General features: G+C 30.4%; 58 protein-coding genes and 1 tRNA gene (2 of these 59 running past the window's edge). 57 read left to right on the forward strand and 2 right to left on the reverse strand.

The features are described from left to right. The 26 genes from DP68_RS08285 to DP68_RS08410 form a co-directional block, all read left to right on the forward strand. A protein-coding gene (locus DP68_RS08285) for a DUF5667 domain-containing protein (RefSeq protein WP_035308337.1) crosses the window boundary here: on the forward strand, positions 1-895 show its 3' portion. It extends 191 nt beyond the left edge of the window; the window shows 895 of its 1,086 coding nt (coding positions 192-1,086); its start codon lies beyond the left edge, outside the window; it ends in the stop codon at positions 893-895. Positions 896-1,245: 350 nt separating this feature from the next. Beyond that, positions 1,246-1,812: a Maf-like protein gene (locus tag DP68_RS08290; protein WP_035308340.1), complete on the forward strand. Its 567-nt coding sequence runs from the start codon at positions 1,246-1,248 to the stop codon at positions 1,810-1,812. Positions 1,813-1,929: 117 nt separating this feature from the next. Continuing rightward, positions 1,930-2,628, forward strand: coding sequence for a DNA repair protein RadC (radC, locus tag DP68_RS08295; RefSeq protein WP_035308343.1), 699 nt, complete (start codon positions 1,930-1,932; stop codon positions 2,626-2,628). Beyond that, positions 2,629-3,642 (forward strand): rod shape-determining protein, encoded by a 1,014-nt coding sequence (locus DP68_RS08300; RefSeq protein WP_035308344.1) that lies wholly within the window; start codon positions 2,629-2,631, stop codon positions 3,640-3,642. A gap of 2 nt (positions 3,643-3,644) precedes the next feature. Beyond that, positions 3,645-4,490 carry a rod shape-determining protein MreC gene (gene mreC / locus DP68_RS08305; protein ID WP_035308347.1) on the forward strand — a complete coding sequence of 282 codons (846 nt, stop codon included), beginning with the start codon at positions 3,645-3,647 and terminating at the stop codon, positions 4,488-4,490. 10 nt (positions 4,491-4,500) lie between these two features. Beyond that, positions 4,501-4,992 (forward strand): rod shape-determining protein MreD, encoded by a 492-nt coding sequence (gene mreD, locus DP68_RS08310; protein ID WP_035308348.1) that lies wholly within the window; start codon positions 4,501-4,503, stop codon positions 4,990-4,992. Positions 4,993-5,006: 14 nt separating this feature from the next. Beyond that, positions 5,007-7,850 carry a penicillin-binding transpeptidase domain-containing protein gene (locus tag DP68_RS08315; RefSeq protein ID WP_035308349.1) on the forward strand — a complete coding sequence of 948 codons (2,844 nt, stop codon included), beginning with the start codon at positions 5,007-5,009 and terminating at the stop codon, positions 7,848-7,850. A gap of 195 nt (positions 7,851-8,045) precedes the next feature. Next, complete coding sequence (gene minC / locus DP68_RS08320) at positions 8,046-8,678, forward strand: septum site-determining protein MinC (RefSeq protein WP_035308351.1); 633 nt, start codon at positions 8,046-8,048, stop codon at positions 8,676-8,678. Positions 8,679-8,691: 13 nt separating this feature from the next. Continuing rightward, positions 8,692-9,489 (forward strand): septum site-determining protein MinD, encoded by a 798-nt coding sequence (minD, locus tag DP68_RS08325; protein WP_035308353.1) that lies wholly within the window; start codon positions 8,692-8,694, stop codon positions 9,487-9,489. 11 nt (positions 9,490-9,500) lie between these two features. Continuing rightward, positions 9,501-9,767 (forward strand): cell division topological specificity factor MinE, encoded by a 267-nt coding sequence (gene minE, locus DP68_RS08330; protein ID WP_035308355.1) that lies wholly within the window; start codon positions 9,501-9,503, stop codon positions 9,765-9,767. Between the two features lie 102 nt (positions 9,768-9,869). After that, positions 9,870-10,991 (forward strand): rod shape-determining protein RodA, encoded by a 1,122-nt coding sequence (rodA, locus tag DP68_RS08335; RefSeq protein WP_035308357.1) that lies wholly within the window; start codon positions 9,870-9,872, stop codon positions 10,989-10,991. A gap of 18 nt (positions 10,992-11,009) precedes the next feature. Beyond that, the gene (locus DP68_RS08340) at positions 11,010-11,381 is read left to right on the forward strand and encodes a methylglyoxal synthase (protein ID WP_035308359.1); all 372 of its coding nucleotides are present in this window, start codon (positions 11,010-11,012) and stop codon (positions 11,379-11,381) included. 174 nt (positions 11,382-11,555) lie between these two features. Next, positions 11,556-12,344 carry a M23 family metallopeptidase gene (locus DP68_RS08345; RefSeq protein ID WP_291547965.1) on the forward strand — a complete coding sequence of 263 codons (789 nt, stop codon included), beginning with the start codon at positions 11,556-11,558 and terminating at the stop codon, positions 12,342-12,344. A gap of 18 nt (positions 12,345-12,362) precedes the next feature. After that, positions 12,363-13,208 carry a M50 family metallopeptidase gene (locus DP68_RS08350; protein ID WP_035308361.1) on the forward strand — a complete coding sequence of 282 codons (846 nt, stop codon included), beginning with the start codon at positions 12,363-12,365 and terminating at the stop codon, positions 13,206-13,208. 74 nt (positions 13,209-13,282) lie between these two features. Beyond that, positions 13,283-15,139, forward strand: a complete 1,857-nt coding sequence (locus DP68_RS08355; protein ID WP_035308364.1) for a TIGR03960 family B12-binding radical SAM protein — start codon at positions 13,283-13,285, stop codon at positions 15,137-15,139. After that, the gene (locus DP68_RS08360) at positions 15,108-15,821 is read left to right on the forward strand and encodes a TIGR03936 family radical SAM-associated protein (RefSeq protein ID WP_081957137.1); all 714 of its coding nucleotides are present in this window, start codon (positions 15,108-15,110) and stop codon (positions 15,819-15,821) included. The genes DP68_RS08355 and DP68_RS08360 overlap by 32 nt, the downstream gene beginning before the upstream one ends. A gap of 15 nt (positions 15,822-15,836) precedes the next feature. Then, entirely contained in the window at positions 15,837-17,279 is a 1,443-nt protein-coding gene (locus DP68_RS08365) for a ribonuclease E/G (RefSeq protein WP_035308368.1), read from the forward strand. A 123-nt stretch (positions 17,280-17,402) separates the two neighbouring features. Beyond that, positions 17,403-17,717 carry a 50S ribosomal protein L21 gene (gene rplU, locus DP68_RS08370; protein WP_035308372.1) on the forward strand — a complete coding sequence of 105 codons (315 nt, stop codon included), beginning with the start codon at positions 17,403-17,405 and terminating at the stop codon, positions 17,715-17,717. A gap of 2 nt (positions 17,718-17,719) precedes the next feature. Beyond that, on the forward strand, positions 17,720-18,046 hold the full coding sequence (locus tag DP68_RS08375) for a ribosomal-processing cysteine protease Prp (RefSeq protein WP_035308376.1): 327 nt from the start codon (positions 17,720-17,722) through the stop codon (positions 18,044-18,046). 3 nt (positions 18,047-18,049) lie between these two features. Then, the gene (rpmA, locus tag DP68_RS08380) at positions 18,050-18,355 is read left to right on the forward strand and encodes a 50S ribosomal protein L27 (RefSeq protein ID WP_035308377.1); all 306 of its coding nucleotides are present in this window, start codon (positions 18,050-18,052) and stop codon (positions 18,353-18,355) included. Between the two features lie 168 nt (positions 18,356-18,523). Further along, the gene (obgE, locus tag DP68_RS08385) at positions 18,524-19,798 is read left to right on the forward strand and encodes a GTPase ObgE (protein WP_035308379.1); all 1,275 of its coding nucleotides are present in this window, start codon (positions 18,524-18,526) and stop codon (positions 19,796-19,798) included. A 22-nt stretch (positions 19,799-19,820) separates the two neighbouring features. After that, positions 19,821-20,111: a ribosome assembly RNA-binding protein YhbY gene (gene yhbY, locus DP68_RS08390; RefSeq protein ID WP_035308381.1), complete on the forward strand. Its 291-nt coding sequence runs from the start codon at positions 19,821-19,823 to the stop codon at positions 20,109-20,111. A gap of 23 nt (positions 20,112-20,134) precedes the next feature. Then, positions 20,135-20,737, forward strand: a complete 603-nt coding sequence (nadD, locus tag DP68_RS08395; RefSeq protein WP_035308383.1) for a nicotinate-nucleotide adenylyltransferase — start codon at positions 20,135-20,137, stop codon at positions 20,735-20,737. A 19-nt stretch (positions 20,738-20,756) separates the two neighbouring features. Beyond that, complete coding sequence (gene yqeK / locus DP68_RS08400; RefSeq protein ID WP_035308655.1) at positions 20,757-21,329, forward strand: bis(5'-nucleosyl)-tetraphosphatase (symmetrical) YqeK; 573 nt, start codon at positions 20,757-20,759, stop codon at positions 21,327-21,329. Position 21,330: 1 nt separating this feature from the next. Then, positions 21,331-22,578, forward strand: coding sequence for an LCP family protein (locus tag DP68_RS08405; RefSeq protein ID WP_035308385.1), 1,248 nt, complete (start codon positions 21,331-21,333; stop codon positions 22,576-22,578). Between the two features lie 23 nt (positions 22,579-22,601). Next, on the forward strand, positions 22,602-23,507 hold the full coding sequence (locus tag DP68_RS08410) for an RluA family pseudouridine synthase (protein WP_035308387.1): 906 nt from the start codon (positions 22,602-22,604) through the stop codon (positions 23,505-23,507). On the opposite strand, the gene DP68_RS08415 is transcribed toward DP68_RS08410, so the two are convergent. Then, the gene (locus DP68_RS08415) at positions 23,504-24,754 is read right to left on the reverse strand and encodes a D-alanyl-D-alanine carboxypeptidase family protein (RefSeq protein ID WP_035308389.1); all 1,251 of its coding nucleotides are present in this window, start codon (positions 24,752-24,754) and stop codon (positions 23,504-23,506) included. The genes DP68_RS08410 and DP68_RS08415 overlap by 4 nt on opposite strands. Positions 24,755-24,886: 132 nt before the next feature. Here DP68_RS08415 and DP68_RS08420 point away from each other — a divergent pair, with 132 nt between their 5' ends. The 15 genes from DP68_RS08420 (at position 24,887) to holA (ending at position 41,129) form a co-directional block, all read left to right on the forward strand. Further along, entirely contained in the window at positions 24,887-25,486 is a 600-nt protein-coding gene (locus DP68_RS08420; RefSeq protein WP_291548148.1) for a helix-hairpin-helix domain-containing protein, read from the forward strand. 78 nt (positions 25,487-25,564) lie between these two features. Continuing rightward, the gene (selD, locus tag DP68_RS08425; protein WP_291547973.1) at positions 25,565-26,596 is read left to right on the forward strand and encodes a selenide, water dikinase SelD; all 1,032 of its coding nucleotides are present in this window, start codon (positions 25,565-25,567) and stop codon (positions 26,594-26,596) included. Between the two features lie 24 nt (positions 26,597-26,620). Beyond that, positions 26,621-28,006: an L-seryl-tRNA(Sec) selenium transferase gene (gene selA / locus DP68_RS08430; protein ID WP_035308393.1), complete on the forward strand. Its 1,386-nt coding sequence runs from the start codon at positions 26,621-26,623 to the stop codon at positions 28,004-28,006. Positions 28,007-28,040: 34 nt separating this feature from the next. Next, positions 28,041-29,948: a selenocysteine-specific translation elongation factor gene (gene selB, locus DP68_RS08435; RefSeq protein WP_035308394.1), complete on the forward strand. Its 1,908-nt coding sequence runs from the start codon at positions 28,041-28,043 to the stop codon at positions 29,946-29,948. Positions 29,949-29,996: 48 nt separating this feature from the next. Next, positions 29,997-30,093: transfer RNA gene (locus DP68_RS19525), tRNA-Sec, on the forward strand. 244 nt (positions 30,094-30,337) lie between these two features. Beyond that, positions 30,338-30,460, forward strand: a complete 123-nt coding sequence (locus tag DP68_RS19530; protein ID WP_278281260.1) for a hypothetical protein — start codon at positions 30,338-30,340, stop codon at positions 30,458-30,460. 194 nt (positions 30,461-30,654) lie between these two features. After that, positions 30,655-30,966 carry a hypothetical protein gene (locus DP68_RS08440; protein WP_035308396.1) on the forward strand — a complete coding sequence of 104 codons (312 nt, stop codon included), beginning with the start codon at positions 30,655-30,657 and terminating at the stop codon, positions 30,964-30,966. A gap of 233 nt (positions 30,967-31,199) precedes the next feature. Beyond that, positions 31,200-32,318, forward strand: a complete 1,119-nt coding sequence (locus tag DP68_RS08445; RefSeq protein WP_035308398.1) for a glucose-1-phosphate adenylyltransferase — start codon at positions 31,200-31,202, stop codon at positions 32,316-32,318. 22 nt (positions 32,319-32,340) lie between these two features. Next, entirely contained in the window at positions 32,341-33,450 is a 1,110-nt protein-coding gene (glgD, locus tag DP68_RS08450; protein ID WP_035308401.1) for a glucose-1-phosphate adenylyltransferase subunit GlgD, read from the forward strand. 13 nt (positions 33,451-33,463) lie between these two features. Then, positions 33,464-34,903 (forward strand): glycogen synthase GlgA, encoded by a 1,440-nt coding sequence (gene glgA / locus DP68_RS08455; RefSeq protein WP_035308403.1) that lies wholly within the window; start codon positions 33,464-33,466, stop codon positions 34,901-34,903. Between the two features lie 157 nt (positions 34,904-35,060). Then, on the forward strand, positions 35,061-35,342 hold the full coding sequence (locus DP68_RS08460; protein ID WP_035308405.1) for a DUF503 domain-containing protein: 282 nt from the start codon (positions 35,061-35,063) through the stop codon (positions 35,340-35,342). A gap of 137 nt (positions 35,343-35,479) precedes the next feature. Beyond that, positions 35,480-37,987 carry a cation-transporting P-type ATPase gene (locus DP68_RS08465; protein WP_052085716.1) on the forward strand — a complete coding sequence of 836 codons (2,508 nt, stop codon included), beginning with the start codon at positions 35,480-35,482 and terminating at the stop codon, positions 37,985-37,987. Between the two features lie 63 nt (positions 37,988-38,050). After that, the gene (locus tag DP68_RS08470; RefSeq protein ID WP_035308407.1) at positions 38,051-38,332 is read left to right on the forward strand and encodes a hypothetical protein; all 282 of its coding nucleotides are present in this window, start codon (positions 38,051-38,053) and stop codon (positions 38,330-38,332) included. Positions 38,333-38,394: 62 nt separating this feature from the next. Next, a complete protein-coding gene (locus DP68_RS08475) occupies positions 38,395-40,104 on the forward strand; it encodes a ComEC/Rec2 family competence protein (RefSeq protein ID WP_035308409.1) in 1,710 nt (569 codons plus the stop codon). Beyond that, positions 40,101-41,129 (forward strand): DNA polymerase III subunit delta, encoded by a 1,029-nt coding sequence (gene holA, locus DP68_RS08480; RefSeq protein WP_035308410.1) that lies wholly within the window; start codon positions 40,101-40,103, stop codon positions 41,127-41,129. The genes DP68_RS08475 and holA overlap by 4 nt, the downstream gene beginning before the upstream one ends. A gap of 31 nt (positions 41,130-41,160) precedes the next feature. Here the strand turns inward: holA and rpsT are convergent, their stop codons facing one another. Then, positions 41,161-41,427 (reverse strand): 30S ribosomal protein S20, encoded by a 267-nt coding sequence (gene rpsT, locus DP68_RS08485; protein ID WP_035308413.1) that lies wholly within the window; start codon positions 41,425-41,427, stop codon positions 41,161-41,163. A 202-nt stretch (positions 41,428-41,629) separates the two neighbouring features. Here rpsT and gpr point away from each other — a divergent pair, with 202 nt between their 5' ends. The 16 genes from gpr to yqfC form a co-directional block, all read left to right on the forward strand. Continuing rightward, positions 41,630-42,604 (forward strand): GPR endopeptidase, encoded by a 975-nt coding sequence (gpr, locus tag DP68_RS08490; RefSeq protein WP_035308415.1) that lies wholly within the window; start codon positions 41,630-41,632, stop codon positions 42,602-42,604. 63 nt (positions 42,605-42,667) lie between these two features. Beyond that, on the forward strand, positions 42,668-43,768 hold the full coding sequence (locus DP68_RS08495) for a stage II sporulation protein P (RefSeq protein ID WP_035308416.1): 1,101 nt from the start codon (positions 42,668-42,670) through the stop codon (positions 43,766-43,768). Between the two features lie 63 nt (positions 43,769-43,831). Further along, positions 43,832-44,203 carry a hypothetical protein gene (locus DP68_RS08500; RefSeq protein WP_052085717.1) on the forward strand — a complete coding sequence of 124 codons (372 nt, stop codon included), beginning with the start codon at positions 43,832-43,834 and terminating at the stop codon, positions 44,201-44,203. 62 nt (positions 44,204-44,265) lie between these two features. Beyond that, positions 44,266-46,074, forward strand: coding sequence for a translation elongation factor 4 (lepA, locus tag DP68_RS08505; RefSeq protein WP_035308418.1), 1,809 nt, complete (start codon positions 44,266-44,268; stop codon positions 46,072-46,074). Between the two features lie 715 nt (positions 46,075-46,789). Next, positions 46,790-47,920 (forward strand): radical SAM family heme chaperone HemW, encoded by a 1,131-nt coding sequence (gene hemW, locus DP68_RS08515; RefSeq protein WP_035308423.1) that lies wholly within the window; start codon positions 46,790-46,792, stop codon positions 47,918-47,920. Positions 47,921-48,125: 205 nt separating this feature from the next. Next, positions 48,126-49,151, forward strand: coding sequence for a heat-inducible transcriptional repressor HrcA (hrcA, locus tag DP68_RS08520; protein WP_186431096.1), 1,026 nt, complete (start codon positions 48,126-48,128; stop codon positions 49,149-49,151). Between the two features lie 50 nt (positions 49,152-49,201). Then, positions 49,202-49,816, forward strand: coding sequence for a nucleotide exchange factor GrpE (gene grpE / locus DP68_RS08525; RefSeq protein ID WP_035308427.1), 615 nt, complete (start codon positions 49,202-49,204; stop codon positions 49,814-49,816). Positions 49,817-49,894: 78 nt separating this feature from the next. Next, the gene (dnaK, locus tag DP68_RS08530) at positions 49,895-51,742 is read left to right on the forward strand and encodes a molecular chaperone DnaK (protein ID WP_035308431.1); all 1,848 of its coding nucleotides are present in this window, start codon (positions 49,895-49,897) and stop codon (positions 51,740-51,742) included. A gap of 137 nt (positions 51,743-51,879) precedes the next feature. Further along, positions 51,880-52,992, forward strand: coding sequence for a molecular chaperone DnaJ (dnaJ, locus tag DP68_RS08535; RefSeq protein ID WP_035308432.1), 1,113 nt, complete (start codon positions 51,880-51,882; stop codon positions 52,990-52,992). A 227-nt stretch (positions 52,993-53,219) separates the two neighbouring features. Then, a complete protein-coding gene (prmA, locus tag DP68_RS08540; protein WP_035308434.1) occupies positions 53,220-54,167 on the forward strand; it encodes a 50S ribosomal protein L11 methyltransferase in 948 nt (315 codons plus the stop codon). A gap of 12 nt (positions 54,168-54,179) precedes the next feature. Next, on the forward strand, positions 54,180-54,932 hold the full coding sequence (locus tag DP68_RS08545) for a 16S rRNA (uracil(1498)-N(3))-methyltransferase (RefSeq protein ID WP_035308436.1): 753 nt from the start codon (positions 54,180-54,182) through the stop codon (positions 54,930-54,932). Continuing rightward, positions 54,932-56,233 (forward strand): tRNA (N(6)-L-threonylcarbamoyladenosine(37)-C(2))-methylthiotransferase MtaB, encoded by a 1,302-nt coding sequence (gene mtaB, locus DP68_RS08550; protein WP_035308438.1) that lies wholly within the window; start codon positions 54,932-54,934, stop codon positions 56,231-56,233. Before DP68_RS08545 ends, mtaB begins: the two co-directional genes overlap by 1 nt. Before the next feature lie 131 nt (positions 56,234-56,364). Further along, a complete protein-coding gene (locus DP68_RS08555; protein ID WP_035308440.1) occupies positions 56,365-56,709 on the forward strand; it encodes a histidine triad nucleotide-binding protein in 345 nt (114 codons plus the stop codon). Positions 56,710-56,844: 135 nt separating this feature from the next. Continuing rightward, the gene (gene rpsU / locus DP68_RS08560) at positions 56,845-57,021 is read left to right on the forward strand and encodes a 30S ribosomal protein S21 (RefSeq protein ID WP_010292600.1); all 177 of its coding nucleotides are present in this window, start codon (positions 56,845-56,847) and stop codon (positions 57,019-57,021) included. Between the two features lie 24 nt (positions 57,022-57,045). After that, on the forward strand, positions 57,046-57,495 hold the full coding sequence (locus DP68_RS08565; protein WP_186431095.1) for a GatB/YqeY domain-containing protein: 450 nt from the start codon (positions 57,046-57,048) through the stop codon (positions 57,493-57,495). Between the two features lie 105 nt (positions 57,496-57,600). Continuing rightward, positions 57,601-57,671, forward strand: partial view of a sporulation protein YqfC gene (gene yqfC, locus DP68_RS08570; protein WP_035308446.1) — the start only. Its footprint extends 214 nt past the window's final position; 71 of the gene's 285 nt are visible here — the first part of the coding sequence; it begins with the start codon at positions 57,601-57,603; its stop codon lies off the right edge, out of view.

Genomic DNA, 57,671 nt, shown 5'->3' on the forward strand with positions numbered 1-57,671 from the left:
ATTGCTACTAAATATTGCTCAGGAAAGACTTGGAGAAAGTCAAGCGATGGCAGAAGAAGGTAATGAAGAGTTAGCAAAAGAGTCAGTTGAAAAATATGAAGAGAATATGCAAGAAGCTGAAAAAGCTTTAGAAGAAATGCAAGAAGATACTGTAATAGGTGACGAATCACAAGATGATAAAGACTTAGCAGATGAAGAGAATGCTGAAGATACAGAAGTTGTAGAGAATGAAGAGTTGGAAGAAATCGAAGATAAAATATTAGAAAACCAAAAAAACTCAATTGAAGTTTTAAAAATCGTTAAAGACAAAGTTTCTGAAAATGCACAAGATGTAATTGCGAAAGTTATAGAAATGCAAACACAAAAGGTAGAAGCTATGACTGAAATAAAACAGGCAAGAGAAGAATTAAAAGAAGCTAAAAGAGAACTTAATACAGTTAAAGACAGTCTAAACGAAGCCAATGAATCAGGAGATGATGAAGCAATAAAATTAGCTAAGGATTCTTATGAAAAAAGTTTAACTGATTATAATAAACAAAAGGAAGAATTAAAGATTTTAGTACAAGCTAAAAATGCAAATAAGATGAGTGTAGGGCAGTTAAAGAAAGAAGAAAAGAAATTAGAAAAATCAGCAGGCGATGTAAATGAAACAAAGACTAAGACTAATACTAATACTAAAGAAACACCAGTTAATAATCAAGAAGATAGCTCCGCCGATGATATAGTTGATGAAACTAATGCTACAGTTAAAACTAAAAATGTAAATAATAATCAAACCAAAGCAAAAGCCGAGGTTAAAGATAAAGATGAGTCTGTAAATAATAAAAGAAAAGACATTAATCAATCATCAAATAATGAAAAAGCTAAAGAAAAAATGGAAAAAGAAGCTAAATAAATAACTAGAAAAATAAATTAAATTTAAATGCGAAGCACTTTTAAGATATTAGTTTCTAATATTTAGTCGCTTAAAGGATTATTAAATCCATTCTTAGTGATTAAATAGTAAAGATTAGTAATCAAAAAGGTGTTTCGCATTTTTTTCAATATACGACAATACTTTCCATAAACAAAAAAATTTTAACAATATTGTATATGGACTTGTTTAACAAATTATTAAATGTTAAACTATTAAAAGACATAAAGTAAATGATATTAATTTATTTATAAAACCTGTTCTGAATAAGATATAAATCAGGTAAAAATGGAAATAATATTACATGCAAAACTTAAAAAGGCGATGATAACATGGAAATTATATTAGCATCAGCTTCTGAAAGAAGAAAAGAACTGCTAAAAAGAATAATTAATGACTATGAAGTGATTACAAGTGATTTTGATGAATCTGAAGTTGCGTTTCATGGAAATGAAGCTGAGTATGTAATGAAAATTGCAGAAGGAAAATCTTTAGCAGTAGCAAGGAAATTCCCAAACTCAGACAAGATAGTGATTGGATGTGACACTGCAGTATTTTTTGGAAACAACGTATTAGGTAAGCCTGAAAATTCTCAACACGCTTTTGAAATGCTTAGTATGTTAAGTGGTAATATTCATAAAGTGTACTCAGGGTTAGCTATAGTTGATATATCAAAAAATATGGTAAAAAAAGACTATGTATGTACAGAAGTAAAGTTTTCAAAGCTATCTACTGACCAGATATTAAATTACATAAAAACTGGAGAGCCTATGGATAAGGCAGGGGCTTACGGTATACAAGGCTATGGTGGGATTTTTGTTGAAAAAATTCATGGATGTTATTATAATGTTGTAGGACTGCCAATAAACAAATTGTATGGAATGTTAAAAGAATATTAGTACACAATTAAAATTAAACATGAGCTATATGATAGATATCCATTTACAAGGAAGTTATAAATTTCTGAAAGTAATACAGGGATGGGGGTAAAGCTAATCTATAAGGGAGTAATTAAAATGAATGATTCTTTAAAGATTATGGATTTACCTGAAGGTGAAAGGCCTAGAGAAAGACTTTTTAAATATGGGCCAGAGTCGTTGTCAAACATAGAACTTTTGGCAATTATCCTTAGGACAGGTACTAAAAAGGATAATGTGTTAAACCTATGCGGTAAGCTTATGAAGGGTTTAGGAGGATTAAATGGTCTTATAAATTCTTCAGCAAATGAGCTAATGAATATTCAAGGTATAGGAAGTGCTAAGGCTGCTCAAATAGTGGCATTAAGTGAACTATCAAAAAGATTTAAGGCTCATAAGTCTGGGGAAGAGTATAAAATTACTAAACCTCAGGATGCAGCAAACATTGTAATGGAAGAAATGAGATACTTAAAAAAAGAAATTTTGAAAGTAATAATGCTAAATACAAAAAATGTAGTAATAAAGGTTAAGGATGTTTCTATGGGAAGTTTAAATTCTTCTATTGTTCATCCTAGAGAAGTATTTAATGAAGCAATTAAAAATAGTAGTTTTTCAATAATTATATGTCATAATCATCCATCTGGTGATCCGAGTCCAAGTAATGAGGATTTAAATGTTACCAAAAGACTCAATGAATGTAGCAAAATAATAGGAATAGAGCTATTAGATCACATAATAATTGGAGATGGAGTTTATATAAGTTTAAAAGAAAAAGGTAAATTGAAAGGAGAAAATTAGATGCGTTTATTTGGAATGTCTAGGGATTTAGGTATAGATCTTGGAACAGCTAACACTCTTGTATATGTAAAGGGAAAGGGAATACAGCTCCGCGAACCATCAGTAGTTGCTATAAATACTAATACTAAAAAGGTTTTAGCTGTAGGAGATGAAGCAAAGCAAATGATAGGAAGAACTCCAGGGAATATTGTAGCCATAAGGCCAATGAAAGATGGAGTTATTGCAGATTTTGATGTAACACAAGCGATGATTAAGAAATTTATTGAAAAAGTAAGCCCTAAAAGTGCTTTTACAAGTCCAAGAATAGTAATATGTTATCCATCAGGAGTAACACAGGTAGAAAAAAGATCTATTGAAGAAGCTGCAAAGTCTGCAGGAGCAAGAGAAGTACATCTTTTAGAAGAACCAATGGCTTCAGCAATTGGAGCAGGGCTTCCTGTAAATGAGCCAACAGGAAGCATGATTGTAGACATTGGAGGAGGAACTACAGAAGTTGCTATTATATCCTTAGGAGGAATAGTTACAAGTAAATCCTTAAGAGTGGCTGGAGATGAACTTGATCAATCTATAATAGATTACGTAAAGAAACAATATAACCTTATGGTAGGTGAAAGAACAGCAGAAAATATAAAAATAGAGTTAGGTTCTGCTTATGTATTAGAAGAAGAAATTTCAATGCAAATAAGAGGTCGTGATTTAATCACAGGACTTCCAAAAGTTATTGATATTACAAGCACTGAAGTTAGAGAAGCCTTAAGAGAGCCTATAGCAGCTATTGTTGATGCTATAAAAAGTACGTTAGAAAAAACGCCACCAGAACTTGCAGCAGATATAATGGATAAGGGTATAATGCTTGCAGGTGGAGGAGCAATGTTAAGAGGACTTGACAAGCTTATATATGATGAGACACACATGCCTGTTCATACAGCTGAACTTCCTATTGATTGCGTTGCTCTTGGAGCGGGAAAAGCATTAGATACTTTAGATAAGCTTTCAGCGAGCAAGAAAAGGTAAGTATGAGATTTTTCAAAAATAAACTGACAGTAACAATAATTGTTCTGTCAGTTACATTTTTAATATTAATTGGTTATAGTGCAAAAAGGGATAAGGTATCTTTTGCTGAGAGTAGTGTAGGTGGAGCTTTAAATACTGTACAAGGAGGCTTGTACAATTCAGGCAGTGGTGTGAAGGATTTTTTAGGATTTATTTTAAATTTTAATGTAATAAGAGAAGAGAATAATAATCTTAAAGCTAGGAATAATGAGCTAGAAAGTAAGGCGTTAGAGTATGATGCTTTAAAAAATGAAAATGAAAGATTAAGAGAAATGCTTAACTTTAAAAATCAAAACTCCCAATACAATTATATAGGAAGTGACATAATTGGTAAAAGTGGAGGAAGTTTTTTAGATGAGTTTACTATTAATAAAGGAAAAAATGACGGAATAGAGAGACAGATGGTAGTAGTTACCTCCCAAGGATTAGTAGGTCAAGTTACATCTGTAGGCAATAGTTGGGCTATTGTACAAACTCTTTCTAATGAAAATATTGCAGTTAGTGGAATTGTTCAAAGCACTAGAGAAAGTGTAGGAATTATAAAAGGGTATAGGGATAGTGATAATACACAGTTAGCAAAAATATATTATTTACCTTTGGATTCAAAGATAAAGGAAAATGATGTAATACTTACATCAGGACTTGGCGGACTATATCCTAAAGGTATAAGAATTGGTTATGTTATAGGTGTAGAAGAAGATAAAGGAAAAGTAATGAAAAATGCAATTATTAAGCCCTATATAAATTTAAATAAGTTAGAGGAAGTTTTTGTAGTAGTTCCCAAAAATAAAATAGACAAAACATATTAAGGTGATAAAAATGAAAAAAATTTTAACTTTGGCAGGCTTGACTATTATTATGCTAATTTTAGATAATTCGGTGGTGCCCTTTTTTTCTATAAAGGGGTTTTCACCTAGTTTGTTATTTACATTTATAATTAGTTATTCTATAGTAAACGGATACTCAGAAGGACTTTGGCTGGGGGTATTTGCAGGATTGTTTCAAGATATTTATTTTGCAAATATTCTTGGAGTAAATGCTTTAACTAATATGATATGTGCTGTGATATCAGGCTTTATAGGAGTAAGTATTTTTAAAGAAAAAACTCTTATACCTGTACTATCAAATTTTGTTATAAGTATATTTAAAGGGATTTTGGTTTTTGTAATTCTATATGTAGTAGGAGTAGGAATGAGTTTTAGATTTGTGTTTTTTAACAGCTTATATAATTTATTTTTATCTATACCCGTATATAGATTAACTTATAAGTTATGTAGTATAGATTATATGAGACGAAATTGGAAATTTTAAAGGAATGGTGAGCTATGAAAGAAAAAAAGAAAAAACTTAATAGATATACCGCTTTTTTTGTAGTAATGGCTGTAATTTATTCTATCATTGGAAGTAAACTTATTAGCCTACAAGTAATTAAGACAGAGGAATACAAAGAAAGAGCAAATACTAGAGCAATTACAGAAGTGCCAGATCCAGCTCCTCGTGGAAATATTGTAGATAGAAATAATATAGTGCTTGGAACTAGCCGTCAAAGTTATATGCTTGTATACAATGAAACAGATGAAAGTAAAAAGTACTTTTTTGAGACCATGGATAAGGTATTTAAACTTCTTGATGATAATAAAGAGCAACAACAAGATGAATTTGAATTAAAAGTGAATCCTTTTAGGTTTGAATTTAAAACTGATGATGTAAATGCTAGAAGAACTTTAGAAGTAAGATTTAAAAGAGATAGAGGATTGAATGAACAAGTACAAAAAGAACTATTTCCAGGTAAAAAGGAAAAGTTAACTAAAGAAGAAGAAAAACAAATAGATGAAGAATTACTAAAGATATCTCCCGAGGAAACCTTTAACTATTTGATAAAACAATATGATATAACTCCAAAAAGTGATTTCAAAAATCTTTTAGCTCAATACAAAATATCACCAAATGAAGCTGTAAGTGAGATTGTTAAAAGATTTAATATAAAAGATGCTACAAGTTTAAACATTAAACTAGATGAGTATAAAAACAATACTAAAAATTCAAAAGCCATTTTGGACGGATTAATAGAACAATATGATATAGAAAAGCTTCAATATAGTTTAGAAAAACAGCGAAAATATATGATTATAAAAGATACAATTAAAATGCAGAGTTTTTCTGGATATAAACCTGTAACTATAGGAAGTAATATAAAAAAGGAAACAGCTTTTATATTTTTAGAAAGATTAAATGATCTTCCAGGTATAGATGTGAGTACACAGCCACTAAGAACTTATCCTTACGGAGAACTTGGTTCAGCATTTTTAGGATATATATCAAAAATTAGTGGAAATACGGAAAAATACAGCGAAAAGGGATACGATGTAAGCAGTGATTATGTAGGAACTGCAGGTCTTGAGTATGTATACGAGGATAGACTTAAGGGTTCTAAAGGCGGAAGAATAGTTAAACTTAATAAGCAAGGTAGAATAATAGAGGAGTTAGGAAGAAGGGAACCATATCCTGGAGAAACGCTTAAACTCACTATTGATAAGCATGTACAATTAGCAGCAGAAAAATCCTTAGACCAGGTAATGGCGAATTTAAGAGCAAATCCAATAAGTTATGACGGAGCCAATTCTAGTAATGCAACAAGAGGAGCTGCGGTAGCTATTGATGTAAATACTGGAGGAGTATTAGCGCTCGTAAGTAGACCAGGCTACGATCCAAATATATTCTCTACCCCAGGAAAACTTACTACAGAACTATATAATAAGTTTTTTAATCCTGATTTGGAGGTCTTTGCAAAAGATTATATAGGTGGGAGAGGACTTCCTGTAACTGTAGATGAAATATTTCCACCAGTAGATAAATCAAGTAAGGGAAGTAAAGTTTTAAGAAAGGATCCATACGATATTTATCCAAAGCCTTTTTATAACTATGCTACTTCATCACTTACGGCACCAGGATCTACTTTCAAGCCATTAACTGCTATAGCGGGTATGGAAGAGGGCGTATTGTCGGCTAATGAGACAATATATGATGCACTAGTATATACAAAACACGGATATAATGGTAGGAGCTGGAATACATCAACTAAAGGAAATATAAATGTAGTTGAAGCATTAGCATATTCTAATAACTACTTTTTTTATGAGGTAGGAGATAGACTTTATCAAAGAGGACTCGATACCTTAGCGGAATATGCATGGAAGTTTGGACTTGGAGTAGACCCGAATTCAAAAGAAGATCCATCTACAGGTATTGAAATACCAGAGAATTACGGGCAAGTATTTAATGTCCAATCTGTGAAAAATACATCTTCCATATATCATTTATGGAATTTGTATGAAGATCTAAGAAAAATTAAGAAAAATAAGAGCACAGGTGAGTATGAAGGAATAGACATTGAGATAAAAAAGGGAGAAAGTAAACAGTTAACAGAGATTAAAGAAAAAATGCAAAATACTATAAGACAACAAATGAGATATAAGAATGTTAAAGATTTTTCTAAGACTGTAACGGGATTATTCAAAGAACTCATATCAGCTGATGAAAAGTTAAAAAATAAAGGCTTTACAGATGGTGATATAAATATTGCAATAAGTAAGATTAGTCAATCAGTAAATTCGGTAACTGAAGAAGCAACTAGACCGGGTAATGTATACAATGCATCTATAGGTCAAGGTACAAATCAATTTACGCCGCTCCAATTGGCGAATTATGTATCCATGATTGCTAATGGAGGTAAAAGATATAAGCTTCATTTGGTAGATTCATTTTTGGATTCAAATAATAAAGTGATTCAACAGGTACAGCCAGAGGTTATAGATGAAATAAAATTAAAACCTGAGACAATAAACACAGTGAAGCAAGGAATGCTTGCGGTTACCTCATATGAGGAGGGAACCGGAGCTACTGTGCTTAAGGATTTCCCTATTCATACCGCTGGTAAAACAGGATCAGCTACATTTAATGAGCAGATACAGGATAAAATAGGGAGAACTTCCTCCGCAGTATATGTTGGATTCGCTCCGTATGATAATCCTAAAATTGCCATATGTGTATTAATATTTGATGGAGCTCATGGAGGTTTTGCAGCCCCTGTTGCAAAGGCTATGTATGAGGCTTATTTTAGAGAAGAACTTGCTAAGATGAATTACACACCAGAGTTTAAATTTGACTAATTAATAATAGGGCATGTACATGATAATGTATGTGCCCTGCATGATTTATAGAAATCTATGATTTCGTTATAAATCAGTACATCTCAGCTAAACTGAGATGTTTCTATTAAAAAATTTGGGATTTATTATAATGTTAGAAGGAATTGAGAAGTATTTGTTGAAATATAAACATAAGCCCAGTTTTGGAGGTTAGCTATGATAGATGACAGCATAATTATTAAGGGAAATAGAGAAGGCTTAAATGCAGTTATTAATATGAATAAGTTCAAAGACGTTGACGAAATGCTGGACTCTCTCATTGAAAAGTTGTCTAGAGGAAAGGTGTTTTATAAGGGGGCTACCCTAAAAGTCACTACACAACTAAAACACATTAATGAAAGAGAATTAAGGAAACTTAAAGACATTCTTTTCGATGAGTTCTTAATAAAAGATTGTATATTTGAAAATTCTGAGGAAACAATAACTAAAGTATTTTCAGGTGTGAACGAAGGTAGAACTAAGTTTGTAAAAAGAACTGTAAGAAGTGGACAAGTTATAAATTACCCAGGAAATTTAGTTATAATAGGTGATGTGAATTCAGGAGCAGAAATTTATGCTTCTGGTAATGTAATAGTTCTTGGCGCATTAAGAGGCTATGTTCATGCAGGATATGAAGGTAATTCAAAAGCAATTGTAGCAGCGTTTTATCTTCAGCCTCAAATACTACAAATTGGCGATGTAGCTACCAGGGCACCTGAAGATAATAGTAAGCCTCAATATCCTGAAGTAGCAAAAGTAAGAGAAAATAGTATAATAGTAGAGCCTTACTTGCCAAACAAATTTATCTAATGGAGGGAAATATATGGGAGACGCTATTGTAATAACATCTGGTAAGGGTGGAGTAGGAAAAACTACTACTACTGCCAATATTGGAACAGCCCTTGCAGCAATGGGTAAAAAAGTAGTTGTTGTTGATGGAGATACTGGACTTAGAAATTTAGATGTTTTAATGGGATTAGAAAATAGAATTGTGTTTACGTTGATGGATGTTATTGAAGGCAACTGTAAATTAAAGCAAGCACTTATAAAAGATAAAAGATTTCCACACCTTTTCTTATTGCCTACTGCTCAAACAAGAGATAAAGATGATATTTCTAAAGAAAATATGTTAGATTTAGTGGAGACATTAAAGAAGGAATTTGACTATGTACTGCTAGATTGCCCAGCTGGAATAGAGCAAGGGTTTGAAAATGCTATAGCAGGTGCAGATAGAGCACTAATAGTTGTAAATCCTGAAGTTACATCTATTAGAGATGCTGATAGAGTTATAGGAAAGTTAGAAGCTAAGGGAATAGAAGACCATCAGCTTATAGTAAATAGAATAAATGCTGAAATGGTTAAGAATGGGGATATGTTAGACGTAAACGATATACTAGATAGTTTAGCAATAAAACTTATAGGAATAGTTCCAGATGATAGAAATATTACTGTTTCTACAAACAAAGGGGAGCCAATAGTTCTTACCGAAGGTACAATATCAGGACAGGCCTTTAAAAATATTGCTTGCAGGGTTTTGGGAGAAAATGTTCCGTTTTTATCTTTAGAGACAGAAAATAAAGGATTTCTACAATCCTTAAAAAAACTATTTGGAATGAAATAGGGGGGATATAAATGGATTTTCTTAATTTTTTTACTCCTAAATCACCATCCAAGAATGTAGCAAAAGAAAGACTTAAATTAATACTTATACATGATAGGGCAGACTTTTCCCCAGAATTACTAGAAAGTATAAGAGAAGATATTATGCAGGTAATTTCAAAGTATGTTGAAATAGATAGGGAAGATATGGAAATTAAAATGACATCCAGTGATGAAGAGCAGAGCTCTTCTCCAGCACTAGTTGCAAGTATTCCTATAAAGAGCCTGAGAAGAAGATAATAAGGATTTAATTTAAAGCTATGTATAATTTATACATAGCTTTTTTGGATGTATATTGTTATAATTTTATAAGTAACATACCAAGTGAATGGGGGGAGAAATGTGCTAGAAAAATTAAAAATAAATAAGAAATTATTGAGAGAATTAGATTTTAGCATAATTTTAATAGTAGCGATTATAGGATTATTTGGAGCTTTAAATATATATAGTGCAACCAATACAAGAGCAGGGATAGCTGTATTTAAGTCTCAGCTTGTGTGGCTTACCATGGGATTTGGTGTTATGTATTTTATATTGGTATTTGATTATTCTTTAATACAAGGATATGCAAATATAATATATTGGTTAGGAGTTATACTTCTTTTTCTAAATGATACTATATTTAAGTCTACAGTAAATGGAGCAGGATCATGGATGAAAATAGGTTCCGTAACAATAGGACAGCCTTCGGAACTTGCAAAGTTAGGGCTTATAATAATGCTTGCTAAAGAATTAGATAGTATGGAGTGTAACATAAATAATCTTAGAAACTTCTTTAAGTTATTAGGATATGCTGCTATTCCAATGATACTTATAATAATACAACCAGATATGGGTATGACTATGGTGTGCTTTTTTATAGTTCTAGGAATATTTTTTGCTGCAGGGCTTGATTCCAAAATTATAGGCGGCGGAATAGCATCAGTTGCAGTTTTAATTGCTATAGTATGGAATTCACCTATTATGCATGAATATTGGAAAGTGCGACTTACTTCCTTTTTAAATCCAGAAAAAGATGAGCTAGGATCAGGTCTTCAACTTATACAATCTCAAATAGGAATAGGGTCTGGTGGAATGCTAGGTAAAGGATTTTTAAAAGGAACCCAAATAGAGGGCGGATTTATACCGGAGTCTCATACGGATTTTATATTTTCAGTAGTAGGAGAAGAATGGGGACTTATAGGAGCTATATTTTTATTATTAATGTATGGAATACTTATATACAAGTTTGTAAATATAGCTAAGACTTCAAAGGATGTGTTTGGGTCAATGGTTACTATTGGAGTGGTTTCTACATTTTTATTTTCAATAATGCAAAACATAGGTATGACTATAGGAGTTATGCCTATTACAGGAATCACACTACCTCTTATGAGTTATGGAGGAAGTTCCATGCTCACGGCATTTATGTCTATTGGATTAGTAATAAATATTGGAATGAGAAGAAAAAAAATTAACTTCTAAATATTTGGAGGGATTTAAATGAATATAGCTTTTATAGCGCATGATAAGAAAAAAGATGACATGGTGGATTTTGTAAAAAGGTATAGAGAAGTATTTGAGGGCCATAACTTATTTGCAACTGGAACTACGGGTAAAAGAATAAATGAGGAATTAGGTCTTGATGTAAAAAGACTTTTATCAGGCCCTATAGGTGGAGATCAGCAAATAGGAGCAATGGTAGCCGAAGGCAGAATGGATTTTGTAATGTTTTTAAGAGATCCTCTTACATCTCAACCTCATGAACCAGATGTAAATGCATTACTTAGAATATGCGATGTACACCATGTGCCTCTAGCTACAAACTTAGCATCAGCAGAAGTTTTTGTTAAGGCGCTAAAGGCTTACATGTAGGAAACTGAGACGTCTTTAATGTTGAACATATAGTATGAGATTTGCATTGTGGAAAGCATTCAATGAGCTTTCTTAGATGCAAATTCTATACGGTAGGTTCAACATTTTTTTATGTAATAACTTTACCTTCTTATAAATATATATATATCAGAGATTTTTACAAGTGGTGTAAAAATGAGTGATACTGAAGGAGGAGAAAGTATGGGAAACTATAATAATCAGTATGAGGATTATTATAAAACCTTAAGAAAAAGTTTTAATACAGGCTATACAAGCTCACAAAGGAAAAGTTCAAGTGGAGTAGGAGAATATTTGCTAAAAAGGCTTCCTAGAGATTTAATTGGAGCCTTAAGCATCATATTTGTTATTATGTTTTGCAAATTAGTTGTAACTCCTCAAACTCAGGCAGTTTATAATTATTCTAAGAATTTAGTAAATGAAAACTATGATTATAAAAGTGCCTTTGCTCAAGTGAAAAGTTTAAATGTAGTAACAATAGAAGATAAGGTTACAAATTTGATGGAGACGCTCAAAAGTAAGATTAGTGGTGAAAAAACTTTAAAAGATAAGGTAAAAGAGAATTTTACACTTCCTGTTCAGGGACAAATAACATCTCCTTATGGGTATAGAATTGATCCTATAGACAAGAAAAGAGCTTTTCACGAGGGGATAGATATAGAGGTAAAGGAAGGAACGGAAGTAAAATGCTCCTATGATGGTACGGTTAAGGATTCTGGACAAGATGAGAAATTGGGTAATTATATACTAATAGATCATGGTGATGGCATAGAAACTAAATATGGTCATTTGAAAGAAATAAAGGTTAAAAAGGGAGATGTGGTAAAAGCCGGTAGTATAATTGCTTTAAGTGGGAATACAGGAAAATCTACTGCACCTCATTTACACTTTGAATTTTTATATATGGGTGAAAATAAAGATCCCAAGGAATTTATAGCAATTTAAGAAATGGAGAATATAAGTTTGATAAAGGTCAGTAAATATTTTTTTCCTTATATAATAGTACTTATATTAATAGGGTATAGGGAGAAGATACTTATATCTTTTCTAATAGTTTTTTTGCATGAACTAGTACATTATAAAACTGCTAAAATACTTGGATTTAATGGTTTTGATATACAAATAATGCCTGTGGGTACTGCACTCGAATTAATAGATATAGATGAAGCATCACCAAAAGAAGATTTAATAATTTCTTTGTCTGCTCCATTTATGAATTTAATTTGTGCAGTACTTTTTTATATGCTGTATCATAAATATAAATTTAACATTTTAAATGAGCTGTACCAGTGTAATTTAACTATAGGTTTTATAAATATGCTTCCTGCATTTCCATTGGATGGTGGAAGAGCATTAAGGAATATTATAAATATAAAGTTTATATATAAAAAAGCAAATAATATAACTATTTACACAAGCATTATAGTAGGGATTTTACTTATGATATATTATCTTTTTTTGTTTTTGGGTGGAACACTCAATATAAGTATAGGAGTCATAAGTATATTTATAATATCTTCGGCCTTGAAGGAAAGGGAAAGGATATGTTATGTTATTATGAAAGATATAATAAAAAAGAAGATTAAATTTTTAAAAAGAGGGTATATAGAAAATAGAGGAATATCTGTACATTGTAAAAAAGATTTACTTTTTATATTAAGCTTGGTTGAAAAAAATAAATACAATATGTTTTTTATATTGAATGATGACATGAAGCTTATAAAAACCATATATGAAGAAGAAACAATTGAAGCTTTAAAAATTTATGGAAATATAAGCATAGAAGAGTATATAAACATAAAGGAATAATTAATAAAATAAATTTCAATTTACAACTAGATGTGCTAGAATATAAAATTGAGTACGTAAGAGGAGGTAATTAGATGAATTTTATTTCAGACGATATTTTATTTAAAGTAGAAAAACCAGCTAGATATATAGGCGAGGAGCTAAATTCATATAAAAAGGATAAAAGTAAGGTAGATATAAGATATGCATTTTGTTTCCCAGATGTTTATGAGGTTGGAATGTCTCATTTAGGTACAAAGATATTATATTACTTATTAAATGAAAGAGAAGATACCTTTTGTGAAAGAGTCTTTGCACCATGGCCAGATATGGAAGAACAATTAAGGAAAAATAATATACCACTATACGCACTGGAAAGCAAAGATTCACTAAAGAATTTTGATATTTTAGGTTTTACGCTGCAATATGAAATGAGTTACACTAATATATTAAATATGTTAGATATGGCAGGAATCCCTGTTAGGGCTTCACAAAGGGGAGAGGATGATCCAATTGTAATGTTTGGAGGACCTTGCGCATATAATCCTGAGCCTCTTTATGACATAGCAGATTGCTTTGTGCTAGGAGAAGGTGAGGAAATTACTAATGAATTATTAGATGTATATAAGGAATTTAAGGGAAAGTCAAAGAAGGAATATTTGAAGGCAATATCAAAGATTCAAGGTATATACGTTCCGTCATTATATGAAGTATCTTACAACGAAGATGGAACTATACAGGAATTTAAGCCTACAGAAGAAGGTGTGCCTAAAACAGTTAAAAAAAGGATAATAAAAAATCTAGATGATGTAGCTTATCCGGATAAATTAATAGTTCCTTATGCTGAGATAGTACATGACAGAATTACACTTGAAACTTTTAGAGGGTGTACACGTGGATGTAGATTTTGTCAAGCGGGCATGATTTATAGACCATTAAGAGAAAAGAAAACAGATACACTAATGGAACTTGCTGAGAAGCTTATAAGAAATACAGGTTATGAAGAAATTTCACTTACTTCATTAAGTATCTGCGATTATTCAGATATCGGAAATTTAATTAATTCGATAATGGAAAAGTATAAGAATGAGAAGATAGGAGTATCACTTCCATCTATTAGAATAGATTCTTTTTTTGTAGAACTTATAAATGAAATTCAAAAGGTTAGAAAAACAGGACTTACCTTTGCTCCAGAAGCTGGAAGTCAGAGAATGAGAGATGTTATAAATAAGGGAGTTACAGAAGAAGATTTAATAAGGTCTGTAAGCAGCGCCTTTAATTCAGGATGGTCTACAATAAAGCTTTACTTTATGCTAGGGCTTCCATATGAAACTCTTGAGGATGCTAAGGGTATAGCAGATCTTACTGAAAAGGTTGTAGACGAATATTATAAGATTCCTAAGGATAAGAGAAAAAAGGGGTTAAAAGTTACAGCAAGTGCTGCTATATTTGTTCCAAAGCCTTTTACTCCGTTCCAATGGGTAGCTCAAGCATCACAGGAAGAAGTTATGGGAAAAGTTTATGCAGTTAAGGATAATATTAAGAGCAGAGCTATAAGTTTTAACTATCACGCCTCTAAAGTTAGCTTTTTAGAAGCTATTTTTGCACGAGGGGACAGAAAGCTTTGTGATGTATTAGTAGAAGCCTTTGAAAATGGTGCTAAGTTTGATGGATGGTCAGAGCATTTTAAATATGATATTTGGATGAATGCTCTTGAAAAATGTAATGTATCTGGGGATTTTTATGCTTATAGAAATAGAAGTTATGATGAAATATTACCTTGGGACTTTATTGATATAGGAGTTAATAAAAAGTTCTTGATAGATGAAAATGAAAGAGCAAAGAGAGCAGAAGTGCTTCCGGATTGTCGTCTTGGATGTACTAACTGTGGAGTAAATGTAAATCTTGAAGGGAAGTGTTTTGAAGGTGCGTTATTTAATAAAGTTCAGTAAGGAAAGCAATATAAAATTTATATCTCACTTAGATTTAATGAGAACTATACAAAAAATAATAAAAAGGGCAGCACTTCCGATAGAGTATTCAAAGGGATTTAATCCACATATGACTATTTCTATAGCTCAACCTTTATCTGTTGGAGTATATTCTTCAGGAGAATATATGGATGCAGTATTAAAAGAAGAACTAGATGAAAATGAGATAAAGGAAAGATTAAGTAACAATGTTCCCTCAGGAGTAAAAATACTTGAGGTCGTAAAGGTTAAGAGCTTAAGCGATAAAAAGGTGCCTCAATCTATGGCAGCTATTGAAGCAGCTAAGTATGAAGTAGCTATAAAGTATACTAACTCTTCTATTTTAGAAGAAGAATTAAAAAAGCTTCCAAGATTAAATGAATGGAATATTATTAAAAAAAGTAAAAATGGAGAAAAGGAAATAAATATAAAGCCTTTAATCAAAGAATTTAAATATAAATTAGAAGATAATATATTAAAATTACAAGTGTTATTAAGTGCAGGAAGTAGCGAGAATTTATCTGCTGATCTACTCGGAAAGTTTATAAAAGAAAATACTACAGGGGTTAATGAAGAAGCATTTGTTGATATTCAAAGAAAAGATATGTACGGACTTAAAAATAATAAATATATACCTCTAATTGAGTTACTTTCTAATTATTAAAGGGTGTGAGATAGTTTGAAGGAAATTTTTATTGAACGCAGTAATAAGTTATTAAGAATTGCTGTAAAGAAAAATAATAAGTTAAAAGAATGTTTTATTGAAGAAGAAAACATGGAGCCTTCCCCAGGAGAGATTTATAAGGGTGTCGTGAAGAATATCGTACCTGGGATAAAATGTGCATTCATAGATGTAGGATTTAAAGAAAACTGTTATATGTATATGGATAGAAAGTTTAAAAATACTAATCTTAAAAAGGGAGATGAGGTATTAGTACAGGTAGTAAAAGAAAAGGTAGGCAAAAAGGGACCTAAAGTTACTAGTGCTATATCCATTCCAGGCAGATTTTGTGTTTTAAATACCTTAGACAATGAAATGGTATTTTCTCAAAAAATTAACGATGAAGATGTAAAAAGTAATATAAGAAATAACATAATCAAGCCAGAAGATGTAGGGGTTTTAATAAGAACAAAGGCTTCAAATGTAGATATTAATATTATAAATGAAGAAATAAGAGAGCTCTATGCTACATATAAGAGTATAAAAGGTAAACTTGCCTTTTCAAGTAAGATGGGTATTGTGTATAAGACTGGTGGAGTATTTGGAAGAATAATAAGAGATAAGCTTGACTTAGAAACAACTAAAATATATATAAATAGTGAGGAAGATTATAAGGAAATATCTGATTACTTGATAAAAAACACTGATAATAATACTCACTTAGAATTCCATGATAATGAAAGAGAGTTATTTGATTACTATGGGATAGAAAAGGATATATTAAAGCTTAGAAATCATAAGGTTCAACTAAATTGTGGTGGATATATAATAATTGAAAAAACTGAAGCTATGTATGTAGTAGATGTTAATTCAGGGAAAAACATAGGGAATGCATCACTTAAGAAAACTGCATTCATTACCAATCTTCAAGCGGCAGAGGAAATTGCTCATCAAATAAGACTTAGAAATTTAAGTGGGATTATACTTATAGACTTTATTGATATGGAAGATAGAGAAAATAAAGATAAAGTATATGAAAAACTTTTAAAGGGATTTGAAGATGACAAAAGCAAAACTGTAGTATATCCTTTTACAGAATTAAACCTAGTGCAAATTGCTAGAAGAAGAATGGGAAAGTCTATATATGAATATATAGAAGAGGAGTGCTCTTCATGTCATGGTAAAGGGATGAGATTAAAACTTTCCTATATAGAACTTTTAATAAAAAATGAAATAGAAAAAATAGCTAATCACAAAGAAATAAAAAATATATACATTGAAGTAAATGAAATATATAAAAATGATATAAAAAATGATATATTAGAATTTATAAAAAGCATAGATGCATTAGATAAATGTATATATTTAAATTATATTTCTGGAGAAGAATTTTTTAGTGTGGAGCCATTGTTATTTATCAATCAAATGGAAAACTTAAAATTATACAAGGTATATGGATAAATAACTTTACAAGCACCATTATTTATGATAAAATGGCTTTTGTAGACCGCTCAGAAAAGGTGAAAACTAGCAGAAATTTCTGTGTACCTTAATTGGCGAGACTGGTTTGAGGAGGTGTTTTGAATGTACGCAGTTATAGTTACTGGAGGAAAGCAATACAAAGTTGCTGAAGGAGACGTAATATACGTTGAAAAGCTAAATGCAGAAGCAGAAGCTAATGTAGAAATTACAGAAGTTCTTGCTGTAAGCAAAGAAAATGGTGAATTTGTTATTGGAAAGCCTGTAGTTGAAGGAGCAAAAGTTACTGCTAAGGTTGTAAAGCAGGGCAAAGCTAAGAAAATACTTGTTTTCAAGTATAAGAGAAAGAAAGACTACAGAAAGAGACAAGGACATAGACAGCCATACACAATGTTACAGATAGAAAAAATTAATGCTTAATTATGATTAGCGTTATTTTTCAAAGAAAAGAAGAAAAAATAGTTTCTTTTAACATAAGTGGGCATGCAGAGTCTGTAGACGAAGGATACGACCTTGTTTGCTGTGCAGTTTCAGCTATTTCTATTACGATTGCTAATGGAATTACTGAAATATTGAACATAGATGCTCCTACTAAAGTCAAGGATGGTTTTTTAAGTTTATGCTTAGAAGGTATTTCTAAAGCTAAAGTGGAAGAGTGTCAGGTGCTGTTAGAGACTATGCTTTTAGGATTAAAAAATGTAGAATATAGCTACGGTGATTATATAAATATCATAGTAGAGGAGGTGTAACTCATGATACTAATGAACCTTCAGTTATTTGCTCATAAAAAAGGGGTAGGTAGCTCAAGAAATGGTAGAGATAGTGAATCTAAAAGACTTGGAGTAAAGTCTGCTGATGGACAGTTCGTTTTAGCTGGAAACATATTAGTTAGACAAAGAGGTACTAAGATACATCCAGGTAACAACGTAGGTAGAGGATCAGATGATACTTTATTTGCTAAAATAGATGGTATAGTTAAGTTTGAAAGATTAGGAAGAGACAAGAAGAAAGCTTCTGTTTACCCAGTAGATGTAGAAGAAGTTGTTGTAGCTGAATAATTTAAAGCACCCTTAATATTTTAGGGGTGCTTTTTTTAAGTAAATTAATATTTTTAATATTATAAGCATTAGCAAAGCAGAATATTTGGATAGAATTTTATCAAATTGCTAATAATTATATTATTAATGATATAATTATAATTAGTTTTACATAGGAGAGATGAATATATGTTTATAGATAAAACCAAAATTTTTGTAAAATCTGGAGACGGCGGAAATGGAGCTGTTTCTTTTAGACGTGAAAAGTATATTCCTTTAGGAGGACCAGATGGAGGAGATGGAGGAGATGGGGGAGACGTAATTTTAGTAGCTGACCCTAATATGACCACTCTTTTAGATTTTACATATAAAAGAAAGTATAAAGCTGAAGTAGGGCAAAGCGGATCAGGTTCTAAATGTTATGGAAAAGATGGAGAAGACTTATATATAAAAGTCCCAATGGGTACTGTTATAAAAGAAGCAGAAAGTGGCAAGGTGATGGCTGACTTGTCCCATGCAAATGATAAATTTGTAGTAGCTAAAGGTGGTAAAGGGGGTAAGGGTAATGTTAAATTTTGTACCCCTACTAGACAGGCGCCTAATTTTGCAGAGCCAGGTATGCCAGGAGAAGAATTTAATATAGTATTAGAGCTTAAGTTACTTGCAGATGTAGGGCTACTTGGATTTCCTAATGTAGGTAAGTCAACTATGCTTTCTATGGTTTCAAATGCTAGGCCTAAAATAGCTAATTATCATTTTACAACCTTAAGTCCAAATTTAGGAGTTGTAGGATTATCAGGTATAGAGCCTTTTGTTATAGCAGATATTCCAGGAATTATTGAAGGAGCTGCTGAAGGAGTAGGGCTTGGACTGGACTTCTTAAGACATATAGAAAGAACTAGACTTTTAATACATGTAGTAGATATTTCCGGGATAGAGGGAAGAGACCCTTATGAGGATTTTTTAAAGATAAATGAAGAATTAAAAAGATACAGTGTTAAGCTTTGGGATAGACCACAAATAGTGGCTGCCAATAAGATAGATATATTACAAGACGAAAGTAAATTCGAAGAATTTAAAGAAAAGGTAGAAAAGCTTGGATATAAAAGTATATTTAAGATTTCAGCAGCTACAAGACAAGGTGTTGATGAGTTAATGAAGGAAGCAGCAAGAATACTTTCAACAATACCTGTAGTTGATCTTGAAATAAAAGAAACAGATAAATTTATACCTGAAGAAAAGAAATTTACTTATACTATAAGACAAGAAGAAGATACATTTATAGTAGAAGGAAGCTTTGTAGACAGATTGCTTGCTAGTGTAAATGTAAATGATCCAGATGGCCTTAGATATTTCCATACTGTACTTAAGAACAAGGGCATAATAGATGAATTAGTACAAATGGGAATTGAAGATGGTAATATTGTAAGATTAAATCATTTTGAATTTGAATTTATATTGTAATTTTAGTATTGGAGGGGTAAGTATGATTACTAGTAAACAAAGAAGTTATTTAAGATCTATTGCTCATGATATGCAGCCTATATTCCAGATTGGAAAAGGTGGTATAGAAGAGAGTATGTTAAAACAAATAGATGAAGCATTAGAAGCAAGAGAGATTATAAAGATAAAGGTATTAAATAATAGTGGTTTAGAGGCAAGAGAAGCATCAGATATAATATGTGAAGACTTAAATTGTGAAGGAATTCAGGCAATTGGAAGCAAAATAGTTTTATATAGAAGATCGGTTAAAAAACCAAAAATTGAATTACCATAAGTAAGTTTAGGGGGGAGAAAAGTATGAAGAAAATAGCTATATTTGGAGGTACCTTTGATCCTATTCATAATGGTCACCTCCATATAGCCTATGAGGCTCTATATAAACTCAATCTAGATGAAATAATATTTGTGCCGGCTGGCATTCCCCCTCATAAAACTAAAAGAAAACTTGCAAGTTCAATTTCCAGATATGAAATGGTAAAAATGGCTACGAGAAACGAAAAAAGGTTTACTGTAAGTGATTATGAAATAAACAAAAAAGATATAAGTTATACTTTTGAAACTCTTAAACATTTTACAACTAAATATCCTGATGGATCTTGGTACTTTATTACAGGTGCTGATGGATTAATGGACATAGAAAACTGGAAAAATGTAAAAGAAATATTTAAGCTCTGTAATTTAGTGGTATTTAATAGACCAGGAAATAATAAATATGATATAATTTTTCAAAAGGAAAAATTAGAAGAAAAATATAAAGGAAATATAATTTTTTTAGATATACCTTTATTAGATATTTCGTCTACAAATATAAGAAAATTAATTTCAGAGGGAAGAAATATAAGTTATTTTGTTCCGGAAGGTGTATACAATACTATAAAAGAATTAAAGTTATATGATTAATTTTATGGGAGTGATAGGGATGTGGAGCGAAGAAAAAATGGAGCAGTACTTAAAAGAGAATTTAGACTCCAAAAGATATGCCCACAGTGTAAGTGTTAGGGATACAGCTGTAAAAATGGCAGAACAGTTCAATGAAGATATAAATAAAGCGAGAATAGCTGGACTTCTTCATGATTGTGCTAAAAATTTAAGAGGATATGAACTTATAAATACTGCTAAAAAATATGGATATAATGTATCAGAAATATATCAAAAGAGTCCTCAGCTTCTACATGGTCTTGTTGGGGCTATAATCTCAAAAGAAATTATGGGTGTAAAAGATAAAGAGATTTTTAATGCTATAGCATATCATACTACGGGAAGAAGAAATATGACTATGTTAGAAAAAATGATATATTTAGCAGATTACATAGAGCCTTTAAGAAAATACCCTGGTGTAAGTGAAATAAGAGAATTAACTTATAATGATATAAATAAAGCTGTGTTACGTTCTTTTGATAATACAATAAAATATGTAATAGATAGAGGGCAAATGATCCATCCAAATACCATAGAAGGAAGAAACTACTTAATTAAAATATTGGAGGATTAAAATGGAAGAAAAAAATAAAAATAAAAAAAATACAAAAAGAAGAAAAAAGAAATCTCATAAAGGGCCTGTACTTCTTATAGCTTTCTTTTTAATAGTTGCTGCAGTTGGAGGATTCTATGTATATCTTTTAAATTTTAGCAATAATTCATCTAAGCTTCCAAGTCCTAACATCAGTAAACAAGTTGAAAAAGATGAGCCAGTTAATATTTTAGTTATGGGAGTTGACATAGGAAATCCTAAAAATTCGGCAGAACCTAAGAGAACAGATACTATAATTTTACTTCATTATAATCCAGTAAGTCAAAAGGCGGAAATGATTTCGATTCCTCGTGATACTTTAATACAGATTAATGGGAAAAATCAAAAAATAAATGCTGCTCATGCTTTTGGTGGAGTAAATTTGTTAGTTGAAGAAGTAGAAGAATTGCTTAGCATAGATGTAAATTATTATGCTAAGGTAGATTATGATGGATTTAGAAATGTAATAGATAGTATTGGTGGAGTTGATGTGACAATACCTAATAATATGTATTATGATGATGCTTCACAAAACTTGCACATTAACTTTAAAAAAGGTGAGAATGTACATTTAGATGGTAAAAAGGCAGAAGAATTTTTTAGATGGAGACAGAACAATGATGGTACAGGCTTGGCGAATGGAGATATTGGAAGAATAGAAAATCAGCATATGCTTATGGAAAAAATAATAGATAAGTTTAAAAGCCCTGCAATACTTCTAAGAATACCAAGTTTAATGTCAGCTCTCCCAAAGTACGTGGAGACAAACATGAATCCAGATGAAATTATTAAATACGCCTATAATTTTGGATATAAAGTAGACAAATCTAATATGAAAATGGCTACACTTCAAGGAGAAGGTGAATATATAAATGGAGTATCTTATTATATATTCAAGAAAAGTTTAAATAAGCAAATACTTACAGTGTTACATGAAGAAAGTAATGTAGAAACTTTTGATAAAAGTAGTTTTAAAATTGATATATTAAATGGAACAAATAGAAATGGATTAGCAGCTAGAGTATCTTCTAAGCTTCAACAAAAGGGATATGTAAATATCAAAACGGCAAATGGTAATAAAAATACTAAATCTAAATTAGTAGTGAATGGATTAAGTAAGGAAGTAGAGCAGATACTAAAGAGAGATTTTAATATAGAAAATATTGAATATGATGAAGATGGGGAAAATAATTATATCAAAGCTATATTAGGAGATGATTTTAAAGAATAGTCATAGCCAAAGGAGAAATAATAATGAGCAATAAATTAACTTTTAAAATAAGGGAACATAAAGGCTCAAAAATAAAGGATTACTTAAAATCGGTAGAACTTTTATCTAGTAGATTAATTAGAGGAGCAGCAAAAGAAGGACGAATTAAGGTTAATGGCGAAAGAGTAAATTTAAGATATATTTTACAAGATGATGATGTGGTTGAAGTTTATATAAATAAAGAAGAAAGCCAAGACATAGAGCCAGAAGATATGAATTTAAAAGTTATATATGAGGATGATGATATAATTGCTGTAGATAAGCCATCAGGGATAGTTGTGCACCCTACCAAAAGTCATCTTTCAGGAACTTTAGCTAATGGAATATTATATTACTTTAAGTCAAAAGGAGAGAATTGTATAGTAAGATTGGTAAGTAGACTAGATATGGATACATCTGGAGTTATAATAATAGCTAAAAACCAATTTTCACATGCAGCTTTGTCTCGAGAAATGCAAGAAAATACTTTTAAAAAGGAATACATAGCTTTAGTTCATGGCGTAATGGATAAAAGTGAAGGCACAATAGATTTACCTATATATAGAGTAGGAGAAGGAACAATAAAAAGAGTAATAGATGAAAGAGGCCAAAGAAGCATAACACATTACGAGGTTTTAGAAACTTTTAAAAATGCTACTTTAGTTAAACTTTTATTGGAAACTGGAAGAACTCATCAGATAAGAGTTCATTTAAGCCATTTAGGATTTCCTCTTTTTGGGGATAAGATATATGGTGAAGAAAATAATGACGAAGAATATATTAATAGGCAAGCGCTTCATGCATATAAAGTAGGATTTCCACATCCAAAAGATAAACATATCGTAAATCTAGAAAGTCCTTTACCTGAAGATATGAAAAGTTTAATAGAAAAATTAAAGGCTTTGGGTTAATATCTACCCCTAAGCCTTTTTTTGCGTCTATTTTGTTTGATTTTTTCAATTATTAAAAGTAAAATTAATAATACAAAAGTAAAGGATGCTATATATTTAATTATAGGAAGCTTTTCTGGAGAAGTAGCAGTATTTAAAAATTTTTTAGGTTCATAGTCCTGTCCAGCTAAAAGCTTCAATGAGCCTAGAGACTTATCATTTAGAGTTACAGTTCCTTCTGATAAAATATCGCCTTTTTTAAATGCACTATCAAAAATAGTAGTATCTTTATTATTTAAGCTTATAGCAGGGACAGAAGATGAATCTTTTTCTTTTACATAATAAAAATCCTTCTCTGCTAATAATGGAATTGATAAGTTATCCTTTTCATAATTTGTTACAAGCTGGCCCTGAGAATAAAGTTTTGCAACCTCAAAATTATTAAAACCATAATTAAATAAATTAGCTGCATCCTTAAAATAGGTTTTATTTTTGTCGTGGATAAGTGCAAGTATAAGTTTTTGTCCATTCCTTTCAGCAGTAGCTACATAAGAATGTTCAGATTGAATAGTATAACCTGTTTTACCACCTTGGCAATCTCTATAATAATATTCAGAACTTTTCTGAATAAGTCTGTTTCCATTCCATAAAGGTCTTTCTTTGTCCATTTTATTTGTAGGTGCAATTTTATAGGATGAAGTTGTAGAAATTTCGGTATATTCAGGATGCTTAACTAGTTCTCTCATTATTATTGCTAAGTCTTTTGCAGATGTCTTGTGATTAGTATCATACAATCCATTTGGATTTACAAAGTTAGTACTTGTTGCACCAAGTTCTAGTGCACGTTTATTCATCAACTTCGCAAAATCTTCTTTAGATCCTGATATATGTTCAGCCAAGGCTTCAGCAACATCATTTGCTGAGGCAAGTAAAAGAGCATATAATAGATCCTTTACTTTAAACTGTTCTCCTTCTGATATGTATATTTTGCTTCCATCCGCAAAAGGTGGTTTTGACCCGACAGTTACTACATCTTCTAAATCACAATTTTCAAGAGTAAGTAAAGCTGTCATTATTTTGGTAGTGGAAGCTGGGGGATATGGTGAAGTCATATTTTTACTATAAATTACTTCTCCTGTGGAAGCATCCATTAGTATGGCTCCATCTGCAGACACCTCTGGTGGCTTGACAGCAGCAGAAACAGTATTATTTAAAAATAATGTTAGCAATATGATAACGTTTAAGAAAAATTTACATATTTTTTTCATTTCATCTCCTCCAATTATTATAAAAATAATTATAACAAAAAAATTATTCTAATGCGATATTAATTATTGAAAATTGACAATAATTCTAAATGGCAATATATTCAGAAGGAGGAAAATTCCTTGAAAATTAAGATTCAAGATAAAAAAGTATATGGTTCCTTATTCATATTATGCATATTTATTATTTTTTTAATTGTAGGATATAAAGTTTCTAATGTCAATAAACCTGTTAATAATCAAGATATCTTTGAAGAAGAGGCAATAGAAGATAAGAATAAAGGTGGAAATATAGTGGTATATGTAAATGGAGAAATAAAAAATCCTGGAGTATACATACTTAAAGAAAATAGCAGAGTAGAAAATGTAATAAAAGCTGCAGGGGGATTTACTGAAAAAGCTGATAAAGAAAAAATAAATTTAGCTAAGAAATTAAAGGATGAGGATTATATACTAATAAGTAAAAGAGTAGATGAATTAAGTAATAATACATCAAATAAAGAAACAAAATCTAAAGAAGAACCTTCATTTAAAGAGCCTGATAAAGTGAATTTAAATACTGCAACTAAAGAAGAATTAAAAACCATCCCAGGAGTAGGTGATGTAACTGCACAAAGGATAATAGATTATAGAGAGGAAAAGGGAAGTTTTAGTTCTATTGAAGAACTAAAAAATGTAGAACGAATCGGTGATAAAACCTTTGAAAAAATAAAACAATATGTAGATGTGATGTAATTGTCTAAAGCAAATCGTTGATATATAATTAAACTAAATTACACTAAGCTAAATTATAAAGAAAGAAGGTGTCTTGGCGTGGACATAAAAAGACTTACTGAGATGTCAGCTCATTCTGGATGAGCGGCTAAGATAGGGCCAGAAACTCTTTCGAATATCTTAGGTAGGTTGCCTAAGATGAAAGATGAAAATTTATTAGTAGGAATTGAGACTTCAGATGATGCTGCTGTTTATAAGATAAATGAAGATACTGCTTTAATACAAACTTTAGACTTTTTTACTCCAGTTGTTGATGACCCTTATACATATGGTCAAATTGCAGCATGTAACTCTTTAAGTGATGTATATGCTATGGGAGGTAAGCCAACAGTAGCTTTAAATATAGTAGGATTCCCAAGCTGTCTTCCTATAGAAATGTTAGGCGAAATACTTCGAGGGGGAGCGGAAAAGGTAATAGAGGCAGGAGCAGTTGTAGTAGGTGGACACTCCATTGAGGATAATGAGCCTAAGTATGGGTTATCTGTTACAGGACTTGTACATCCAAATAAAATACTTAAAAACTATGGAGCAAACGAGGGAGATATATTAATTCTTACAAAACCTTTAGGAACAGGAATAATGAATACTGCAATAAAGGCAAATACTGCCACAGAACGTGGATATGATGAAGCAGTGAAGGTAATGACAACTTTAAATAAATATGCAGCAGATGTTATATTAAAATATGAGATAAATGCTTGTACCGATGTAACTGGATTTGGACTTATGGGACATAGTTATGAGATGGCTTCTTCTTCAGAGGTGTCCTTTGAAATATATAAGGATTTAATTCCATATATAGAAGAAGCAAAGGAACATGCTAACATGGGAATGGTTCCAGCAGGAACTTACAAAAATAAGAATTATTTAAAGGATAAGTATGTACTTAATGGAGTTCCGGAATGGATGGAGGATATTTTATTTGATCCTCAAACTTCAGGAGGGCTTTTAATATCTTTAGATAGTAAATATGGGAAAAGTATTATGGAGGAATTATCTAAGTTGGAATTAGAAAGTTCCATCATAGGAAAAGTAGTTAAAAAGCAAGAAAAAACAATAATAGTTGAATAGTTATATAGGCGGATAGGTGAATTTATGGATAAGAATGATTTACTAAGAAAGCTTCCTAAAATAGATGAAGTTCTTAAAGATGATAAATTAAATTATGCTTTAAATAATAGCTGTAGAATTATAGTCTTAGAAGCTGTAAGAAAGGTTATAGACAGCTATAGAGAGAAAATATTAAAGAAAGAAATTGAAGACTATAGTATAGAAGAAATTATAGAAGAAATCTTAAAAGAAATAAATAAGAAATCTCTAAGCAATTTAAGGAAAGTCATAAATGCTACAGGAGTAATTATTCATACAAATCTTGGTAGGTCAATTTTATGCAAAGAGGCTATAAAAAATGTAATGAATGTAAGTGAAAGCTACTCTAATTTAGAATATAATCTTGAAAAAGGCTTAAGAGGAACAAGGTATGAACATATAGAAGAATTGATTACTAAACTGACTGGAGCAGAGGCGGCATTAGTTGTAAATAACAATGCTGCAGCTGTTATGCTTGCATTAAATACATTATGTAATGATAAGGAAGCTATAGTTTCTAGGGGAGAGTTAGTTGAAATAGGTGGGTCCTTTAGAGTGCCAGATGTTATGAAATTTAGTGGAGCAAAACTTGTAGATGTGGGAACTACTAATAGGACACATTTATATGACTATGAAAATTATATAAATGAAAACACAGGAGTGCTTTTAAAGGTACATACTTCTAATTTTAAAATATTAGGGTTTACAGAAAGTGTACCCTTAGAAGAAATGGCAAGGCTAGGTGATAAATACAACATACCTGTCATGGAGGATATAGGAAGTGGAACCTTAATAGACTTTTCCAAGTATGGATTAAGTTATGAGCCTACAGTACAGGCAAGTATAAAGAAGGGTATAGATATAGTAACTTTCAGTGGAGATAAGATGCTTGGAGGACCTCAAGCAGGAATAATAGTAGGGAAAAAGAAATACATAGATGAAATGAAAAAAAATCAGTTAACAAGGGCTTTAAGAATAGATAAAATGACATTGTCGGCTCTTGAGGGAACTCTAAAAATGTATCAAGATGAAAATTTAGCAATTGAGCAGATACCTACTTTGCATATGATACTAAGTGATGAAAATATACATGAAAAAAGAGCTTATAAATTATTAGAAATGCTTAAAAAAGAGTTAGATAGCAGTTGGAAATTAAAAGTAGATAGGGATTATTCCATGGTCGGAGGCGGCTCAATGCCAGAGGAAAAGATAAGTACTTATGTTGTTAAGATTAAAAACTCTATTTATAAGCCAATACAATTAGAAGGAATGCTAAGAAAAAATGAACCACCTATAATTATTCGCATAAGTAGGGATGAAATTATAATGGATTTAAGAACTATTTATGACAAGGATTTTGAAATAATAGTAGAAGCTTTAAAAGATAAATAACTTTAGAAAATAAAAAGGAGAGAGGAGGGCATAAATGAACCATATTGTAGTTGGAACGGCAGGACATATAGACCATGGCAAAACTACCCTTATTAAAGCGTTAACAGGTAAAGATACAGATAGATTGCAGGAAGAAAAGCAAAGAGGGATATCTATAGATTTAGGATTTGCTTTTTTTGATTTGCCGTCTGGCAATAGGGCAGGTATAGTTGACGTTCCAGGACATGAAAAATTTATAAAGAATATGCTTGCAGGAGTTCAAGGAATAGATATAGTTTTGATGGTTATTGCAGCAGATGAAGGGGTAATGCCACAAACCATTGAACATCTTCAAATACTAAAACTTTTAGGAATAAAAAAGGGATTAATAGTCGTCACTAAATGTAGCAAAGTTGATAGGGAATGGTTAGAAGAAATTAAGTTAGATATTAGAGAAAAGTTTAAGGATACATTTTTAGAAGATGTTGATATACATGAGGTAGATTCGATTACAGGAGCAGGATTAAAGGAACTTATTACATCCTTAGATAAAGCTTCATCCGAGGTAACGGGGAAAAATATAAGTGGTCATTTTAGAATGCCTGTTGACAGAGTGTTTTCTATAAGTGGTATAGGAACAGTAGTAACAGGAACTATTTTAAATGGAAGTGTAAATGAAGGAGACTCTATTGAAGTATATACTAAAGGAGCTACAAGCAAAGCCCGCAGCATACAGGTCCATGATCAAAGTGTGAAAGTAGCAGAAAGTGGAGAGAGATGCGCATTAAATCTTTCTGGAATTAAAACTTCAGAAGTTAAAAGAGGAGATATAATAGCTGCGATAAATTCACTAAATCCTTCGTTTATAATAGACTGCAAATTAAACTATCTTAAAAGTAATGAAAAGTCACTTAAAAATAATCAAAGAATAAAAATTTATCATGGTACATCCGAAATAATAGGAAGAGTAAGTATTTTAGATAAAGAAGAAGTTATTCCAGGAGAAGAAGCATATATACAAATAAGGCTAGAGGAGGAAATTGCATGTAAAAGGGAAGATAAATTTGTAATAAGGAACTATTCTCCAATGGTGACTTTAGGGGGAGGAACAATAATTGAATCATTAGCTAAGAAGGCAAAGAGATATAATAAAAAATATATAGATGAACTAATTATAAAAGAAAAAGGAGAAAAAAAAGAAATACTAGAAAAACTCATAGAAGATTTGAGTAACATATTTCCAAATAAAAAAGAGTTATTGAAGCATTTTTCTATAAGTGAAGAAGAATTTAGCAGCCAAGTAAAAGTTCTATTAGAAGACAAAAAAATATTTAATATATTGTTAGATAATGGAGAAGTATATGTTCACAATAATTTTTTACAAGATAAATTTAATAAAATGGTTTACGAATTAGAATTATTTCATGATAGGAATCCTTTGAGGCCGGGCATGGATAAGGAAGAGTTAAAAAGTAAAATATTTAAACAAGGAGTAAAATCTAAAATATATGATTATATACTTTCTTATGGTATAGAACAAGAATTAATTAGAAAGAATGACAATTATATATCTTTAAAAAAATTTAACATAAAATATACTGAAGTACAAAATAAGATTAAAGATTATATTATAATAGAATATAAAATAGAGTTATTTAATCCACCAAAATATAGTGATCTAATAAAAGTTCAAAAAAGTACACAAGATTTTGAGAAAATATATAATTTACTAATAGAATCAGGAGATCTCATAAAACTTCCAGAAGAAGTTGTTTTAAGTATTGAAGCAGTGAATCAAGCTAAAGACAAGCTTATAAGTTATATTAAAAAAAATGGAGATATTAATGTAGGGATTCTTAGAGATGAATTAAAAACTAATAGAAAAGTAGCAGTTGCCCTTTTAGAGTATTTTGATGAAATTAAATTAACTAAGAGAGTAGAAAATACAAGAATACTATTTTAAAGTTGATATTGACTTACTATATTATTTAATTTAAAATATATCTATCTTGGGGGTAGATAAGTGCTGGTGTGCTTGCTGGTCTTCAACACCATGTTGCCGTGCTAATACCACGACGGGTGGGTTCGATTCCCACATACTCCCACCAAATAAATTGTATAAAGGCGTTTAACTAATTTAATTAATTGGTTAAGCGCCTTTTATTTGATAATCACTAAATTCAGTTGGTTTTTAAGGGATACAGTTCTTTATTTGTATACTTATAAAAAATTAATAATAAAAAATGATATTGTGGTTATAATAATTATTGTACGATAACCTCTTCATTTTTAATTTCCCGCGTAATGCGGGATTTTTTGTCTCAAAATATGAAAAAACAGGAGGGAAAATATATGCATAAAGAAAGTAAAAAAAGAAATGGAAGAGAAAATAAAGATTATAACAAAAGCGGTGGAAGACCTGAAATAATATCTGATGACGAAATTAAGAAAAATCCTATAAAAGGGGCAAAATAACAATTAGGGATTAGGTACTAGGTTTTGAATTAATAAAATTTTGTATATGTAAAGTTTTATAGTTCCTAGTACCTTAGTTCTAATTTACATGGTTGGTTGTTAAATAAAAAGGAAATTAGTTTTTAATGTAGAATATATATTAATTTAGGATATAAAAATAGTATAAATTTTTTGCTAAGAAGGGAGCGATATATATGGAAAAAGAGTTTGTATTTAATTATGGAGATTCAGAACAGTTTATTGATTACAATCCAGGGGACAAGTTTGAATTTAATTTTCCAAGTGGAGCTATATTTTTTGCAGCAAGCAACGAAGGTATGGTTTTCTGTAATAAAATAAACATATTTAAAGAAGAAATAGGAACACAAATACATACAAAAATAGGTTTATATGATAATGAAAGTTTATTAGGTTTCTTTTTTGTAGATGTAGAGAAAAAAATAAACATAATATTATCATCAGATGATACTGTATTTAAAGGAGTATTTATATATAACGCGTATTAGAAAAAGCTGTCTTAACAAAGACAGCTTTTTAACAATTTAAATAGATACAATTTGTTAATTTGTTAACATTATTTTCAATAAATGGTAGAAATTAAACCATTTATCTGGTAAAATATATAGATAAAATATCTCAATAAACTAACATGCACTAATTCTAATGAAATCAGAGATTTCTTTAAATTATGTAATTATGTAAGCAAATGTGTTAAATTAAAACATCAGGGGGGATAAAGGTGCGTAAAAAGGAAATTGTGGCAATGATATTAGCAGGTGGACAAGGTACTAGATTGGGGAATTTAACAAAAGAAAATGCAAAACCAGCTGTTCCTTTCGGAGGTAAGTATAGAATAATAGATTTTACTTTAAGTAATTGTTCAAATTCAGGTATTTATACAGTTGGAATACCTACACAATATCAACCACTTATTTTAAATTCTCATATAGGAATAGGAAGTCCTTGGGATCTAGATAGGGCAAATGGAGGAGTTGTATTATTACCACCTTACCAAACTAAAACAGGTGGCGATTGGTATAAAGGTACTGCAAATGCTATCTATCAAAATATAGGATTTATAGATCAATATGATCCCGAGTATGCTCTTATATTGTCAGGAGATCATATATATAAGATGGATTATTCTAAAATGCTGGATTTTCACAAGGAAAAGGGAGCAGATGCAACAATTGCAGTTATAGAAGTTCCATATGAGGAAGCAAGTAGATTTGGAATTATGAATACAGATGAAAATGATAATATATATGAGTTTCAAGAAAAGCCTAAAGAGCCTAAAAGCAACTTAGCGTCCATGGGAATATATATATTCAATTGGAGTAAATTGAAACAATTTTTGCAAGAAGACGAAAAGGACAAATTATCTTCAAATGACTTTGGCAAAAATATAATTCCTAAAATGCTTGGTGAAAATGAAAAACTTTGTGCATATAGATTTAATGGTTACTGGAAAGATGTAGGAACCATTGAAAGTTACTGGCAAGCTAATATGGATTTAATAAAGGATGATATAGATTTTAATATATATGATAATTCATGGAAGATATATTCAGTAAATCCAGTAAGGCCACCTCAATATATTTCTTCGGAGGCTTCTATAAAAAATTCACTTATAACAGAAGGATGTTATATATATGGTGAAGTTATGAATTCAATAATATTTCCAGGTGTATATATAGAAAAGGGAAGCAGAATAGAAAATTCTGTAATAATGTCTAATGTTCATATAGGAAAAAACTCTACAGTTAAAAAAGCAGTAATAGGAGATAATGTGAAAATTTCAGATGACTCAAATATTGGCGATGGACAAGAAATTGCTGTGATAAGTTTTGAGGAATAACTATCCTAAAGGAGTGAAAGATATGCTTAAAGATTATATGGGGATTTTAAGTTTAGATGAAAATGAGGATAATATAAGACCTCTTACTTTTGGAAGGCCATTAGCTTCCATACCAATAGGTGGTAGATATAGAATTATAGATTTTATATTATCCAATATGGTTAATTCAGGAATAGATAATATAGGTATATTTACAAAAACTAAGTCTCGTTCACTTTTAGATCATTTAGGTTCTGGGAAACCTTGGGATTTAGATAGAAAAATAAATGGATTGTTTGTATTCAACTTTGGGCCTATTGCATCCTATGATGGAGATGTAGATTCCTTGAAAAATAATATGGAGTATTTTTCAAGAAGTAAACAAAATTATGTAATATTAGCATCTTCTAATATGATATGTAATATTGACTTTAGTAAGGCAGCACGCCATCACGAGGAGTCAGGTAAAGATGTAACATTTGTGTATAAAAAGGTTCAGGATGGAAGAAGAAATTTTATAGGGACAGATGTTATAAATTTAGAAAACAATAATAGGATAGTAAGTATAGGGAAAAATATAGGGAAAGAAGATAATCTTAATATATTTATGGGCATAATGATTATGAAAAAGGAATTTGTAGTTGAAATAATTCAAACTTGTCTACAAACAGGCTGTGCTAAGAATATTAAAGATTATATAAAAAATAATCTTAAAAATATAACCACTGATGCATATGAATTTAAGGGTTACTTACAATGTATAAATTCAGTAAATGCATATTTTAAGGCTAGTATGGATATGCTGGACGAAAAAATAAGTAGAGAACTTTTTTATGAAAATGGACTTATATATACAAAGGTAAAGGATGAAGCGCCAACAAAATATGGTGAAAATGCAGAAGTGTCGAATTCATTAATAGCCAATGGATGTATAATAAATGGTAAAGTAAAAAATAGTGTAATTAGTAGAAGAGTAAATATACACAAAGGGGCACAAATTGAAAATTGCATAATCATGCAAGGTGCGGAAATTCATGAAAATGTAAAACTTAAAAATGTAATAATAGATAAGAATAATATAATCGAAAAGAAGAAAGAATTAAGAGGAGATAAGGAATTTCCAATAGTTATAGAAAAAAGATCTTTATACTAGGGAGTGTAGCACTATGAAAGTATTATTTGTAACATCAGAAGCTCATCCGTTTTTAAAAACAGGGGGGCTTGCCGATGTAGCATTTGCTTTACCTAAAGCGTTAAGAGCTCTAGGTATAGATGTAAGGGTTATCATGCCAAAGTACAGTGATATAAGTGAATGCTATAAAAATAACATGGTAAACCTTAAGGAGTTTAATGTAAATTTAGGATGGAGAAATCAGTATGTAGGGCTTCAATATATAGAAGAAGAGGATATACCTTTTTATTTTATAGATAATGAGTATTATTTTAAAAGAAAAGGTGCTTATGGATATGATGACGATGGAGAAAGGTTTTGTTATTTTTCTAAGGCAGTAATTGAAAGTATAAGGTACATGAAGGATTTTAAACCTCATATAATTCATAATAATGATTGGCATACTGCAATTATTCCAGTGCTTTTAAAAGAAAACTATAGCAAGGATGAGTTATACAGCAGTATACAAACTATACTTACTATACACAATTTAAGATATCAGGGAGTGTTTTCTAAAGAATTTTTAGGAGATTTACTTCCTCTTGGGGAAGAGTGCTTTGCAGAAAATAAGCTTAAATACTATGATGCGATATCTTTTATGAAAGGTGGCATAGTATATTCAGATAGAGTGACTACGGTAAGTGAAACCTATGCACAGGAAATACAAACACCTTTTTATGGAGAAGGCCTTGACGGGCTTTTAAAGAAAGTAAGTTATAAGTTAAGTGGAATAGTAAATGGTATAGATTATGATATATATAATCCTAAAAAAGATAAGGATATATATTTAAATTATAGTGAGGAAAGTATAGTAAATAAAAAGAAAAATAAAGAAATGCTTCAACATCAGTTCGGACTACCAGTAAACAAAGATATTCCTATGATTGGTATAATATCTAGGCTTGTAGATCAAAAGGGATTTGATTTAATATCAGAAGTAATGGATGATATAATGAACTTGGATCTACAAATGGTTATATTGGGTACTGGTGATAATAAGTATGAAAAAATGTTTAAGTATTATGCAGAAAAATATCCAACTAAAATATCCTGTAATATATACTTTAGCAATGATTTATCTAAAAAGATATATGCAGGATCGGACTTGTTTTTGATGCCTTCTTTATTTGAACCTTGTGGAATAGGCCAGCTTATTGCAATGGAATATGGAACTCTTCCTATTGTAAGGGAAACGGGAGGACTTAGAGATACAGTGATATCATATAATGAATATACAGGAAAAGGTAACGGGTTTTCCTTTACCAATTATAATGCAAAAGATATGTTATATACTATAGAAAGAGCTATAAATTTTTATAAAGATAGATCAGTATTCAATAATATAGTAAGAAATGCTATGAGGACAGATAATAGCTGGAATAGCTCAGCGTACAAATATATAGAACTTTATGATGATCTTTTGTGGAATAAATAAAATTGCTAAGTAACTTTTTAGCAATAAGGAACTAGGTGCAAGGAGATAGGAAATGTAGGAATTTTGTCTTAACAAAATTCCTTATAACCCTAGTACCTAGCACCTTTATCCTAGAACTTAAGAGGCTGCTTCACAACTTCTTAGCGGGGTGATTTAAATGATGATAGGCATAGGAGAAGTAGACTTACAAGCAAATTGGGTTCATTCGTTAAAGGAAAAGAGAATGATAGTACAAAGTTTAATAAAAAGAGTTCAAAACAAGTTTAATGTTTCTATTGCCGAGGTAGATAATCAAGATAAGCATCAAATTGTTACTTTAGGCATTTCTTGTGTAAGTAATTCAACTGCACATGCAAATGAAGTAATACAACACGTAATTAATTTTATAGAATCAAATACAGATGCAGTGCTAATTGACTTTCATATAGAGATAATTTAAAATTTATTTAACAATAAAGTAATTAAGTTGAAATTTAAAACGAAAACATCTCAATATAAATTGGGATGTTATTAATTTTTCCAATAAATTATCGATAATATCACTATAATACCACTATATGGAGGAAAGACAGTGTTATGAATTGGTACAACAAAAGTTGGAATGATGTAGTAACAGAGCTTAAAAGTGATGTTGATGAAGGATTAGATATTACTCAAGTAGAGGAAATCAATAAGGAGAATGGTGGGAATATAATTAAAATACCTAAAAGTAATAGTTTTTTTAATATTTTATTAAAGCAAATATTTGAACCTTGGTCAATTATTATGCTTTTATCTTTGAGTATATATTTATATTTTAATAAGTGGATAGAAATATTTCTATTTATAATTATGTTTTTCATAAGCATAGGAATTTTAAGTATAATCAAGTACAGGGAAGAAAATGAATTATTAGAATTAAAAAAACTAGAAGCTTTTAAATGTAAAGTAATAAGGGATGGGAAAGAAGAAATAGTTTTATCAGAGGAATTAGTTAATGGTGATATAGTAATATTAAATAAAAATGAGATAGTTCCAGCAGATATTAGAATTATAGAAGCATATTCATTAAAAGTGAAGGAAGGAGCAATAACAGGAGAAGGTGATTTGGTAGAAAAATATTCCACAATGATAGAAGAAAGAGAAATACCACTAAGTGAAATGAGAAATATACTTTTTAAATCATCTGTTATTATAGATGGCTATGTTAAGGGGATAGTAATTTCAACTGGTATACATACAAAAATAAGTGAAATAATTTCAGCAAGTTTTAAAGCACAAGATAATAAGGCTTCTTTTATAAATACCTTAAAGAAGATTGTTAACCAATTTGTATTATATATTTTATACATAAATTTCATGTTTTTGTTAATAAGGACTCTCTTTTTAAAAAAATCTATCACTAACTCGTTAGTTTTATTTGCTAATACAAATTTTGCAGGAATTCCAATTAGTTTAATATTCATATTTATAATTATAATTTCCTTTGCTCAAGAACATTTTAATAAGGGAAATATAAATTTAAAAGACATATCTGTTATAGAAAAGCTTTCTATGACAAATTTGATATTGAAGGAAAAAGTAGGATCCTTTTCAGAAGAGTATGTAAATGTAGAAAAAGTTTATACAAACAATACTTTAATACATCATAAAGACATAGATAACTATTATGATAAAGATGAAAGTCATATGATTAAAAGACTATTACATATTGGAATATTGTGTAATGATACTAAATTTATAGATGATAATTATGTAAATGAAAAGATGGATTTATCAGAAATTGAACTTGTGAGATTTTCTCTTCAGTTTGGTATAAAGAAATATATTCTAGAGGATAAATATAAAAGGTTGTATAAAATTCCATATGATAAAGAAAGAAGAATGATGACTACTATAAATTACATAGATGGGAATTATAGAGCTCATGTTAAAGGGTCAGTTAATTCTATTTTATCCACATGTACACATATATTAAAAAATGGCATAGAAAGAGAAGTAACTGATGAGGAGATACGTAATATAAAAAATATGCATAGACTTATGTCTACTCAAGGTCTTGCAGTTACGGCATTTGCCTATAGAAATTTCAACTATGAACCGAGCCTTAAGGAAAATATAGAAAGTAATCTTGTGTTCGTAGGCATTATAGGATTTTTAAATCCACCTAAAGAAAATATAGAGGAAGTTTTAAGAGAATTTAACCTATTAAATATAAGACCAATTTTAATTACGGAAGAAAATAAATTAACAGCAGAGGCATTTGGCAAAAAAATAGGAATTATAAACAATATTAAAAAGTCATTAACAGGAGCAGAACTTGATAATATAACTTTAGAAGAGCTTAAAAGAATATTGAGTAAAATAAATGTATTTTCAAGGATAGGTGTAAAACATAAATTAAAAATAGCAGAGCACTTTAAAGAAAATAATTTAATATTTATGGAAGGAAGCAAAGTTTCAGATCTTCCATACTTAATGCTTACCAATGTATCTTATTCTTATGGGAAAAGTAATATACTAAAGAACATATGTGATATGTCAGGAGAAAAAATATCATTAGAAACTCTTTTGAATACAATTAAAAGTTGTCGTAAAATGATAAATAAAATAAATAGTGCAATAGAATATATGTTTACTATATATACTTGTAATGTACTAAGTATTATTTTGTTGGATTTGCTCAACTACAGTATAGGAATTAATTTGATAGATATATTTTGGACAAGTTTCTTAACCATATCTATAGGTGGACTTTGTATATTTTTAGATTTTCTTAATGAAGAAGATATTTATTATGGAAATCTTTTGGATAAAAACATTTTAAAAGACAATAAAGTTAATTTCTTTGTAAGAGGAATATTTATAAATGCATTGTTAGGTGGAATTATTTACATATTACTAAGACAAGATTTCCAGTATATGATGTTGGCAGTAAATTTAGTGAACAATATAATATTTGCAGTTTATTCATTAAAATTCTTTAAATTTAATCCATTTAAAAATAGTATTTGTAGAAATATATTTATTTTAAATTTAATACTACAAATGTTATATATAGGAATAAAATATTACCATAATCTGATTACTATGGTTAGCTCATAATATACTTTAACTCATATAATGAATTATAAAAATATAACAATTCATTATATGGGAGGGAAATGTATGGAGTTTAGTTATAAAGGGGTTGCTCTTATCCCAATAATAACTTTTTTAGTAGATGTGCTTAAAAGTTTAGGGTTAAAGCCTAGATATGCTCCCTTTGCATGCTTAGTACTTGGAATATTATTTGGTATGTTTTTTTTAGAATGTAGGGATATAAGAGAAAATATACTTCAAGGAATACTAATGGGAACCAGCGCTACTGGATTATACTCTAATGGTAGACGAGCTAGTAATACAATGAAGGATATGAAAAATAAAAGAGAAAACAAGAATAAAGAATAATGATAAAATGATTAAACCTCCATATTGATGGCTAAAATTTAATGTGGAGGTGTATTTTTGTTATGGAATATTTAATTATATACTACTCCATGGCACTATTAATTGGATGTTTTACGGCATATTTAATCAATTTTTATATGCTTTATGCCGCAATTTGTATCATGTGCTTTTTAGTGGTGATGTATTTTACAATGACTAAAAAGTTTTTTTGTTTAAATATAGCTTTTTTCATGTGTGGCTTTTTAAGCTTTAAATTTTACTTTGACTTTTCACTTGCAAATAATACGGAAGTAAGAATTTTAGAAGTTAAGGGAGATACTGCCTTAGGTTCTGTAAGTGGAAGAAATATTTTGCTTGAGGGAGAAATTAAAGATTTGAAAGTTGGCTATAAGACTTTTATTACTGGAAGCTTTAAAAAGCAGAATATATATGAAAGAGGTATTATAGGAATTTATGATATAAAAAGCCATGAGACTGGTGGAGAAGATTTAAAATCTTTATCTTATAAGTTAAAGGAGTATACTAACAAGTCCTTAGCTATGTTTTTAACAGAAAATGAAGCAGCACTCACTAGATCATTAAGTTTTGGAGATACAAGTCTTCTTTCAGAGGAGCAAAAATTAATATTTAAAAAGTTATGGGTTGTGCATGCAGTAAGTGTTTCAGGACTTCATATATCTATAATATATAAAGCAGTGGAAGGGATAGCAGGTACTTATTTAGGAGTTCTTATATCTTTATTATATGTACTATTTTCAGGAAGCAAGTCCTCGGCATTTAGAGCATTTATAATGATCTTAATTTTAAAATTATCTAAAAAGATACATAAAAATTATAATGGAATTTGCTCATTAAGTTTTGCATTTATGCTGTTGTTATTTGCTAAACCTTACTATTTTATGGATATGGGATTTTGCCTATCTTTCCTAGCAACACTTGGAATCATTCTGTACTACTCTAATATTCAAAGAGCCCTCTATAGGCTTCCAGATATCTTAAGAAGTCCTTTAAGTTTAACTTTAAGTGCACAAATATTTACATTGCCTTATCTTGGGCTTAGTATGGGAACCTTTAACTGGAGCTTTATTGCAGGAAATATATTTCTCATACCTATATATTCTATATTGGTTATACTTGGGAACTTGAGTATTTTGTTTTTATGGATACCTAATGTATTTAAGCTTATTTGTTACGGTATAAAAATAATTTGTATAGCTCTAGAAGGAGGGTACTATTTACTTCTAAATGGAACATCTCTAACTACAAATTTTGGACAAAGAGAAGCTATATGTTTTTTTATAATATATTTAAGTTTCGTAATGATAAAGTATGGATATAAGGAATTCGAATTTATTCCAATGTTTATAGTCATAAGTTTAATTTTTAGTTATTTCACATTGTTCCCTGAAATAAATATTATAAAGTTTAAGGACATAGAAGCAATAATAGTTCAGGATAAATTTAATTCTACCATGGCAATTTCATATCCTATAACTGAAGGGAAATATGCAATTAAGCTTGAAGAATATTATAATGTACACAATATAGTAAGTTGTACATATAAAGATATACCGGTATCTTATAAATTAAAGGATTTAAAAATAAGTAACAGTATTAAGGACAATATAATAAAACTTAAAAATCAGAGTAATAAACATGGTGAGAAAAATATTTATTATCACTATGATATAATAGATGAAGATGTAATAAAGGTATCTTCTTATAAAATATTTTTTGGAAGACCTATTAATTGGAGGTGGGATAAAATTTGATAGATATATCTAAATTAGATGATCAAATAAAAAAAGATAAATTTCACAATTGTTATATATTTTGTGGATATGATGAAGAGCTTATCAAAGAAAAAATAAGTCGAATAGTAAGTAAAAACATAGATGAAAATTTTATAGACTTAAATTATGTTAAGTTTGATGGAAACAAGTTGGAAAGTCTTGATGTAGTTATAAATGCATCAGAAACATTGCCATTCATGAGTGATAAAAAAGTTGTATTAGTATATAGAGCGAGTTTTCTTGAAGATGGTGAGGATACTGCTAAAAAAGCCATATATAATAATTTTGAGGCATATATAAAGAATGTACCTAGTTCTTGCATATTAATTCTTTATTATGTGTTTAAGGATAAAAGAGAAAAGCCGAGTAAGAAACTAAATAAATTAGATAAAATTTCATGTGTAGTTAAAATGGATAAGATTTATGGAAAAAACTTAGAATCAAAGGTAAAGGAATTTTTTGAAAAAAGAGGTAGGAATATAGGTAATACAGAGTTAAAGCTTTTTTGTTCAAATCTGCCTAGCGATTTAGGAATAGTGGAAAATGAAATAGAAAAGTTATGTTGTTATGCTATGGATAGGGAAATAACAAAAGATGATATTTTGCAATTATACCCTAAGAAAAGGGAGAATGATATATTTGATTTAGTTGACTATATGGGGGATAAAAAATTAAAAGAAACAATAGATGTAGTAAACGAGCTTATGTTTAAGGGGCAGGAGGAAATTTACATATTATATATGATTGAAAGACAACTTAAGCTTTTATATAAAATAAAGCACAGTATTGATAATGGAAAGAGTAGAGCTACACTAGGCACAGAATTAAAGCTTCCGCCTTTTATTGTAGATAAGTTAGTTTTACAAAGCAAAAAATTTACGGCAAAGCAATTAAAAGAATCTATTAAAATATGCTTAAATTCTGAGCAGTTACTTAAAAGTTCTACAGTAGATAAAAGAACGGAATTGGAATTACTTATAATAAACACTATAACCTTAAAATAAAATAAACCGGTGAAATTCACCGGTTTTTTTATTATGCATTTAAAGCATTTAATTTTGCAGCTAATCTTGATTTAGCTCTAGCAGCTTTGTTTTTATGTAAAACACCTTTACTAGCAGCCATATCTAAAGCTTTAGTTGTAGCTCTGAATTCTACTTTTGCTTCATCAGCGTTTCCAGCAGTAACAGCAACTAAAAACTTCTTTATTGTAGTTTTTAGAGCGGACTTAACCATTCTATTTTGCATAGTTTTCTTTTCGATAACTTTTATTCTTTTTTGTGCTGATTTTATATTTGCCATTTCTTTTCACCCCCTTGTATTTTAATAGGGTCTCAGCAGTTTTTGGGGAAATCTGCGTATGAGTTTCACTTTATTAACAAATGCTATTATAGCATTTATTTTTGTGTACTTCAAGTATAATTTAACTTTTATTTATGAATATGAGATACACGCAAGGGAATAATAGGATTAAAAATATTAGGTATAGAAAGGAAGAAATGCTATGCTAAATATAAGAACGGACTTGGCGGTAGAAGCAAAGGAGATATATGAAGAACAGAATAAAGGGAAAATTCCAGGTGTTGAAGTAAAAGATTATGTTGAAAAAGATATAAAAGTTACAGAAGTAAGTATCTTAGATGATGTAGGAGAAAAGATCATGAATAAGCCTAAGGGGAAGTATATAACCTTAGAAATACCAGAAGTCACAACTTATGATCAAGAGGGATTAGAAGAAATAAGCAAGATTTTTGCAAAAGTACTGTCAGGTTTGGTAAAACTAGATGAAAGTATGACAGCCATGGTAGTAGGACTTGGAAATTGGAACATTACACCAGATGCATTGGGACCTAGAGTTGTAGAGAAAATTATGGTTACGAGACACTTGAAACAGTTAATTCCAGACCAAATAGATGAAGGGATAAGACCAGTATGTGCATTAGCTCCAGGTGTGTTAGGGCTTACTGGAATGGAAACAGGTGAAATAATAAAAGCTGTATCACAGAAAATAAAACCTAATTTAATAATATGTATAGATGCATTGGCTTCAAGAAGACTTGAAAGAGTAAATAGAACTATACAAATAGGGAATACAGGGATTTCACCAGGATCTGGTATAGGAAATAAGAGAATGGAAATAAGTGAAAGAGCATTAGGAATACCTGTTATAGCTATAGGCGTGCCTACTGTGGTGGATGCAGCAACCATTGCAAATGATAGTATAGATATGGTATTAGATGAAATGATACGTGGAGCAACTCAAGGCGGGAAGTTTTATAGTATGTTAAAATCTATAGACAGAACTGAAAAAGAGAGAATGATACAGGAACTTTTGAGACCTTATGTTGGAAGCTTGGTTGTAACTCCTAAGGATGTAGATATGGTAATAGATTCAGTATCAAAGGTATTATCAGCAGGAATAAATATAGCTCTTCAACCAGCTCTTGAATTAAAAGAAATAAATCAATATATAAATTAATAGTCTAAAACCAGCCCTTACCTCATATATATAGTATATAATTTTACATAAGAGGTGAGGGCTATGGATATTAAAGAGCCAAAAGAGAAAAACATTCCAAATTACTATAAGGCAAATAGTCATCAAAATTTAAAACTTATATTTGCGATTATTTCTTTCATAGCAAGTGTTATTTTAATACTTCCTTTTGCAGTAAAAGCAACCTCAGTCGGAGAAACTTCAAGGCAAAATACTTTTTATATACAAGTACTTAATAATGCTATGCCAATAGTTAAAACTTCAATTTTTAATGAAGAGGATTTAGCTGAAGGAGGATTTTCTATAAAAAAAGAAGTACTTAGTGTATTTAATATAGATTTGAATAATCCTTTAGCCTTAGTTCTTAGAGAAATTCCTTCCATGTATCAAGAAGGTGAAGAAGGAGAAAATCATGAGAAAAGTGTAATATTTAATCCATTTAAGTTAAGTGAAAAAGATATATCTATTGAGCAAGAACAAAAATTGGACTTGCCTGATAAAACTGTAGGAGTATATAATCCTAAGCTTAAAAAGACTTTAAATAAAGCAAAGCCAGAAGTGTTAATTTATCACACTCACACAACCGAGAGTTTTGCTGGAATTGGAAAGGATAGTCTTCAATCAGATAAAAATATATGTGCAGCAGGTGATGCATTAGCTAAGGAATTAGAGGAAAATTATGGTATATCTGTTATTCATGATAAAACTGTTCATAATGCAGCATCATATACTGAAAGTTATGCTAGGTCGGGACCTACTGTAGATAAATATTTAAAAAAATATGGAGACTTTAAGCTTATAATAGATTTACATAGAGACTCAGTAGAAAATAAGAAGGCTGTTACTACAAGGATGAATGGAGAGGACGTAACTAAGATAATGTTTGTTATGGCTAAGAAAAGTCCCAGATATAAAAAGAATTTAGCAGTAGTAAATAACTTAATAAAAATATCTGATAGCTTATTTCCAGGCTATTGTAGAGGTATATATGACTATAATTATGGAACTAAATATTTTCATCAAAATAAGAGTGATAATGCAGTGCTTATAGAAATGGGCTCATATGTAAACAGTATTGAAGAGGCTAAAGATTCCACTAAATATCTTGGAAGAATTATTGCAGAACATATTAATGGTAAAAAGTGAATAAAAGACATATAAAAGGACATCCTTATATAATGAAATATAGTATAGGGGTGTTTTTTTATTATGAAGAAAAGATATATAGTTATAATTTTAATGGCTATATTTATAATATTTTTAGGTTTTATAGTTGTATCAAATAATACGCCTAAGTTTATAAAAAATAATTCTCCGTTCAAAATCTATTTTACAGCTAAACCTTTTGATTTTAAAGTAGAAACAAAGAAATATGTGTTTTATGTAAATAAAAAAGCTAGTGAAAATATAAAATTAAGTACATATAACTTATATAATGGCTTAAATGATAAGATAAGTTATGTTGAAAGTAAATTAGAGGATGCTTCAAATTTAATTAAAGGCAGCTTAATAGAAGTTTTAAAAAGCATCCCAATACTTAATATTATTGTTATAAAACCTTTAATTCAACATAATTATTGACAGTCCCCCTTTTGGTTGTGCTATAATTTACAGTGAATTATTCTACATTGGAGGGTACATTGATGCAAAGTGAAAGACAAAAGCATATTAGAAATTTTTCTATAGTAGCACATATAGATCATGGTAAATCAACTCTTGCAGATAGATTACTAGAAAAGACAGGAACTCTTACGGAAAGAGAAATGGATGAGCAAACATTAGATACAATGGAACTTGAGAAAGAAAGAGGGATTACAATAAAATCTCAAGCTGCAAGACTTGTATATAAAAGAGAAAATGGAGAAGAATACATACTTAACTTAATAGATACTCCAGGCCATGTGGATTTTAACTATGAGGTATCTAGAAGCCTGGCAGCCTGTGAAGGAGCAATTCTTATAGTAGATGCTACTCAAGGGATACAAGCACAAACTTTAGCAAATTGCTATCTTGCTTTAGATAATAACTTGGAAATAGTGCCAGTGATAAATAAAATAGATCTTCCAAGTGCAAGGCCAGATGAAATTAAAAAAGAAATAGAAGATGTAATAGGATTGGATGCCCATGATGCGCCTCTAGTATCCGCTAAGACAGGGTTAAATATACAAGACGTATTGGAAGCGGTTGTAGAAAAGGTACCTGCACCTGAAGGCGATGAAGATGCTCCGTTAAAGGCACTTATATTTGACTCCTATTATGATACTTATAAGGGAGTAGTATGTCATATAAGATTAAAGGATGGAAACATAAAGGCCGGAACTAAGATAAAGTTTATGGCTACAGGTAAAGTGTATGATGTAACAGAGGTAGGAGTATTTGTACCTCAGTATATGAAGATGGAGGAACTTGGAGCAGGGGATGTTGGATACTTTACAGCTTCTATAAAAAATGTTAGAGATGCACGTGTAGGTGATACAATTACGTTAGCAAGCAATCCAACTAAGGAAGCAATGCAAGGATACAGGCCTGCCATTCCTATGGTATTTAGTGGTATATATCCTGTAGATGGAGCTAAATATGATGAGTTAAAGGAAGCTTTGGAAAAACTTCAAATCAATGATGCAGCATTATCCTTTGAACCTGAAACATCCATTGCACTAGGATTTGGATTTAGATGTGGATTCTTAGGATTACTTCATATGGATATTATACAAGAAAGAATAGAAAGAGAATTTAACTTAGATATTATAACCACTGCACCATCTGTTGTATATAAAATAATAAAAACAGATGGGACGGAGTTAGAAATAACTAATCCTACTAACTTACCTGATGCAACAGAAATAGATTATATGGAAGAACCTGTGGTTAAGGCATCTATAATAACGCCTTCTGAATATGTAGGCGCAATTATGGATTTATCTCAAACAAGAAGAGGAACATTTAAAGATATGCAATATCTTGAAACTACAAGAGTAGTTTTAAATTACGACATTCCTTTAAATGAAATAATATATGATTTCTTTGATGCTTTAAAATCAAGAAGTAGAGGATATGCTTCCTTAGATTATGAAATTAAAGGATATCAAAGAACAGAACTTGTTAAACTTGATATACTTTTAAATGGCGATATAGTTGATGCGTTATCAATGATAGTACCTCAAGAGAGAGCGTATGCAAGAGGAAGAGGTATAGCTGAAAAATTAAAGGAAATTATACCAAGACAAATGTTTGAGATTCCAATACAAGCAGCAGTAGGCTCTAAGGTACTTGCAAGAGAAACTGTTAAAGCATTAAGAAAAGACGTGCTTGCTAAATGTTATGGTGGAGATATTTCCAGAAAGAAAAAGCTTTTAGAGAAGCAAAAAGAAGGTAAAAAGAGAATGAGACAAGTAGGAAGTGTTGAAGTTCCTCAAGAAGCCTTCATGTCTATTTTAAAAACTGAAGAATAAAAAATTATGACATTTTAAGATAATGTTGAACCTACCGTATGGGATTTGCATCTAGGAAAGCGTTCATTTCGCTAAGAGCGGCTAATATTTATAAATTTAAAATACCTAAGCCTCTTAAACTCGCTGTCGCTCAGACAGTAGGAGGCTCTATACGGTATTTTAAATTTATAAATAAAGCCGCTCTAAAGCTCATTCAATGCTTTCTACGATGTAAATGTGATACTATATGTTCAACATTAAAAATATCACTTACACCTGCTAAAGGAAGAAGTTCAGCTAACTGAGTTTCTAAAATATTTTAGGATTTATCACATAAAAGTCTTTTAGGGCGATAGCCCGAGGAGTTACAAGAACTTATACGAACTAAATGAGGAAATTTAAATTACAAGTTAAAAATATAATGCAATAAAAGATTTTTCATAAAAAATAGAATGATTAATATTTTATGACCTATCGGTCTTCGGGATTACCGTCCCTTTAGTCAGGTAATCATGAATGATATTTTTAATGTTGAACACAAATATAGAATTTGCATTGTAGAAAGCATTGAGCAAGCAATTAAAAGCTCTTTATTTCTGATTTCATGGCGCCGTATAGAGCCTTCTATTGTTTGAGCTATAGCGAGTTTAGAAGGCTTAGGCGCCTTGAAAGGAAGAAATATTAGAGCTTTTTTGCGTAGCCAACGCTTTCCTATTCTAAAGGGAGCTGATTAAAAATGAAAAAAGAACTTTCATTATACATACATATACCTTTTTGCAAACAAAAGTGCCTTTATTGCGATTTTCCATCATATTGCGGAGAAGAAGCTTTAATGGATTCTTATGTGGATGCTTTATGTACAGAACTTGATGATTTAGAAGATTATAAATTTAAAACTATATTTATTGGAGGTGGAACTCCATCTTATTTAGATATAAGACATTGGGAAAAATTGAAGTATAGCATAGACAAGCTAGATAAGAGTGATGGCTTAGAATTTTCTGTAGAAGTAAATCCAGGTACTGTAAGTAAAGAAAAACTTTGTAGGTTTAAGGAAATGGGAGTTAATAGATTAAGTATAGGGCTTCAAGCATGGCAAAATGAGCTGCTGCAGGGCATTGGAAGAATACATAAATTAAATGACTTCTTGGAAACATATAAGGAGGCAAGAAAGCTTCATTTTGATAATATAAATATAGATTTAATGTTTGGTCTCCCAAATCAAACATTAGAACAAATAGAAGAAACATTAATAGAAATAATTAAATTAAATCCTGAACATATATCATGCTATAGTTTAATAATTGAAGAAGAGACTCCGTTTTATACTAAATATGAAAATGATGAGTTGACTTTACCAAGTGAAGAAGTAGAAAGAGAAATGTATTCAAAGATTAAAAAAAGTTTACAGGAAAATGGATATAATCAATATGAAATATCAAATTTCTCAAAGCTCGGGAAAGAATGTATACATAATTTGGTGTATTGGAATTTGGATGAGTATATTGGCTGCGGAGCATTTGCTCATTCGTATATAAATCATAACAGATACAAAAATGTAGAAAGTATAAGAGATTATATAAAAAAAATAAATAATAATGAGAAAGTTAAGCTAGAAATTCATCATAATACTTTAAAAGATGATATGGAAGAATTTATGTTTATGGGCCTTCGAAAAATAAATGGAGTAGATATAAATGAATTTCAAAAGAGATTTAATAAAAATATATACGAAGTTTATGGGAAAATAATAGATAAATATTTAAAGGATAAATTACTTATATTAAAAGACAATAAATTATATCTATCCCCTAGAGGAATAGAGGTTTCGAATATGATTATGAGTGATTTTATATTAACTGTTTAAAATAAAATCAATAAGTATTAGTAATAAAGAAGAGATTTTGAAAGAAATATAGTTAAAAATTAATTTATAAGGGATAATTACCTATATTTCTTTAATATTTAAAATTAAATTAATTTGACAAATGATTTCGATAATGATATTTTTTAATCATAGCAGTTAGCACTCAACAGGAGTGAGTGCTAATAAAAGAGGTGATATTATGGAAATGGATGAGAGAAAAATAAAAATACTTCAGGCTATAATACTTGATTACATAGATACAGCAGAGCCTGTGGGTTCCAGGACCATAGCTAAAAAGTATGATCTAGGTATAAGTTCTGCTACTATAAGAAATGAAATGGCTGATCTTGAGGAAATGGGATATTTAGAGCAACTTCATAGTTCTTCAGGAAGAAAGCCTTCTGACAAAGGATACAGGTTATATGTAGATAAATTAATGCAGGTTTCCCGTGTAACCTATGAAGAAGAAGAATTCATAAAAAAGCATATAATAAAATCTACACTACATGAAATAGATAAAGTAATAAAAGAAGCATCATATTTACTTGCGGAACTTACGAGACTTACATCAGTAGTAAAGGCACCATCATTTAGAAAAGGCAAGATTAAATCTATACAACTTATACACATTGATAATAATAATATCCTATCTGTAATTGTTATAGATAGAGGAATAATAAAAAACAATTTGATAAGGATGACAAAATCTATAGATACAGAATTATTAGTTAAGATTAATAATTTATTAAATATAAGATTAAGTAATTTAAATATAGAAGAAATTAATTTAGAAGTTATAAATAATTTAAAAAGTGATTTATTTGGATATGAAGAGATATTTAATTCTATTATGCCAGTTATATACGAAAGTTTAAATAGTATGGAGTCTTCAGATATTTATTTTGAGGGAACTACTAATATATTTCATTATCCTGAATATAACGATATACAAAGAGCTAAGGAATTCTTATCATTAATTGATAATAAGAAGAAAGTAAATGATTTAATAAATTCTACTGAAAGTATGGATATTAAAATTGGAGGAGAAAACTTTTTAGAAGATGCTAAGGAGTGCAGTATAGTTTCTGCGGTTTATAGCATTGGAGGGCGTCCATTGGGCTCTATAGGAGTAATAGGACCAACAAGAATGCCTTATGATAAGGTTATCTCTATTTTAGCAGCAGTGGTGAATGAATTAAATAAAACTCTTACAGATGACTATATAAGATAAATTAGATTTAAATTACCTTAAATATAAAGATAAGAAACGGAGGCAGTCAAATGGAAGAAATTAAAAAAGAGGATTTAAATAATGAAGATAAAATATTTTCAGAAGATATGAAAATAGATGAATCCTTGGAAGAAGCTGAAATAAAAGAGGATAAGGAATTTGAGGAAATTGACGAAGAATTTGAAGGGGAAAGTATAGAAGAATTGAAAGAAAAAAATTCCAATATTTTAAATGAGAATAATAAATTAAGTAATGAATTAGAAACATTGAAAGAAAGACTTTTAAGAACAATAGCAGAGTATGATAATTACAGAAAAAGAACTTCTAAGGAAAAAGAAGGAATATACACAGAGGCTTGCAGCGATGTTTTAAAATATATGCTTCCAGTACTTGATAATTTAGAGAGAGCTGTAAGTGCTGAGGGAAGTTTTGAAGATTTAAAGAAGGGTGTTGAAATGACACTAAAACAATTTAAGGGATCTCTTGAAAAATTAGGTGTAGATGAAATTAGTATAGATAAAGGATTTGATCCTAATTATCATGAAGCTGTAATGCATATACAAGACGAGAATTATGGCAATAATGAAATAGTGGAAGTATTTCAAAAGGGATATAAAAGAGCAGACAAAGTAATAAGACACAGTATGGTAAAAGTTGTTAATTAAAATTTAAATAGAAATTCTATTTAATATTCATATATAAAAATATTATATTGTTTGATTTATAAGGAGGTAAAAAATACTATGGCAAAGGTAATAGGTATAGACTTAGGAACTACAAACTCTTGTGTAGCAGTTATGGAAGGTGGAGAGCCTGTAGTTATAACAAATGCAGAAGGAGCTAGAACAACACCATCAGTTGTTTCCTTTCAAGCTAATGGGGAAAGACTAGTAGGACAGGTGGCTAAAAGACAGGCCATAACAAATCCTGATAAAACTATAATTTCCATAAAGAGACATATGGGAACAAATCATAAGGTTAATATAGATGGAAAAGATCATACTCCACAAGAAATTTCAGCTATGGTGCTTCAAAAACTGAAAGCAGATGCTGAGGCATATTTAGGAGAAAAAGTATCACAGGCAGTTATTACAGTACCTGCATATTTTAATGATAGCCAAAGACAGGCAACTAAAGATGCAGGAAAAATAGCTGGACTTGAGGTTTTAAGAATAATAAATGAGCCAACAGCTGCAGCTTTAGCATATGGTCTTGATAAGATGGATAAAAATCACAGAATATTTGTTTATGATTTAGGTGGCGGTACATTTGATGTATCTATACTTGAACTTGGTGATGGTGTATTCGAGGTTAAATCCACTAATGGTAACACAAAACTTGGTGGTGATGACTTTGATGAGAGAGTTATGAATCATATAGCAGATACATTTAAGGCGGAATATGGTATAGACTTAAGAAATGATAAAATGGCGCTTCAAAGATTAAAGGAAGCAGCAGAAAAAGCAAAGATAGAATTATCTTCATCAATGCAAACTAATATAAACTTACCATTTATTACTGCTGATGCAACTGGTCCAAAGCATATAGATATGAATTTAACAAGAGCTAAATTTAATGAATTAACTCATGATTTAGTAGAGGCTACTATAGAACCAATGAGAAAAGCTCTAAGTGATGCTGGATTAAGCATGGGTGAGGTTGATAAGGTAATACTTGTAGGTGGATCTACAAGAATACCAGCTGTTCAGGAAGCTGTTAAAAACTTTACTGGAAAAGAGCCTTCTAAGGGAGTAAACCCAGATGAATGTGTTGCAGTTGGTGCAGCTATACAGGCTGGAGTTTTAACAGGAGATGTAAAAGATGTATTACTTCTTGATGTTACTCCATTAACACTTGGAATTGAAACCTTAGGTGGAGTAGCAACTGCATTAATAGAAAGAAATACAACTATTCCAACAAGAAAGAGTCAGGTGTTCTCTACAGCTGCTGATGGTCAAACTTCTGTTGAAATTCACGTAGTTCAAGGGGAAAGACAAATGGCAGAAGGTAACAAGACCCTTGGAAGATTTACACTTTCAGGAATAGCACCAGCTCCAAGAGGAATTCCACAAATAGAAGTTACATTTGATATAGATGCTAATGGTATAGTTAATGTTTCTGCTAAGGATAAGGGAACAGGAAAAGAAGCTAACATTACAATTACAGCTTCAACTAATTTATCAGAAGATGAAATAAATAAAGCAGTTAATGAAGCAAAACAATATGAAGAAGAAGATAAGAAGAGAAAAGAATCTATTGAAGTTAGAAATAATGCAGACCAAATGGCATATCAAACTGAAAAAGCATTAGCTGATTTAGGAGATAAGGTTTCAGCAGAAGATAAATCTAATATAGAAGCAAAGCTTAATGCTTTGAAAGAAGTTAAAGAAAAAGAAGATTTAGAAGCAATTAAAAAGGCTACTGAAGAGTTAACACAAGCGTTTTATGCAGTTTCATCTAAGATGTATCAAGGCGCAGAAGGTGCTGGATTTGATCCAAACATGGCTGGAGGAAACCCAGGTGCTGGAGCAAGTGGTCCTAAAGATGATAATGTAGTAGATGCAGATTATAAAGTAGAAGATGACAAATAGTATATAATTGACATATAATATAAAAGTAAATTGTGATTTGATTCAGATGGGGAGCATTCTCCATCTGAATATTTATGTTACATGATTTATGGAAATTTTTGATTTCGATATTTCAATTCATTAAAGGTGGTAAAAGTATGGCTAAAAAAGATTTTTATGAAATACTAGGACTTCAAAAGGGCGCAAGCGAAGAAGACATAAAGAAAGCCTTTAGAAAACTAGCAATAAAATATCATCCTGATAAGAATCAAGGGGATAAAGAAGCTGAAGAAAAGTTTAAAGAAATAAATGAAGCATATCAAGTGCTTTCTGACCCACAAAAGAAGGCTCAATATGATCAATTTGGAACCACAGATTTTAATGGTGGAGGATTTGATCCGTCTGGTTTTGATTTTTCAGGTTTTGGAGGCTTTGGAGACATATTTGATTCATTTTTTGGAGGTTTTGGTGGAAGTAGAAGAAGAAATGGACCTCAAAAGGGTGAGGATATGGAATATGCCGTAAATTTAACTTTTGAAGAAGCAATGACTGGAATAGAAAAAGAAATAAATATAACAAAGAGTGAAACTTGTGAAACTTGTAAGGGTAGTGGTTCTAAACCAGGAAGTCATTCTAAAACTTGTACCAAGTGTGGAGGTACTGGTCAAGTTAAGGTGCAAAGAAATACTCCACTTGGAAGTTTTGTAAGTGTAAATACTTGTGATGAATGTAATGGTAAAGGAACTGTAGTTACAGATCCATGTCCAGAATGTAAGGGCAAGGGTATATTAAGAAAATCTAAAAAAATAAAAGTTAATATACCAGCTGGGGTTGATACTGGAAATGTTATTCCTATAAGAGGACAAGGAGAAGCAGGAGTAAATGGAGGTCCTCCAGGAGATTTATATGTTGCAATAAGGGTAATGCCACATCCGTTCTTTAAAAGAAAGGGAGATGACATATATGTTGATACACATATAAGTTTTGGCAAGGCTTCACTTGGAACGGAACTTAAGGTGAAAACTATCGATGGAGAAGTTAAGTATACTGTTCCAGCAGGAACTCAGCCAGGTACAGTATTTAGACTAAAAGGAAAAGGAGTTCCACATGTAAATGGAAGAGGAAGGGGAGATCAATACGTAAATGTAGTAGTTGATATACCTAAATCTCTAAATCAAAAGCAGAAGGAAGCACTAGTTGCTTACATGGAAGCTAGCGGTGAAATAAAGAGTTCTGAAAAAGAAGGATTTTTAAAGAAATTTTTTAAATAAAAGTTGCGGAGCAATTTGTTTTTAGGAATTAGGATTAAGATACTAGGAATTGGGAAATGTAGAAACTTTGCAATGCAAAGTTTCATCTAATCCTATTACCTGGTACCTTTGGCCTAGTACCTATAAAAAATGCTTCGCATTTTTTATAGGGTGTTTACTTTAAAAAAGTAGGTCAATAATGTATAATTGATAAGTAATTTAGGATAATAAAAATTGGAGGGCATTTTATGCATAATGAAGATAAAGATTGGTTAGAGGTAAGTATTATAACTAGCAGTGAAGCTATGGAAGCAGTGTCTGGAATAATGTATAATACAGGAGTAAAGGGAGTTTCAATTGAGGATCCTGAAGATATAGAATATAAGAAAAATCATCCTGGAGATTGGGATTATTTTGATGAGACATTGCTTGTTGTAAAAGATGGCGTTGTAATTAAAGGATATTATAAAGATGATGAAAGTTTTGAGGAATATATATCATACATAAAAGAAAGTATAGATAATTTACATACATATGGAATAGACAAGGGAAAAGGAATAGTTACTGTAACTAAGGTAAATGAGGCAGATTGGGAAAATAACTGGAAGAAATATTATAAACCTACGAAAATAGGACAAAAAATAGTAGTAAGGCCCATATGGGAAGAATATAAGGCAAGCCCGGAAGAATTAGTTATAGATTTGGATCCAGGTATGGCATTTGGTACAGGTACTCACGAAACCACGCGCATGTGTGTGAAGGCATTAGAAAGATATGTTAAAGAAGATTCAACAGTATTTGATATAGGAACAGGGTCTGGAATACTTGCTATTGCTGCAGCAAAACTTAAGGCTAATAAGGTTATAGGTGTTGATTTAGATCCTGTAGCTGTAAAATCTGCCAAAGAAAATATATCATTTAACGAAGTAGATAATATAGAAATACTTCATGGAAATCTAATGGATGTAGTTAAAGGAAAAGCAAATATAGTAGTAGCTAATATAATAGCAGATATTATAATATTTTTAACAGATGAGGTAAAAAGTTTTATAGAGAAGGATGGATATTTCATTTCATCTGGCATAATCAAAGATAGAAAGCAAGATGTAATAAATAAGTTAAAGTCAAGTGGATTTGAAATAATAGAAGAAAATACTGAGGGAGAATGGGTTTGTATTGTTGCAAAACGTAACTAAGGAGTGTTGAATTTGCATAAGTTTTTTGTTCCTAAAGAAAATGTAAATATGCATCAAGCTGTAATTGAGGGAGAAGATGTAAAGCATATATATAAAGTATTAAGGCTTGAGGCAGGAGAAGAAGTAAGTATTAATAATTGTAATGGAGAAGAGTATTTAGGTATAGTAGAGGAAGTAAATAAAAATCAAGTAATAGTAAAGATTAAAGAAAAGCTTTCTATAAATAATGAAGCACCTATTAATATTTTTTTATTTCAAGGACTGCCTAAATCTACTAAAATGGATTTAATAGTACAAAAGAATTGTGAACTTGGCATAAAGGAAATAACGCCTATAATTACAGATAGGGTAGTTGTAAAAGGGGAAATTGGGCAATTTAAAAAAGTAGATAGATGGGTAAGAATTGCATTAGAGGCAGCAAAGCAAAGTAAGAGAACTATTATTCCAGAAGTAAGAGAGCCCATAGAATTTGATGAAGCATTAGCTGAGTTAAAAGACATGGATTTAGTTATAGTGCCTTATGAAAATGAAAAGGGATACGGAGTAAGAAAAGTAGTAAATAGCATAATTAAAGATGAAATTAAAAATGTAGGTATTGTAATAGGACCAGAGGGCGGATTTGAGGAAAGTGAAATAGAAAAGCTAAAGAATATGGGAGCTTTTATAGTGACACTAGGACCTAGAATACTTAGAACCGAAACAGCAGGGTTTGTAGCTGCATCTTTAATTATGTATGAATTAGGAGATTTAGGAGGAAATATTTAATGAGAGTTGCATTTACTACCTTAGGTTGTAGAGTGAATCAATATGAAACGGAAGCTATGACAGAAAAATTCATAAAGTCAGGATATGATTTAGTAAACTTTGATGAGTGTGCCGACGTATATGTTATAAACACATGCACTGTTACAAATATGGGAGATAAAAAATCCCGTCAAATGATAAGTAGGGCTAGAAGACTTAATGAAGAAGCTGTTATAGTAGTTGCTGGATGTTATTCTCAAATTGCACCAGATAAGGTGGCTGAAATTCCAGGAGTAGATATAGTAGTAGGGACTAGAAATAAGGGCGAAGTAGCAGAACTTGTAGGGAAATTTTTAGATGAGAAAAGTCAAATTGTAGAAGTAGCTGATGTTCTTAGAAATAACATATTTGAAGAATTAAATATACAAGAATATCAAGATAAAACAAGAGCCTTTTTAAAGATTCAAGATGGATGTAATAGATTTTGTTCATATTGTTTAATTCCATTTGCCAGAGGAGCAGTATGCAGTAAAAATCCTGAAAAGGTAATGGAAGAAGTATATAGACTTGCAAATCATGGATTTAAAGAAGTTATTTTATCCGGTATACATATAGCTTGTTATGGAGATGATATTGGAGAAGGTTGGAACTTAGTTAAATTATTAGAAGAAATTGATAAAGTAGAGGGAATAGAAAGAGTAAGAATAGGATCTATAGATCCTCAATTTTTCACAGAAGGTATAATAGAAAGACTTTCTAAGTTAAATAAGCTTTGCCCACATTTTCATTTATCTCTTCAAAGTGGATGTGATGAAACTTTAAAAAGAATGAATAGAAAATATACTATTAAAGAATATAGGGATATAGTTGAAGGATTAAGAAAGTCCATAGCTGATGTTTCTATAACTACTGACATAATAGTAGGATTTCCAGGAGAAACTGAAGAAGAATTTAATAAGACTTACGAGTTTTTAAGTGGAATTAAGCTTTCAAAGATGCATATATTCAAGTTTAGTCCAAGAACGGGAACTAAGGCAGAGCATATGCCAAATCAAGTAGATGGAACTATAAAAGATGAAAGAAGTGCTAAACTAATAGAATTAAATAGGAAAAATGAAAAAGAATTTATGGAAAAGTTCATTGGAGTAAATTTCAAAGTTCTTTATGAGCAAAACTTTAATGGAAATGATGATTTATATGAGGGATATACTCCGAATTATATAAAGGTAGTATCAAAATCTGAATCTCAGATAGATGAAAAAATATTAGATACAAAAATTATTGAAGCAAAAGATGAATATAGTATTGGAAATATTATGTAGATTAAGATATAATAAATGTAACATTTGACTATAAGGGAACATCTCAAATACTTGAGATGTGCTGATTTATAACGAAAACAAAGATTTCTATAAAACGTACAAATTATGTAAATGATGCAGGAGGTGAAATAATGGAGAACTGTATATTTTGCAAAATAGTAAAAGGTGAAATACCTTCACAAAAGGTATATGAAGATGACAAGGTTTTAGCATTTAAAGATATTAGCCCTGAAGCGCCAGTACATGTGATTATAATTCCGAAAAATCATATAGAAAACGTAAATGATCTTACAAAAGAAAATAGCGATATAATAGCTCATATATTTATGACAGTAAAAGATATAGCACAAAGGCTTGATTTAGCTGACAAAGGATATAGAGTTGTTACTAACTGTGGAGAAGATGGAGGGCAGACAGTAGGGCATATTCACTTTCATTTGTTAGGGGGAAGAAGTCTACAGTGGCCACCAGGATAAAAAGATTTCAAACATTAAATGAAATTGTTGACAGTATCTTAAATAGTATTATATAATAGAATATGTGCTATGCGACCCACGAATTACCTGTTCAATTTTTTAAATTAAATTGAAATAGCGGAGGGAGGGAGATCAATGTCAGAAATAAAAGTTGGAGAAAATGAATCACTAGAAAATGCATTAAGAAGATTTAAGAAAAAATGCGCTAGAGCTGGTGTTCTTTCTGAAGTAAGAAAAAGAGAACATTACGAAAAGCCAAGCGTAAAAAGAAAGAAAAAATCAGAAGCTGCTAGAAAGAGAAAGTTTAAGTAATATTTCTTTTGAAAGAAGGTACTAATTATGGCCCTAAAAGAAAGACTACAACAGGATTGGAAAGAAGCTTTAAAATCAGGTAACAAATTTAAAGCAAATACTATTAGTACGGCTAGATCAGCTATACTACTAGGTGAAAAGACTGATGGAAGAATTCTTGAAGATGATGAAATCGTCGATATTTTAGCTAAAGAAGTTAAACAAAGACGTGAGGCTATGCTTGAATTTGAAAAAGGAAATAGGCAGGATTTAGTTGATAGTGTAAAAGCAGAAATTGAAATCTTGTTAAGTTACCTTCCTCAGCAATTAACTAATGAAGAAGTAAAAGGTATCATTTTACAGGTAATTGAAGAAGTTGGGGCAAATAGTATAAAAGATATGGGCAAAGTAATGGCCGTAGTTGTATCTAAAACTAAGGGTAGAGCAGACGGGAAAGCTGTTAGTGAGATAGTAAAAAAGCTTCTAAATAAATAGAATTAACATAAAGGCTGAGGTAACTCAGCCTTTTTTTACATATATAAATCATAACCTTCTCTTAACATTCATAAATTAATATGAAAGTATTTTTAGGAGAAAGATATGGAGGAAAGAATAGATAAGACTAAAAATGAACTAGCTGAAAAACTGGATTTGCCAAGAGATATAGTGAT

The organism is Clostridium sp. HMP27 (assembly GCF_000765165.1).
Taxonomy (GTDB): Bacteria; Bacillota; Clostridia; order Clostridiales; family Clostridiaceae; genus Clostridium_AK.

Bases quoted from the DNA above. Each gene is read 5' to 3' on its own strand.
- prmA (WP_035308434.1), top strand. From the start codon at position 53,220: ATGCATAATGAAGATAAAGATTGGTTAGAGGTAAGTATTATAACTAGC.
- selB (WP_035308394.1), top strand. From the start codon at position 28,041: ATGAACCATATTGTAGTTGGAACGGCAGGACATATAGACCATGGCAAA.
- rpmA (WP_035308377.1), top strand. From the start codon at position 18,050: ATGATACTAATGAACCTTCAGTTATTTGCTCATAAAAAAGGGGTAGGT.
- rplU (WP_035308372.1), top strand. From the start codon at position 17,403: ATGTACGCAGTTATAGTTACTGGAGGAAAGCAATACAAAGTTGCTGAA.
- DP68_RS08315 (WP_035308349.1), top strand. From the start codon at position 5,007: ATGAAAGAAAAAAAGAAAAAACTTAATAGATATACCGCTTTTTTTGTA.
- DP68_RS08495 (WP_035308416.1), top strand. From the start codon at position 42,668: ATGGATATTAAAGAGCCAAAAGAGAAAAACATTCCAAATTACTATAAG.
- DP68_RS08405 (WP_035308385.1), top strand. From the start codon at position 21,331: ATGGAAGAAAAAAATAAAAATAAAAAAAATACAAAAAGAAGAAAAAAG.
- DP68_RS08440 (WP_035308396.1), top strand. From the start codon at position 30,655: ATGGAAAAAGAGTTTGTATTTAATTATGGAGATTCAGAACAGTTTATT.
- hemW (WP_035308423.1), top strand. From the start codon at position 46,790: ATGAAAAAAGAACTTTCATTATACATACATATACCTTTTTGCAAACAA.
- DP68_RS08300 (WP_035308344.1), top strand. From the start codon at position 2,629: ATGCGTTTATTTGGAATGTCTAGGGATTTAGGTATAGATCTTGGAACA.
- DP68_RS08460 (WP_035308405.1), top strand. From the start codon at position 35,061: ATGATGATAGGCATAGGAGAAGTAGACTTACAAGCAAATTGGGTTCAT.
- glgA (WP_035308403.1), top strand. From the start codon at position 33,464: ATGAAAGTATTATTTGTAACATCAGAAGCTCATCCGTTTTTAAAAACA.
- minD (WP_035308353.1), top strand. From the start codon at position 8,692: ATGGGAGACGCTATTGTAATAACATCTGGTAAGGGTGGAGTAGGAAAA.
- DP68_RS08345 (WP_291547965.1), top strand. From the start codon at position 11,556: ATGAGTGATACTGAAGGAGGAGAAAGTATGGGAAACTATAATAATCAG.
- rpsT (WP_035308413.1), bottom strand. From the start codon at position 41,427: ATGGCAAATATAAAATCAGCACAAAAAAGAATAAAAGTTATCGAAAAG.
- mtaB (WP_035308438.1), top strand. From the start codon at position 54,932: ATGAGAGTTGCATTTACTACCTTAGGTTGTAGAGTGAATCAATATGAA.
- DP68_RS08465 (WP_052085716.1), top strand. From the start codon at position 35,480: ATGAATTGGTACAACAAAAGTTGGAATGATGTAGTAACAGAGCTTAAA.
- DP68_RS08340 (WP_035308359.1), top strand. From the start codon at position 11,010: ATGAATATAGCTTTTATAGCGCATGATAAGAAAAAAGATGACATGGTG.
- DP68_RS08470 (WP_035308407.1), top strand. From the start codon at position 38,051: ATGGAGTTTAGTTATAAAGGGGTTGCTCTTATCCCAATAATAACTTTT.
- dnaK (WP_035308431.1), top strand. From the start codon at position 49,895: ATGGCAAAGGTAATAGGTATAGACTTAGGAACTACAAACTCTTGTGTA.
- DP68_RS08555 (WP_035308440.1), top strand. From the start codon at position 56,365: ATGGAGAACTGTATATTTTGCAAAATAGTAAAAGGTGAAATACCTTCA.
- yqeK (WP_035308655.1), top strand. From the start codon at position 20,757: ATGTGGAGCGAAGAAAAAATGGAGCAGTACTTAAAAGAGAATTTAGAC.
- obgE (WP_035308379.1), top strand. From the start codon at position 18,524: ATGTTTATAGATAAAACCAAAATTTTTGTAAAATCTGGAGACGGCGGA.
- rpsU (WP_010292600.1), top strand. From the start codon at position 56,845: ATGTCAGAAATAAAAGTTGGAGAAAATGAATCACTAGAAAATGCATTA.
- DP68_RS08355 (WP_035308364.1), top strand. From the start codon at position 13,283: ATGAATTTTATTTCAGACGATATTTTATTTAAAGTAGAAAAACCAGCT.
- DP68_RS08415 (WP_035308389.1), bottom strand. From the start codon at position 24,754: ATGAAAAAAATATGTAAATTTTTCTTAAACGTTATCATATTGCTAACA.
- grpE (WP_035308427.1), top strand. From the start codon at position 49,202: ATGGAAGAAATTAAAAAAGAGGATTTAAATAATGAAGATAAAATATTT.
- DP68_RS08410 (WP_035308387.1), top strand. From the start codon at position 22,602: ATGAGCAATAAATTAACTTTTAAAATAAGGGAACATAAAGGCTCAAAA.
- DP68_RS19530 (WP_278281260.1), top strand. From the start codon at position 30,338: ATGCATAAAGAAAGTAAAAAAAGAAATGGAAGAGAAAATAAAGATTAT.
- DP68_RS08375 (WP_035308376.1), top strand. From the start codon at position 17,720: ATGATTAGCGTTATTTTTCAAAGAAAAGAAGAAAAAATAGTTTCTTTT.
- minC (WP_035308351.1), top strand. From the start codon at position 8,046: ATGATAGATGACAGCATAATTATTAAGGGAAATAGAGAAGGCTTAAAT.
- hrcA (WP_186431096.1), top strand. From the start codon at position 48,126: ATGGATGAGAGAAAAATAAAAATACTTCAGGCTATAATACTTGATTAC.
- nadD (WP_035308383.1), top strand. From the start codon at position 20,135: ATGAAGAAAATAGCTATATTTGGAGGTACCTTTGATCCTATTCATAAT.
- gpr (WP_035308415.1), top strand. From the start codon at position 41,630: ATGCTAAATATAAGAACGGACTTGGCGGTAGAAGCAAAGGAGATATAT.
- minE (WP_035308355.1), top strand. From the start codon at position 9,501: ATGGATTTTCTTAATTTTTTTACTCCTAAATCACCATCCAAGAATGTA.
- radC (WP_035308343.1), top strand. From the start codon at position 1,930: ATGAATGATTCTTTAAAGATTATGGATTTACCTGAAGGTGAAAGGCCT.
- mreD (WP_035308348.1), top strand. From the start codon at position 4,501: ATGAAAAAAATTTTAACTTTGGCAGGCTTGACTATTATTATGCTAATT.
- lepA (WP_035308418.1), top strand. From the start codon at position 44,266: ATGCAAAGTGAAAGACAAAAGCATATTAGAAATTTTTCTATAGTAGCA.
- selA (WP_035308393.1), top strand. From the start codon at position 26,621: ATGGATAAGAATGATTTACTAAGAAAGCTTCCTAAAATAGATGAAGTT.
- mreC (WP_035308347.1), top strand. From the start codon at position 3,645: ATGAGATTTTTCAAAAATAAACTGACAGTAACAATAATTGTTCTGTCA.
- dnaJ (WP_035308432.1), top strand. From the start codon at position 51,880: ATGGCTAAAAAAGATTTTTATGAAATACTAGGACTTCAAAAGGGCGCA.
- glgD (WP_035308401.1), top strand. From the start codon at position 32,341: ATGCTTAAAGATTATATGGGGATTTTAAGTTTAGATGAAAATGAGGAT.
- DP68_RS08475 (WP_035308409.1), top strand. From the start codon at position 38,395: ATGGAATATTTAATTATATACTACTCCATGGCACTATTAATTGGATGT.
- yhbY (WP_035308381.1), top strand. From the start codon at position 19,821: ATGATTACTAGTAAACAAAGAAGTTATTTAAGATCTATTGCTCATGAT.
- DP68_RS08500 (WP_052085717.1), top strand. From the start codon at position 43,832: ATGAAGAAAAGATATATAGTTATAATTTTAATGGCTATATTTATAATA.
- DP68_RS08290 (WP_035308340.1), top strand. From the start codon at position 1,246: ATGGAAATTATATTAGCATCAGCTTCTGAAAGAAGAAAAGAACTGCTA.